The sequence below is a fragment of the Sulfitobacter sp. W002 genome, from assembly GCF_025142135.1.
GTDB lineage: Bacteria > Pseudomonadota > Alphaproteobacteria > Rhodobacterales > Rhodobacteraceae > Sulfitobacter > Sulfitobacter profundi.
On record NZ_CP081126.1, the window covers coordinates 1,257,501 to 1,313,916 of the forward strand.

49 protein-coding genes, 1 tRNA gene and 2 rRNA genes (1 of these 52 running past the window's edge) are annotated in these 56,416 nt (G+C 62.0%); 27 read left to right on the forward strand and 25 right to left on the reverse strand.

Going from position 1 to position 56,416, the window contains the following annotated elements; translation table 11 throughout:
- Nucleotides 1–101: 101 nt before the first annotated feature.
- The 6 genes from K3758_RS06230 (at nt 102) to K3758_RS06255 (ending at nt 7,280) form a co-directional block, all read left to right on the forward strand.
- Nucleotides 102–2,935, forward strand: a 23S ribosomal RNA gene (locus tag K3758_RS06230).
- 182 nt (nt 2,936–3,117) lie between these two features.
- Nucleotides 3,118–3,232, forward strand: a 5S ribosomal RNA gene (gene rrf / locus K3758_RS06235).
- A gap of 211 nt (nt 3,233–3,443) precedes the next feature.
- Nucleotides 3,444–4,265 (forward strand): SDR family oxidoreductase, encoded by an 822-nt coding sequence (locus tag K3758_RS06240; RefSeq protein ID WP_259948747.1) that lies wholly within the window; start codon nt 3,444–3,446, stop codon nt 4,263–4,265.
- Nucleotides 4,266–4,295: 30 nt separating this feature from the next.
- Nucleotides 4,296–5,288, forward strand: coding sequence for a nitronate monooxygenase family protein (locus tag K3758_RS06245; RefSeq protein WP_259948750.1), 993 nt, complete (start codon nt 4,296–4,298; stop codon nt 5,286–5,288).
- Nucleotides 5,285–6,319 (forward strand): phosphotransferase family protein, encoded by a 1,035-nt coding sequence (locus K3758_RS06250; RefSeq protein WP_259948752.1) that lies wholly within the window; start codon nt 5,285–5,287, stop codon nt 6,317–6,319. Before K3758_RS06245 ends, K3758_RS06250 begins: the two co-directional genes overlap by 4 nt.
- Nucleotides 6,320–6,404: 85 nt before the next feature.
- The gene (locus K3758_RS06255) at nt 6,405–7,280 is read left to right on the forward strand and encodes an acyl-CoA thioesterase II (RefSeq protein ID WP_067941603.1); all 876 of its coding nucleotides are present in this window, start codon (nt 6,405–6,407) and stop codon (nt 7,278–7,280) included.
- Between the two features lie 12 nt (nt 7,281–7,292).
- On the opposite strand, the gene K3758_RS06260 is transcribed toward K3758_RS06255, so the two are convergent.
- Both K3758_RS06260 and K3758_RS06265 read right to left on the reverse strand, forming a co-directional pair.
- Entirely contained in the window at nt 7,293–8,069 is a 777-nt protein-coding gene (locus tag K3758_RS06260) for an SDR family oxidoreductase (RefSeq protein WP_259948762.1), read from the reverse strand.
- Nucleotide 8,070: 1 nt separating this feature from the next.
- Nucleotides 8,071–9,345 (reverse strand): acyl-CoA dehydrogenase family protein, encoded by a 1,275-nt coding sequence (locus K3758_RS06265; protein WP_409202618.1) that lies wholly within the window; start codon nt 9,343–9,345, stop codon nt 8,071–8,073.
- Nucleotides 9,346–9,519: 174 nt separating this feature from the next.
- On the opposite strand from K3758_RS06265, the gene K3758_RS06270 reads away from it, so the two are divergent.
- Nucleotides 9,520–9,933 (forward strand): CoA-binding protein, encoded by a 414-nt coding sequence (locus K3758_RS06270; protein ID WP_259948763.1) that lies wholly within the window; start codon nt 9,520–9,522, stop codon nt 9,931–9,933.
- A 2-nt stretch (nt 9,934–9,935) separates the two neighbouring features.
- On the opposite strand, the gene K3758_RS06275 is transcribed toward K3758_RS06270, so the two are convergent.
- From K3758_RS06275 to hisA, 3 genes are read right to left on the reverse strand one after another with little or no spacing between them, the layout of a single operon-like run.
- The gene (locus K3758_RS06275) at nt 9,936–10,244 is read right to left on the reverse strand and encodes a phosphoribosyl-ATP diphosphatase (RefSeq protein ID WP_259948764.1); all 309 of its coding nucleotides are present in this window, start codon (nt 10,242–10,244) and stop codon (nt 9,936–9,938) included.
- Nucleotides 10,241–11,002, reverse strand: coding sequence for an imidazole glycerol phosphate synthase subunit HisF (gene hisF / locus K3758_RS06280; protein ID WP_259948765.1), 762 nt, complete (start codon nt 11,000–11,002; stop codon nt 10,241–10,243). Before hisF ends, K3758_RS06275 begins: the two co-directional genes overlap by 4 nt.
- 3 nt (nt 11,003–11,005) lie before the next feature.
- Nucleotides 11,006–11,725: a 1-(5-phosphoribosyl)-5-[(5-phosphoribosylamino)methylideneamino]imidazole-4-carboxamide isomerase gene (gene hisA, locus K3758_RS06285; RefSeq protein WP_120350628.1), complete on the reverse strand. Its 720-nt coding sequence runs from the start codon at nt 11,723–11,725 to the stop codon at nt 11,006–11,008.
- Between the two features lie 129 nt (nt 11,726–11,854).
- Here hisA and K3758_RS06290 point away from each other — a divergent pair, with 129 nt between their 5' ends.
- Complete coding sequence (locus K3758_RS06290) at nt 11,855–12,244, forward strand: DUF2147 domain-containing protein (RefSeq protein WP_259948767.1); 390 nt, start codon at nt 11,855–11,857, stop codon at nt 12,242–12,244.
- A gap of 180 nt (nt 12,245–12,424) precedes the next feature.
- Here the strand turns inward: K3758_RS06290 and hisH are convergent, their stop codons facing one another.
- Both hisH and hisB read right to left on the reverse strand, forming a co-directional pair.
- On the reverse strand, nt 12,425–13,063 hold the full coding sequence (gene hisH / locus K3758_RS06295) for an imidazole glycerol phosphate synthase subunit HisH (RefSeq protein WP_259948768.1): 639 nt from the start codon (nt 13,061–13,063) through the stop codon (nt 12,425–12,427).
- 4 nt (nt 13,064–13,067) lie between these two features.
- A complete protein-coding gene (gene hisB / locus K3758_RS06300; protein ID WP_259948780.1) occupies nt 13,068–13,655 on the reverse strand; it encodes an imidazoleglycerol-phosphate dehydratase HisB in 588 nt (195 codons plus the stop codon).
- A gap of 159 nt (nt 13,656–13,814) precedes the next feature.
- On the opposite strand from hisB, the gene K3758_RS06305 reads away from it, so the two are divergent.
- Together K3758_RS06305 and K3758_RS06310 are read left to right on the forward strand one after the other, a co-directional pair.
- The gene (locus K3758_RS06305) at nt 13,815–14,054 is read left to right on the forward strand and encodes an Lrp/AsnC family transcriptional regulator (RefSeq protein WP_007120503.1); all 240 of its coding nucleotides are present in this window, start codon (nt 13,815–13,817) and stop codon (nt 14,052–14,054) included.
- A 1-nt stretch (nt 14,055) separates the two neighbouring features.
- On the forward strand, nt 14,056–14,421 hold the full coding sequence (locus K3758_RS06310; protein ID WP_259948788.1) for a hypothetical protein: 366 nt from the start codon (nt 14,056–14,058) through the stop codon (nt 14,419–14,421).
- Between the two features lie 48 nt (nt 14,422–14,469).
- Here K3758_RS06310 and K3758_RS06315 read toward each other — a convergent pair whose 3' ends face one another.
- Together K3758_RS06315 and K3758_RS06320 are read right to left on the reverse strand one after the other, a co-directional pair.
- Nucleotides 14,470–15,447: a PleD family two-component system response regulator gene (locus K3758_RS06315; protein ID WP_259948792.1), complete on the reverse strand. Its 978-nt coding sequence runs from the start codon at nt 15,445–15,447 to the stop codon at nt 14,470–14,472.
- 609 nt (nt 15,448–16,056) lie between these two features.
- The gene (locus K3758_RS06320) at nt 16,057–19,458 is read right to left on the reverse strand and encodes an indolepyruvate ferredoxin oxidoreductase family protein (protein WP_259948794.1); all 3,402 of its coding nucleotides are present in this window, start codon (nt 19,456–19,458) and stop codon (nt 16,057–16,059) included.
- A 124-nt stretch (nt 19,459–19,582) separates the two neighbouring features.
- Here K3758_RS06320 and K3758_RS06325 point away from each other — a divergent pair, with 124 nt between their 5' ends.
- A complete protein-coding gene (locus K3758_RS06325) occupies nt 19,583–20,044 on the forward strand; it encodes an Lrp/AsnC family transcriptional regulator (RefSeq protein WP_067629340.1) in 462 nt (153 codons plus the stop codon).
- A gap of 124 nt (nt 20,045–20,168) precedes the next feature.
- Complete coding sequence (locus K3758_RS06330) at nt 20,169–21,281, forward strand: S-(hydroxymethyl)glutathione dehydrogenase/class III alcohol dehydrogenase (RefSeq protein ID WP_259950000.1); 1,113 nt, start codon at nt 20,169–20,171, stop codon at nt 21,279–21,281.
- A gap of 32 nt (nt 21,282–21,313) precedes the next feature.
- Here the strand turns inward: K3758_RS06330 and K3758_RS06335 are convergent, their stop codons facing one another.
- Entirely contained in the window at nt 21,314–22,771 is a 1,458-nt protein-coding gene (locus K3758_RS06335; RefSeq protein WP_259948797.1) for a cobyric acid synthase, read from the reverse strand.
- Between the two features lie 60 nt (nt 22,772–22,831).
- On the opposite strand from K3758_RS06335, the gene K3758_RS06340 reads away from it, so the two are divergent.
- On the forward strand, nt 22,832–23,410 hold the full coding sequence (locus K3758_RS06340; RefSeq protein WP_259948799.1) for a cobalamin biosynthesis protein CobQ: 579 nt from the start codon (nt 22,832–22,834) through the stop codon (nt 23,408–23,410).
- Nucleotides 23,411–23,483: 73 nt separating this feature from the next.
- On the opposite strand, the gene K3758_RS06345 is transcribed toward K3758_RS06340, so the two are convergent.
- The gene (locus K3758_RS06345; RefSeq protein ID WP_007120494.1) at nt 23,484–23,804 is read right to left on the reverse strand and encodes a DUF6280 family protein; all 321 of its coding nucleotides are present in this window, start codon (nt 23,802–23,804) and stop codon (nt 23,484–23,486) included.
- A gap of 222 nt (nt 23,805–24,026) precedes the next feature.
- Here K3758_RS06345 and efp point away from each other — a divergent pair, with 222 nt between their 5' ends.
- Nucleotides 24,027–24,590, forward strand: coding sequence for an elongation factor P (gene efp / locus K3758_RS06350; protein WP_093740442.1), 564 nt, complete (start codon nt 24,027–24,029; stop codon nt 24,588–24,590).
- 68 nt (nt 24,591–24,658) lie between these two features.
- Here efp and K3758_RS06355 read toward each other — a convergent pair whose 3' ends face one another.
- Complete coding sequence (locus tag K3758_RS06355; RefSeq protein WP_259948805.1) at nt 24,659–25,405, reverse strand: folate-binding protein YgfZ; 747 nt, start codon at nt 25,403–25,405, stop codon at nt 24,659–24,661.
- A 64-nt stretch (nt 25,406–25,469) separates the two neighbouring features.
- Here K3758_RS06355 and K3758_RS06360 point away from each other — a divergent pair, with 64 nt between their 5' ends.
- A complete protein-coding gene (locus K3758_RS06360) occupies nt 25,470–26,153 on the forward strand; it encodes a TIGR04283 family arsenosugar biosynthesis glycosyltransferase (RefSeq protein WP_259948823.1) in 684 nt (227 codons plus the stop codon).
- 32 nt (nt 26,154–26,185) lie between these two features.
- Here the strand turns inward: K3758_RS06360 and K3758_RS06365 are convergent, their stop codons facing one another.
- Nucleotides 26,186–28,042 carry an ABC transporter ATP-binding protein gene (locus K3758_RS06365; RefSeq protein WP_259948827.1) on the reverse strand — a complete coding sequence of 619 codons (1,857 nt, stop codon included), beginning with the start codon at nt 28,040–28,042 and terminating at the stop codon, nt 26,186–26,188.
- Between the two features lie 233 nt (nt 28,043–28,275).
- On the opposite strand from K3758_RS06365, the gene K3758_RS06370 reads away from it, so the two are divergent.
- Complete coding sequence (locus K3758_RS06370; protein ID WP_259948829.1) at nt 28,276–29,484, forward strand: alanine--glyoxylate aminotransferase family protein; 1,209 nt, start codon at nt 28,276–28,278, stop codon at nt 29,482–29,484.
- On the opposite strand, the gene K3758_RS06375 is transcribed toward K3758_RS06370, so the two are convergent.
- The gene (locus K3758_RS06375) at nt 29,481–30,584 is read right to left on the reverse strand and encodes a pyridoxal phosphate-dependent aminotransferase (RefSeq protein WP_259948832.1); all 1,104 of its coding nucleotides are present in this window, start codon (nt 30,582–30,584) and stop codon (nt 29,481–29,483) included. The genes K3758_RS06370 and K3758_RS06375 overlap by 4 nt on opposite strands.
- Before the next feature lie 119 nt (nt 30,585–30,703).
- Here K3758_RS06375 and K3758_RS06380 point away from each other — a divergent pair, with 119 nt between their 5' ends.
- Complete coding sequence (locus K3758_RS06380) at nt 30,704–31,495, forward strand: crotonase/enoyl-CoA hydratase family protein (RefSeq protein ID WP_259948834.1); 792 nt, start codon at nt 30,704–30,706, stop codon at nt 31,493–31,495.
- A gap of 223 nt (nt 31,496–31,718) precedes the next feature.
- On the opposite strand, the gene K3758_RS06385 is transcribed toward K3758_RS06380, so the two are convergent.
- Both K3758_RS06385 and K3758_RS06390 read right to left on the reverse strand, forming a co-directional pair.
- Nucleotides 31,719–34,652: a valine--tRNA ligase gene (locus K3758_RS06385; protein ID WP_259948850.1), complete on the reverse strand. Its 2,934-nt coding sequence runs from the start codon at nt 34,650–34,652 to the stop codon at nt 31,719–31,721.
- 90 nt (nt 34,653–34,742) lie between these two features.
- Nucleotides 34,743–35,183, reverse strand: a complete 441-nt coding sequence (locus K3758_RS06390) for an Lrp/AsnC family transcriptional regulator (protein ID WP_259948853.1) — start codon at nt 35,181–35,183, stop codon at nt 34,743–34,745.
- Nucleotides 35,184–35,283: 100 nt separating this feature from the next.
- Here K3758_RS06390 and K3758_RS06395 point away from each other — a divergent pair, with 100 nt between their 5' ends.
- From K3758_RS06395 to K3758_RS06405, 3 genes are all read left to right on the forward strand, one after another.
- Nucleotides 35,284–36,444 (forward strand): type III PLP-dependent enzyme, encoded by a 1,161-nt coding sequence (locus tag K3758_RS06395; RefSeq protein WP_259948856.1) that lies wholly within the window; start codon nt 35,284–35,286, stop codon nt 36,442–36,444.
- Nucleotides 36,445–36,514: 70 nt separating this feature from the next.
- Complete coding sequence (locus K3758_RS06400; RefSeq protein WP_259948859.1) at nt 36,515–38,812, forward strand: xanthine dehydrogenase family protein molybdopterin-binding subunit; 2,298 nt, start codon at nt 36,515–36,517, stop codon at nt 38,810–38,812.
- Nucleotides 38,790–39,881, forward strand: coding sequence for a DUF2235 domain-containing protein (locus K3758_RS06405; RefSeq protein ID WP_409202619.1), 1,092 nt, complete (start codon nt 38,790–38,792; stop codon nt 39,879–39,881). The genes K3758_RS06400 and K3758_RS06405 overlap by 23 nt, the downstream gene beginning before the upstream one ends.
- Here the strand turns inward: K3758_RS06405 and K3758_RS06410 are convergent.
- From K3758_RS06410 to putA, 4 genes are all read right to left on the reverse strand, one after another.
- Complete coding sequence (locus tag K3758_RS06410) at nt 39,878–40,264, reverse strand: GFA family protein (protein WP_259948863.1); 387 nt, start codon at nt 40,262–40,264, stop codon at nt 39,878–39,880. The genes K3758_RS06405 and K3758_RS06410 overlap by 4 nt on opposite strands.
- Entirely contained in the window at nt 40,261–41,004 is a 744-nt protein-coding gene (locus tag K3758_RS06415) for a rhomboid family intramembrane serine protease (protein WP_259948864.1), read from the reverse strand. The genes K3758_RS06410 and K3758_RS06415 overlap by 4 nt, the downstream gene beginning before the upstream one ends.
- Before the next feature lie 85 nt (nt 41,005–41,089).
- Nucleotides 41,090–42,241 (reverse strand): amidohydrolase, encoded by a 1,152-nt coding sequence (locus K3758_RS06420; protein WP_259948865.1) that lies wholly within the window; start codon nt 42,239–42,241, stop codon nt 41,090–41,092.
- 22 nt (nt 42,242–42,263) lie between these two features.
- Nucleotides 42,264–45,680 carry a bifunctional proline dehydrogenase/L-glutamate gamma-semialdehyde dehydrogenase PutA gene (gene putA / locus K3758_RS06425; protein WP_259948868.1) on the reverse strand — a complete coding sequence of 1,139 codons (3,417 nt, stop codon included), beginning with the start codon at nt 45,678–45,680 and terminating at the stop codon, nt 42,264–42,266.
- A 107-nt stretch (nt 45,681–45,787) separates the two neighbouring features.
- Here putA and K3758_RS06430 point away from each other — a divergent pair, with 107 nt between their 5' ends.
- Entirely contained in the window at nt 45,788–46,264 is a 477-nt protein-coding gene (locus K3758_RS06430; protein ID WP_259948871.1) for an Lrp/AsnC family transcriptional regulator, read from the forward strand.
- A gap of 62 nt (nt 46,265–46,326) precedes the next feature.
- Nucleotides 46,327–46,413 (forward strand) — tRNA-Leu (locus K3758_RS06435).
- 14 nt (nt 46,414–46,427) lie between these two features.
- Here K3758_RS06435 and K3758_RS06440 read toward each other — a convergent pair.
- Entirely contained in the window at nt 46,428–47,969 is a 1,542-nt protein-coding gene (locus K3758_RS06440; RefSeq protein ID WP_259948874.1) for an MHYT domain-containing protein, read from the reverse strand.
- 400 nt (nt 47,970–48,369) lie between these two features.
- On the opposite strand from K3758_RS06440, the gene K3758_RS06445 reads away from it, so the two are divergent.
- On the forward strand, nt 48,370–48,891 hold the full coding sequence (locus tag K3758_RS06445) for a PAS domain-containing protein (protein WP_259948877.1): 522 nt from the start codon (nt 48,370–48,372) through the stop codon (nt 48,889–48,891).
- A gap of 69 nt (nt 48,892–48,960) precedes the next feature.
- Here K3758_RS06445 and metG read toward each other — a convergent pair whose 3' ends face one another.
- Both metG and K3758_RS06455 read right to left on the reverse strand, forming a co-directional pair.
- Nucleotides 48,961–50,673 (reverse strand): methionine--tRNA ligase, encoded by a 1,713-nt coding sequence (gene metG / locus K3758_RS06450; RefSeq protein WP_259948880.1) that lies wholly within the window; start codon nt 50,671–50,673, stop codon nt 48,961–48,963.
- Between the two features lie 71 nt (nt 50,674–50,744).
- Nucleotides 50,745–51,968 (reverse strand): MFS transporter, encoded by a 1,224-nt coding sequence (locus tag K3758_RS06455; RefSeq protein ID WP_259948882.1) that lies wholly within the window; start codon nt 51,966–51,968, stop codon nt 50,745–50,747.
- 154 nt (nt 51,969–52,122) lie between these two features.
- Here K3758_RS06455 and K3758_RS06460 point away from each other — a divergent pair, with 154 nt between their 5' ends.
- Genes K3758_RS06460 through K3758_RS06470 form a run of 3 tightly spaced genes read left to right on the forward strand, consistent with a single transcriptional unit; the run spans nt 52,123 to nt 54,682 of the window.
- Nucleotides 52,123–53,166 carry an aldo/keto reductase gene (locus K3758_RS06460; RefSeq protein ID WP_259948884.1) on the forward strand — a complete coding sequence of 348 codons (1,044 nt, stop codon included), beginning with the start codon at nt 52,123–52,125 and terminating at the stop codon, nt 53,164–53,166.
- Nucleotides 53,166–53,714 (forward strand): lipocalin family protein, encoded by a 549-nt coding sequence (locus K3758_RS06465; RefSeq protein WP_259948887.1) that lies wholly within the window; start codon nt 53,166–53,168, stop codon nt 53,712–53,714. The genes K3758_RS06460 and K3758_RS06465 overlap by 1 nt, the downstream gene beginning before the upstream one ends.
- 47 nt (nt 53,715–53,761) lie before the next feature.
- Nucleotides 53,762–54,682: a DMT family transporter gene (locus tag K3758_RS06470; RefSeq protein ID WP_259948889.1), complete on the forward strand. Its 921-nt coding sequence runs from the start codon at nt 53,762–53,764 to the stop codon at nt 54,680–54,682.
- On the opposite strand, the gene K3758_RS06475 is transcribed toward K3758_RS06470, so the two are convergent.
- Complete coding sequence (locus K3758_RS06475) at nt 54,679–55,374, reverse strand: NUDIX hydrolase (RefSeq protein ID WP_259948891.1); 696 nt, start codon at nt 55,372–55,374, stop codon at nt 54,679–54,681. The genes K3758_RS06470 and K3758_RS06475 overlap by 4 nt on opposite strands.
- Before the next feature lie 42 nt (nt 55,375–55,416).
- Complete coding sequence (locus K3758_RS06480) at nt 55,417–55,833, reverse strand: DUF983 domain-containing protein (RefSeq protein ID WP_132446142.1); 417 nt, start codon at nt 55,831–55,833, stop codon at nt 55,417–55,419.
- A 219-nt stretch (nt 55,834–56,052) separates the two neighbouring features.
- Here K3758_RS06480 and K3758_RS06485 point away from each other — a divergent pair, with 219 nt between their 5' ends.
- A protein-coding gene (locus K3758_RS06485) for an EF-hand domain-containing protein (RefSeq protein WP_259948895.1) crosses the window boundary here: on the forward strand, nt 56,053–56,416 show its 5' portion. Its footprint extends 239 nt past the window's final position; 364 of the gene's 603 nt are visible here — the first part of the coding sequence; the start codon lies at nt 56,053–56,055; the stop codon falls past the right edge of the window.

A 56,416-nucleotide genomic window follows, 5' to 3' on the forward strand; every position in this document is an offset into this window, starting at 1 on the left:
GGGCGGGTAAAAGTATGCTTTTGATACAGGATAAAGAGGATCAGTTTCTTACCAGCTTCTGATCTTCGCGCGAGACGCTAAGTCTTGCTTTTTCTGGATCAAATCAAGCGCGAAAAGGGCGTTTGGTGAATGCCTTGGCAGTAAGAGGCGATGAAAGACGTGATACTCTGCGATAAGCCATGGGGAGCTGAGAATAAGCTTTGATCCATGGATTTCTGAATGGGGCAACCCACCTGATACTTTGTTATTACTGCACTTCGGTGCAGCTAATAACTTGGTAAACCAGGTATTTTTAGGCTGAATATATAGGCTTAAAAAGGCAAACCCGGGGAACTGAAACATCTAAGTACCCGGAGGAAAGGAAATCAATATGATACTCCCCTAGTAGCGGCGAGCGAACGGGGACCAGCCGAGCCATGAGTGTGGTTAGAATGCGTTGGAATGCGCAACCAGAGTGGGTGATAGTCCCGTATAAGAAGCATGATTGGACGTATTAAGTAGGGCGGAACACGTGAAATTCTGTCTGAAGATCGGAGGACCACCTTCGAAGGCTAAGTACTCCTTACTGACCGATAGTGAACCAGTACCGTGAGGGAAAGGTGAAAAGCACCCCGACGAGGGGAGTGAAACAGTACCTGAAACCGAACGCCTACAAACAGTTGGAGGGACCTTGCGTCCTGACAGCGTACCTTTTGTATAATGGGTCATCGACTTGGTCTCACGAGCAAGCTTAAGCCGTTAGGTGTAGGCGTAGCGAAAGCGAGTCTTAATAGGGCGTTGAGTTCGTGGGATCAGACCCGAAACCGAGTGATCTAGGCATGGCCAGGTTGAAGATAAGGTAACACTTATTGGAGGACCGAACCCACATCTGTTGAAAAAGATCGGGATGAGCTGTGCCTAGGGGTGAAAGGCCAATCAAACTCGGAGATAGCTGGTTCTCTGCGAAATCTATTTAGGTAGAGCGTCGACCGAATACCCTCGGGGGTAGAGCACTGGATGGGTAATGGGGCCCCACAGGCTTACTGATCCTAACCAAACTCCGAATACCGAGGAGTACTAGTCGGCAGACACACGGCGAATGCTAACGTCCGTCGTGAAGAGGGAAACAACCCTAACCTCCAGCTAAGGCCCCTAATTCATGGCTAAGTGGGAAAGCAGGTGAGACGACCAAAACAACCAGGAGGTTGGCTTAGAAGCAGCCATCCTTTAAAGATAGCGTAACAGCTCACTGGTCTAAATAAGTTGTCTTGCGGCGAAGATGTAACGGGGCTCAAGCCATGAGCCGAAGCTGAGGATGCATTTATTGCATGGTAGCAGAGCGTAGTGTGACATAGTTCCATGTGTCCTTATCGTCCCTCGGGACGTATTGGACACAAGGAGCTTTCTGTGAAGCTGGCGCGTGAGCGATCCGGTGGAGAGATCACTAGTGAGAATGATGACATGAGTAGCGACAAAGAGTGTGAGAGACACTCTCGCCGAAAGTCCAAGGGTTCCTGCTTAAAGCTAATCTGAGCAGGGTAAGCCGACCCCTAAGGCGAGGCCGAAAGGCGTAGTCGATGGGAACCAGGTTAATATTCCTGGGCCAGATGGAAGTGACGGATCTCGAGGGTAGTTCATCCTTATCGGATTGAATGGGCTGCTTAGAGGTCCCTGGAAATAGCTCCATCGCTAGATCGTACCCTAAACCGACACAGGTGGACAGGTAGAGAATACCAAGGCGCTTGAGAGAACTATGTTGAAGGAACTCGGCAAAATACCTCCGTAAGTTCGCGAGAAGGAGGCCCGGTTTCTAGGCAACTAGAGGCTGGGGGCACAAACCAGGGGGTGGCGACTGTTTATTAAAAACACAGGGCTCTGCGAAGTCGCAAGACGACGTATAGGGTCTGACGCCTGCCCGGTGCCTGAAGGTTAAAAGGAGGGGTGAGAGCTCTGAATTGAAGCCCAGGTAAACGGCGGCCGTAACTATAACGGTCCTAAGGTAGCGAAATTCCTTGTCGGGTAAGTTCCGACCTGCACGAATGGCGTAACGACTTCCCCGCTGTCTCCAACATAGACTCAGCGAAATTGAATTACCGGTCAAGATGCCGGTTACCCGCGGTTAGACGGAAAGACCCCGTGCACCTTTACTACAGCTTCACACTGGCATTAGGCCGAACATGTGCAGGATAGGTGGTGGGCTTTGAAACCGAGACGCCAGTCTCGGTGGAGCCTCCCTTGAGATACCACCCTTGTTCTGCTTGATGTCTAACCGCGGACCGTTATCCGGTTCCGGGACCCTGTGTGGCGGGTAGTTTGACTGGGGCGGTCGCCTCCTAAATCGTAACGGAGGCGCGCGAAGGTTGGCTCAGAGCGGTCGGAAATCGCTCGTTGAGTGCAATGGCAGAAGCCAGCCTGACTGCGAGACTGACAAGTCGAGCAGAGTCGAAAGACGGCCATAGTGATCCGGTGGTCCCAAGTGGGAGGGCCATCGCTCAACGGATAAAAGGTACGCCGGGGATAACAGGCTGATACTGCCCAAGAGTCCATATCGACGGCAGTGTTTGGCACCTCGATGTCGGCTCATCTCATCCTGGGGCTGGAGCAGGTCCCAAGGGTACGGCTGTTCGCCGTTTAAAGAGGTACGTGAGCTGGGTTTAGAACGTCGTGAGACAGTTCGGTCCCTATCTTCCGTGGGTGTAGGATACTTGAGAGGAGTTGCCCCTAGTACGAGAGGACCGGGGTGAACGATCCACTGGTGGACCAGTTGTTATGCCAATAGCAGTGCTGGGTAGCTATGATCGGACAGGATAACCGCTGAAGGCATCTAAGCGGGAAGCCCCCCTCAAAACAAGGTATCCCTGAGAGCCGAGGTAGACCACCTCGTCGATAGGCCAGAGATGTAAGCGTGGTAACACGTTCAGTTGACTGGTACTAATTGCTCGATAGGCTTGATTTGATCCAGTAGAAGCAAGACTGCTTAACTGGGCAAAAGCATACACATACAATCAGTTGTACATGACTTGGACAAAAACACGCTTTGCGCTCCAATGGAGACGGTGCGGGAACGGGCATCCTACGGATACCCTGCCTCCCGCCGTCGCTCTGCTGCGCAGAGCGCTGTATCAGGAATTTATTTGGTTTGGTGATCATAGCGCGAGCAAAACACCTGGTCCCATCCCGAACCCAGCCGTTAAGTGCCGTAGCGCCGATGGTACTGCGTCTTAAGACGTGGGAGAGTAGGTCATCGCCAAACCTAATAAGTTCCTGATATTAAGTATCTCTCGACGATGAACAGAATAACAAAACCGCCGCAGCTATAAAGCTGCGGCGGTTTTGCTTTGTAAAACTACTCTTTTTTCGAGCTGTTATGACGCCCGGTTACTGCGCCTGCGGCTTCCCATCCGCTTGACCCCGCCCAACGCCCTGTCACAGTGACGTCAAAGTCGGCGGCTGGGAGGCAGGACATGGATATTGAGACGCTTTTTGGGCTGGAGGGGAAAACCGCGCTGATCACTGGCGGCGCCACGGGCATCGGGCGCATGGCGGCTGAGGCATTGGTACGGGCGGGCGCGCGGGTTTTGCTGGCCAGCCGGACCGGAGAGGCCTGCCAAGCCGTCGCGGAGGAGTTGAATGCGCTAGGCGCCCGGGGCAGTGCCGAAGGTTTCGCCGGTGATGTCGGCAGCGAAGAGGGCGTAGACGCGCTTGTGGCCGAGGTTCAGGCGCGCGGCGACCGGCTGCATATTCTCATGAACAACGCGGGCGTGACATGGGGCGCGCCGCTAGGGCAATTCCCCTTCCGGGCATGGGACAAGGTCATGGACGTGAATGTTGCCGGCCTTTTCGATTTGACGCAAAAGCTGCTGCCTCTGCTACGGTCCGGGGCCACGGCGGATGATCCGGCACGGATCGTAAATGTGGGCTCGGTCATGGGCGAGCGCGAGATGGGCGACGGGGCCTATAGCTACGCCGCCTCCAAAGCGGCGGTGATCCACCTGAGCAAAATCCTCGCCAAGGAACTGGCCGGGGAGGGGATCACCGTGAACGCGCTGGCGCCGGGGCCGTTTGTGTCGCGTATGACGGCCTTTGCCACCCAAGATGAGACCACACGCGAAGCCGTGGGCAATGATGTCCCGCTTGGCCGTGTCGGCCGTGATGAAGATATCGCGGGCTGCATGCTGTTCCTCTGCGGGCGCGGCGGGTCCTATGTCACCGGTGCGGTGATCCCGGTCAGCGGCGGCATCAACGTGATGTCAGGCCCCAATATTTTTGAAAGAGCATTGTCATGACACATACGAAAACTCAGACGGAGACCACCCATGCGTGACGACAGCCATCTACCCCAAGCCCTGCGCGGGCTGCGCCTGCCGCTGGTCGCCTCACCCATGTTCATCCTTTCGGGGCCTGAGTTGGTCATCGCACAGTGTAAGGCCGGGATCGTCGGGTCTTTCCCGGCATTGAATGCCCGCGAGGCCGAGGGAGAGCCGCCACTGCTTGATGCGTGGTTGACCCAGATCACCGAGGCTTTGGACAAGCACAATCAAGAGAACCCGGACCGGCCTGCGGCGCCTTTTGCGGTGAACCAGATCGTGCACCGGTCCAACAGCCGGTTGGAGCGCGACCTTGAGATTTGCGTAAAGCATCGGGTGCCGATCTGGATCACCTCACTCGGCGCGCGGGTGGAGGTGAATGAGGCCGCGCATTCCTGTGGCGGCGTGGTGCTGCATGACATCATTAACAACCGCTTTGCCCGGAAGGCGATTGAGAAGGGCGCCGATGGGCTGATCGCCGTCGCCGCCGGGGCCGGAGGGCACGCGGGGCCACAGTCGCCTTTCGCGTTGATCCGCGAAATTCGCGAATGGTTCGATGGCCCGCTTCTGCTCTCGGGGGCTTTGGCCACGGGCGAGGGGCTCTTGGCCGCGCGTGCCATGGGGGCCGATTTGGGCTATATGGGGTCGGCCTTTATCGCCACGCGAGAGGCCAACGCCGTGCCGGGTTACAAAGACATGATCGTGGCTGGCGGCGCGGATGACATCGTGACCTCCTCGCTCTTCACCGGGGTCTCGGGCAACTATTTGCGGCCTTCGATTGAGGCGGCGGGGATGGACCCGGACAATCTGCCATCGGCGGATGCCTCTTCAATGAACTTCGGCTCCGGCTCCTCCAAGCCCAAAGCGTGGAAGGAAATTTGGGGCGCGGGGCAGGGCATTGGCGCGGTCAAGCAAATCGGCGGGGTGGCTGAACTGGTGGACCGGATCGAGACCGAATACCGCACCGCTGGGGCGCGGTTGGCCGCGGAGTTTGCGCAATGAGCACGGATACGCAAACCTTGGACGAGGCGGCTGTCTGCCACTGGTTGGAAGCAAACCTGCCGGGCTTTGCCGGGCCGCTTGAAGTGACCAAGTTTCAGGCGGGCCAATCGAACCCCACCTTCCTGCTTTCGAGCCCTGCGCATGATTATGTTCTGCGCCGCAAGCCCCCGGGAACGCTGCTGAAATCTGCCCATGCAGTAGATAGGGAGTTTCGGGTGCAAAGGGCGCTGGCCGACAGTCAGGTGCCGGTCGCGCGGATGCATCTGCTCTGTGAGGATGAGAGCGTCATCGGCTCGATGTTCTATGTCATGGACCATGTCCCGGGCCGCAATTTCAACGATCCGACCCTGCCGGAACTCACCCCGGCGGAGCGCGGCGCGGTCGTGGATGAGATGAACGGGGTGCTGGCCGCCTTGCATGAGGTCGATATCGACGCGGTTGGCCTGTCGGACTATGGCCCGCCGGGCAACTATTTTGAGCGGCAGGTGGGGCGCTGGTCAAAGCAGTACCGCGCGTCCGAGACCGAGCCGCAGCCCGATATGGATGCGCTGATGCAGCGCTTAAGTGCCGAGCTGCCCGAAGATGACGGGCAGCGCACGCTGGTGCACGGGGACTACCGCATCGACAACATGATCTTTGACACCCATGGCACCGCCTGCCGCGCGGTTTTGGATTGGGAGCTTTCCACGATCGGTCACCCCTTTGCCGATCTCGCCGCCGTCATCATGCAATGGCAGATGCCCGTGGGGACCGAGGGGCGCGGCTTGGCCGGGGTGGACCGCAAGGCACTCGGCCTGCCGACCGATGCGGATTTTATCGCAGCCTATTGCCGCAGGCGCGGGCTGAGGGGGATCGACAACTTCGGCTATTACCTCGCCTTTTGCTTTTTCCGCATGGCCGCCATCATTCAAGGCGTGCTGAAACGCGCGTTGGAGGGCAATGCCTCAAACCCCGAATATGGGCTGAAATTGGGGCAATATGTCCCGGTTTTTGCGCGCCACGGGCTAGAGGCGCTGGATCGCGACCGCTGACCGGGCGGCGGGCCTTTTGGCGCTTGAGCTTTGGGGCGAAAACCTGTTGCTAGGGCCGGAACACCCCGGCCTGAAAGGATGACCCATGACCAATGCTGCGCGGCAATTGCTTGATCTGTTGGATATCGAACAACTTGAGGTCGATCTGTTTCGGGGCACGGGTGCGGGGGGCGAGACCTCGATGCGGATCTTTGGCGGCCATGTCATCGCGCAGGCATTGATGGCCGCATATCGCACGGTGCCCGAGCGCGCGTGCCATTCGCTTCATGCCTATTTCATCCGGCCCGGGGATCCGAAGATTCCGGTGATCTATCAGGTCGACCGCGCCCGGGATGGGGGCAGTTTCACGACCCGGCGGGTGGTGGCGATCCAGCATGGCAAGCAGATCCTGAACCTGTCGGCGTCTTTTCAGGTGGAGGAAGAGGGGTTTGACTGGCAGCATGAGATGCCGCAGGTCTCTGCCCCCGAAAACTGGCCGGACCGACCTGAGTTGCGCGAGGCTTTTGCCGAGAAACTGCCCGAAAAATATCGAGGGGACTTCCTGCGCGAGCGACCCATCGAGATCCGGGAGGTCGAGCCCCGCGATTTCATGACGCCCGAAAAGGTCGACGACCGCAACTACCTGTGGTTCCGCATGGCCGCCGCCGAAGGCCAGAACCCGGTCATGCAGCACGCGCTTTTGGCCTATGCCTCTGATATGAACCTGCTGGGCTCGTCGCTGCGACCCCATGGGCTGACGTGGTTTCAGGGCAAGGTGATGACGGCGAGCCTTGATCACGCCATGTGGTTTCATGCGCCGATCCGGTTCGATGAATGGCATCTTTACGCACTGGATGCGCCTTTTACCGGCGGCGCGCGTGGGTTCAATCGCGGGATGATCTACAATCAGAACGGTCAACTGGTGGCGAGCGTGGCGCAAGAGGGGCTGCTGCGCCCGATACGTCCTAAGGGTGAAAGCTAAAAGCGGAGCGTTCTAGCCGTCGTTTGGCGCCCCGAACCGCCGGTTCAGCTTGCGCATTCCCCCAATCCAGCGCTCATAGTCCTGCGCCTTTCCGCGCATATAGTCGCGGACCTGCGGATGCGGCAGCACCAGAAACACCTCATCGCGGATCGCCTGCACGCAGGCGTCGGCCACGGGTTCCGGCTCAAGCATGCCGTCGATCGCGGCGACATGATCCTCCAGCCCGCGCATCATTTCGGTCCGCACCGCCTGCGGGCAAAGCACAGAAACCTTGATCCCATCATCGCCATAAGTCATCGCCAACCATTCAGCGAGGCCAACGGCGGCGTGTTTCGTCACCCCGTAAGGCGCGGCCCCGACCTGATTAAGCAATCCCGCCGCCGAGGCGGTGTTAAGCAAATAGCCTCCGCCCCGCGCGCGCATCAGCGGCACCAAATGCCGCGCGGCGCGCACATGGCTCATCACGTTGATCTCCCAGATGCGCTGCCAATCGGCATCCGGCACCTCGACTCCGCCCTCGACCGAGATGCCAGCGTTGGAGCAGAATAGATCAATCGGCCCAATGTCACGCTCGACGGTTTCGATAAGTTGGGCGATCTCGGCCTCGTGTGCAACATCGACGCGAAAGCCCGTGCCGCCGACCTCGGTCGCCGTCGCCTCGGCCCCCGGGCCGTCGATATCCACACAGACCAGATGCGCTGGTGCTTCCTTGGCAAAGCGCAGGGCCATGGCCCGCCCGATGCCGCTGGCCGCCCCGGTGATGACGATGACGCGCCCCGCGAGTTCCATATCAGCTGTCGCCGTCAGAGCCGCGCGTGTTCGACGCCTGAAACGCCTTCACCTCGGCTCGCGCGATGACCTGATGGTGCACCTCGTCCGGCCCATCGGCAAAGCGCAGCGCGCGCTGCCACGTGTACATGCCCGACAGCGGGCTCCACTGGCTCATCCCCGTGGCGCCATGCACCTGCATCGAGGCGTCGATGATCCCGCAGGCTTTTTCCGGCACCAGCGCCTTGATCATGCTGACCCAGATGCGGGCCTCTTTGTTGCCCAAGACATCCATCGCCTTGGCCGCTTTCAGCACCATTAGTCGCATCGCTTCGATGTCGATCCGCGCGCGGCTGATGGTTTCCATGTTCTTGCCAAGGTCGATGATTTTCTTGCCGAATGCCTCACGGCCCAGCCCGCGCTTAATCATCAGGTCCAGCGCTTTTTCCGCCGAGCCGATGGAGCGCATGCAGTGGTGAATCCGCCCCGGCCCAAGCCGCACCTGACTGATCTCGAACCCGCGCCCTTCGCCCCAAAGCACGTTCTCACGCGGCACGCGCACATCGGTAAAGCGGATGTGCATATGCCCATGCGGCGCATCGTCATGGCCAAAGACATGCATCGGGCCAAGGATCTCCACCCCCGGCGTGTCCATCGGCACGAGGATCTGGCTCTGCTGGCGGAAGGTTTCAGCCTCGGGCGAGGTTTTCACCATGACGATCATAATCTTACAGCGCGGATCGCCCGCACCGGAGATATAGAATTTCTCCCCGTTGATCACCCAATCGTCGCCATCGAGAACCGCGCTGGTAGAGATATTGCGCGCGTCCGAAGAGGCGACATCAGGCTCCGTCATCGCAAAGGCCGAGCGGATTTCGCCCGCGAGCAGGGGCTTCAGCCATTGCTCCTTTTGCTCAGGCGTGCCGACACGCTCCAGCACCTCCATATTGCCGGTATCGGGTGCCGAGCAGTTCAGCGTTTCCGGGGCTAGGGGGCTTTTGCCCAGTTCGGCGGCGATATAGGCGTAATCGAGGTTTGCCAGCCCTTCGCCGGTTTCCGCATTGGGCAGGAAGAAGTTCCACAACCCCGCTTCTCGCGCCTTCTGCTTGGCCCCATCGAGCAATTCCAATTGTCCCGGCGCATAGGACCAACGGTCGGCGCGGCCTTCGCCAAGGCGAAAGAACTCCTCGGTGATCGGATCGACATTCTCGCGGATGTGCTTGGTAACAGCTGCCAAAAGCGGTTTGGCCTTTTCCGACATTTCGAGATTGTTCATGTCCAAAGTCTGATCGATCATCCTATGCTCCCGGTGATGATGGTTCGCGGTGCCGCCCGGCTCCTCCGCTGGGCGTACCTTTGGGACGAGCCTATGCAATCGCTACAAGCTTGCCAATCACGGGCAGGGGGCACCACGCTTTACGCCGCGTCATTATGGCGTTGAAACCCGCGCGCAGGCGCTTAAGTTCAGGATATGACAGATGCATTGATCAAAGACGTTCTCACCCGCACCCGCCGCATCGCGGTGGTTGGCGTCTCTCCCAACCCGGCGCGGCCCAGCCACTATGTCGCTGAATACCTTGCACAAAAGGGGTATGACGTGGTGCCGGTGAACCCCGTGCACGCGGGCAAAGAAGTCTTCGGCAAGACCATCGTCGCGACATTGGCCGAGATTGATCCGCCGGTCCAGATGGTCGATATTTTCCGCCGGTCCGAGGATGTGCCCCCCGTCGTGGATGAGGCGCTCGCGGCGTTTCCCGATCTGGAAACAATCTGGATGCAAATGGGGATCACCAATGCCGAAGCCGCGGCCAATGCCGAAGCACGCGGCGTGGATGTGATCCAAGACCGCTGCCCCAAGGTTGAAATCCCGCGCCTGCTGGGCTGAGCCTAGTTTCGTGCGGCCTTTTCTGCGATGCCCGATGTCGACTGGCGCCGCGCCAGTTCGTCCAACACATCGCTAAGCGGCACATCTCGCGCCGCCAGCATGACGAGCAGGTGATAGAGCACATCCGCCGCTTCCGAGGTGAGCCCCTTCGGATCGTTCTTCACCGCCTCGATGATCGCCTCAACCGCTTCTTCGCCAAACTTCTCGGCACATTTTTCGGGCCCTTTGGCCAGCAATTGCGCCGTCCAACTGCTTGAGGGATCAGCGCTTTTCCGGCTCAGGATGGTGGCGTATAGGTCATCAAGCGTCATGAAAGCCTCATTGGAATGCCTGCTGCGGCCATATGCTGCTTGGCCTCATGCACGGTATATTCGCCGAAATGAAAGATCGACGCCGCCAGCACCGCCGATGCGCCGCCTTCGATCACCCCATCAACGAGGTGATCCAGATTGCCGACCCCGCCCGAAGCAATAACCGGCACAGAAACGGCATCGGAAATGGCGCGGGTCAACGGCAGGTTGAAGCCCTGTTTGGTGCCATCGCGGTCCATGGATGTCAGCAGAATTTCACCCGCGCCCTTGGCCGCCACGGTGCGGGCAAATTCGACCGCGTCGATGCCCGTGGACTTGCGCCCGCCATGGGTGAAAATCTCCCATTTGCCGGGGCTGACCGTCTTGGCATCAATGGCGCAGACGATGCACTGGCTGCCGAAATGATCCGCCGCTTCGGCTATCACATCCGGGTTCGCCACGGCGGCGGAGTTAAAGCTGACCTTGTCGGCCCCCGCCAAGAGCAGCGCCCGCACATCTGCCACGGTCCGCACACCACCGCCCACGGTCAGCGGGATATAGCAATGCTCAGCCGTGCGGGTCACCAGATCAAACATCGTGCCGCGGTTTTCATGCGTGGCATTGATATCGAGAAAGCAAAGTTCATCCGCCCCCGCCGCATCATAGGCGATGGCGGCATCCACCGGATCGCCCGCATCGCGCAGGCCGACAAAGTTCACGCCCTTGACCACGCGCCCATCGGCCACGTCGAGACAGGGGATGATGCGGGTCTTCAGCATGGCTCAGCCCTTCAACATCTTCATGGCTTCGGTCAAATCGATCGCGCCGTCATAAAGCGCCCGGCCCGAGATCGCGCCCTCAATTACCCCGGTGTCGCGCAGCGCCGCCAGATCTTCGAGCGACGAGACCCCACCTGAGGCGATCACCGGGATCGAGACGGCGCGTGCCAGATCGGCCGTCGCCTCAACATTCGGCCCGCCCATCGCGCCATCGCGCATGATATCGGTATAGATAATCGCGGCCACGCCCGCGTCCTCAAAGGATTTCGCGAGATCAGTGGCCATGACATCGGTCTCCGTCGCCCAGCCCTTGGTCGCAACCCGGCCGCCCCGCGCATCGATTCCCACGGCAACATGACCGGGGAAGGCGGCGGCGGCCTCGCGGACCAGTTCAGGGTTCTCTACAGCAACGGTGCCCAGAATGACCCGCGCCAAGCCCTTATCCAGCCAGCTTTCGATCGTCGCCATATCGCGAATGCCACCGCCCAATTGCGCAGGCACCTTGCAGGCTTTCAAAATTGCCTCGACCGGGGCGGCGTTCACCGGTGTTCCGGCAAAGGCGCCATTAAGATCAACCAGATGCAGCCATTCGCAGCCCGCCTCGACGAAACTCAACGCCTGCGCGGCAGGGTCGTCGTTGAAAACGGTAGCGCGGTCCATATCGCCATGCACGAGGCGCACGGCCTGACCATCTTTGAGATCAATAGCGGGGTAGAGGATCATGGCCGGGCCCTTGTTTTGAACGTTGGCTTCCTTTTGCACGTCGCCAAGGATTTTGCAACGCGACCCTAGGTCAGTCTTGCCCGAAAGAAAGTTGTGTCTAACACTAAACCCAGATCGGGAGGAGAGATCATGAAACAGTTTTTTGCAGCGGCCCTTCTGGGCCTTGGCCTGACCGGTCCCGCCCATGCGGCGGATCCGGCAGTCGGTACTTGGCAAACTCAGGTGGATGACGGCGCCTATGCCCATGTGAAAATGGCCCCCTGCGGCGGGGCGATCTGCGGCACCATCGCGCGCACGTTCAACGACAGTGGTGAGTATAAATCACCCAATATCGGAAAAACGCTCGTCATCGATATGAAGCCCCAGGGCGGCGGCAAATACGCCGGTAAAGTATGGCGCCCGTCGAACGGCAAAATCTATATCGGCAAGATGGACGTCTCTGGCAAATCGCTTAAACTTTCGGGCTGCGTCGCGGGCGGGTTGATCTGTTCGAAGCAGACCTGGGCGCGCATTAAGTAGAGCCGCTGCATCAATACCTAAGTCAGAAGGCGCGAGGAACGATCTCCGCGCCTTCTTTGCGTTTTGCGGAAGGCAAGGGCAGCGCAGAGGTATTTGTAAAAGGATGAAGTTAAAGAGGGTCTTTCTTCAACTTCATCCTTTCTTAAATACCGTCCGACGCTTCGGCAGGCGCGGCGCTGGTTAAGGCGTCCAGTTCAAAAAGTTCGAGATCAGCCGCAGGCCAGTGGTTTGGCTTTTTTCAGGGTGAAATTGCATGCCCAACATCGTATCGCGGCCGATAATCGCCGTGACCTCGCCGCCGTAATCGACATGGGCCAGCCGTTCGGCAGGGTCTGCTACGGCCATGTGGTAGCTGTGCACGAAATAGGTGTGATCACCGGTGTGCAACCCGTCGAAGACAGCATGGTCATGATCGATCACCAAGTCGTTCCAGCCCATGTGGGGGACTTTAAGTTTCGGATCCGTGGGGGTGATCTGGGTCACCTCTCCACCGATCCAGCCCAATCCCGGGGTGTCTTTGTATTCGCGGCCCATGCTGGCCATAAGTTGCATACCGACACAGATGCCAAGGAAAGGGCGCCCCTTTTCCTCAACCGCTTCGACCATGGCGTCATAGAGGCCACCGGCGCCTTTCAGCGCTGCCATGCAGGCCGGGAAGGCGCCATCGCCGGGCAGCACCAGACGGTCGGCGCGGGCGACGACCTTGGCGTCTGAGGTCACGGTGACTTCGCCTGCGTCATTTTCACGGGCCATACGCTCAAAGGCTTTGTGGGCCGAGTGTAGATTTCCGGATTCGTAGTCGATGATTGCTGTCAGCATTGGCTTACAAGGCGCCCTTGGTCGAAGGGATGGCATCCGCTTTGCGCGGGTCGGTTTCGACCGCCTCGCGCAGGGCGCGGGCGACCGATTTAAAGGCCGCTTCGGCGATGTGGTGGCTGTTGAACCCGTGCAGCGCGTCGACATGCAGGGTGATGCCGCCGTGGGTGCTGAGCGCTTGGAAGAACTCACGCACCAGTTCGGTGTCGAATGTGCCGATGCTGCTGGTGGGGAAATTCACGTTCCAGATCAGAAACGGCCGTGCAGAGAGGTCGAGCGCGCAGCGGATTTGCGCGTCGTCCATCGCCAATAGGCAAGACCCGTAGCGACGGATGCCGCGTTTGTCGCCGAGCGCTTGGGTCAGTGCTTGGCCCAGCGTGATGCCTACGTCTTCGACCGTGTGGTGATCATCGATGTGCAGATCGCCTTTGGCGCGCACCGTGATATCGATCAGCGAGTGGCGCGACAATTGGTCGAGCATATGGTCAAAGAAACCCACGCCGGTCTCATTGTCATAGCGGCCACTGCCGTCGAGATTGATCTCGACCGTGATGTCGGTTTCGACAGTGGTGCGGGTCAGGGTGCTGCGACGCATAGGGCATCTCCGAAGGCAATTGCTGCGCCCTTATAGCAGGGCATGCCGCCACGCCAAGCCCAAGCGGTGAAGCACCTTTAGCCGGGGCTGACGCGATCGGGGATTGCGGGGGCAGGGCCCATATGTCAGCTTGAACCAAATCCCAGAAAGAGGCGCGACATGACCACCTGCGTATTCATCCAGATCCGCTGCCGACCGGGCACGACCTATCGTGTGGCCGAGGAAATCGCCCTGCGCGAAATCCATTCCGAGCTTTATTCCACCTCTGGTGAATATGACCTGTTGATGAAGCTTTATATCCCCAAGGGGGAGGATGTGGGCGTCTACATCAACGACAACCTATTGGACATCGAAGGCATTGAGCGATCCTTGACCACGATGACCTTCAAGGTCTTTTGAGGTGCCGCGCAGGTTCTCTCTAACGGCGGTTACGGTTTTTGCTTTGTCCTTTGGCGCGCAGGCCCATCCCGGCATGGCGACAGCGGGCGCACGTATCTATGAGGGGCGCGAGGCCGCCGCTTTGCGCTGCGCCAACACGCTGGCCCTGACGGCTGTGGCGCTTTCTTCGGCGGAGCTGATCGGCGAGGGGGAGAAAAACGTGATGCTGGGCGTCACCGTGCGCATCCTTGACCGACATGTTGAGGGCAGTTGGGCCCAGAAACGTGCGGCGATGGAGGTGATGCGCGACCGGCGCAGCGTACCGGACACATTGGAGGATTACCGCCGCATCGCCGAGCGTTGTCTGGTGCAATTCCCCATCAACTGAATGCAGAAACCCGCCGGTGAGGCGGGTTTTTATGAGGTCTCTTTTGGCTCAATGCGCGGCGGAGACGGAGGGTTTCTCGGGCGGGGCGGTGTCGAGTTTCACCTTCTGGCGCATCGCCACACGGCGAATGGCGCGATCAAATGTCTTTCTGACCCGCTGGGTGCGGCTGGCATTGGGCTGGATCGGGCCGCCCACGGAAAGCATTACCGACAGCGGGCTGTTGTCATCATAGCGCAGGTCCATCCCGTCAAGCTCACCTTGAATGAGCACTTCGATCTCGGGCCATGCGGGCAGGCTGTCGCCGGTCACGATGCACAGCAGCGTGCCAGACCCATTGTGGGTCATCAGCAGTTGCGGGCAATCGACCACTCGCGCGATCGCTTGGGCGGCAGAGGTAACGGCGCGGGCGAATTCGCGGGTGTTGCAGGTCGCGTAAAGCTCATCGATATGTTCGATCTTCACGGCGAAGACCTGACAGATATCAAGGTGCTGGCGCGACAATTGCGACAGGTAATTGCCCAAAGAGAAGGGCAGCACCAACTGCTCGACCCCGTTGATATGCACAGGATCGGCCAGCGCGAAATCATGGGCGCCGGGCTCTCCTGCTTCTTTCAGATGATGCGGGTCAAGGCGCGGGGCACGCTGGGTGTTTTCCAACATCCGCTCGGCGATATGCACGCGGGTTGCGATGTCTTTTACATCGAAAGGTTTGGTCACATAGTCGTTGGCCCCAGCGGCAAAAGCGCTTTCGATCGCGGTCGCGTCGGCGCGCGAGGTCACCATCAAGATCGGCGTGTCTTGATAAGCCTCTAGCGTGCGGATGCGGCGGCATAGGGTGATGCCGTCCATTTCAGGCATTTCGATATCCAAGAGCAGGCAATCAAAATGGTCTTTGGTGGTTTCGAGCAGCTCCAAAGCGGCAGCGCCGGAATCAGCCAGTGTCAGATAGGGATAATCAGCTTCGCGGAAAACGACGGGCAGCAATTCGCGGATAAAAGGGTCATCGTCGACGGCAAGAATTTTCATTTTTGGCACCTCTTTCGTGGGGCAGACGGGCAGTCCGGGTGTCTTTATAATCTGTTCACATTTAGTCGTATAAACCCGGCGAAATTGTGACGTTGCTGCACCAATAGCTTGTGCCGTTCCGTTAATTATTAACCATATTTTGAAGTTCCGGGAAACCATTGAATTCGCAGCCTGTGGCAGCCTCGCGCCCTTGTTTTCCCGCGTCGCGGGAGGTGATTTGGGGGATATCGTGCGGAATTCTGGGCGCAGAGAAGCGGAATAAAGAGCTAAAACAGGGCGAGAATATGCGGTTCTTGTGAACCTAAGGGGTTTCGCGCTGCGACTCGCCTTCACGCTTAGGTGATCGAGGGGAACTTTATCGGATGTCGTACGTAACGCGCAGTTGGAGGCCTGCCGCGCCTGCGCGCTCAACTGCTGTAAGAACCGTGAGGGGGGCTATGTTGATGCGCTTGCGGGACGATCTTGGCGGAACCTGTGCAAGCACTGCGCAGGCGGGAGACGGGCGACGCTTTCGTCATCCCCCCGGGGATGGTGGCGCACTTTGCCGACTGTTCGCCCGACCTCGAATTGTATGAAGCCGGGCTGCGCGGCGATTTCTCGACGACTCTCTTAGCCTAAGCGCGCTGCGACCTCGGCCTGCACCTTTTCGGCAGCGGCCTCTTTTACAGGGCCGTAGCCACGGATCTCCATTGGTGCGGAAAGTACCGCGAGCGCCTCGTCAGGGGGCAGGGCCGGGGCCTTGGCCATGACCGCCTCGTACCAGTCGATCAGCCCGACCTCCAGCTTGCGATCGGCGCCGTAGCTGAACGGGTCGGCCCATGTGCCGCGCAGGGGTTTCATCGCGGCCAATAGGTCAAAGGCACGCCCCATCCATGGGCCAAACTTGCGCTTGTTGGGGCGTCCGCGGCCATCGCGGCCGGTGGGCCATGCGGGCGGGGCGAGGTGGTAGTGCACCTTGTAGTCGCCCTCGAAACTATCGGCGATGCGATCCTCAAAACCGCTTTGGCGGTGCAGGCGGGCGACTTCGTATTCGTCCTTGTAGGCCATGAGTTTGAACAGCGATTTCGCCGCGGCGCGCAGCAGGTCGTCCGACCCCTGCGGCACCTTCGATGCCAGCGCGTCGAGCTTTTCCTTGTAGCGCTGGGCATAGGCAACGTTCTGGTAGCCGGTGAGGAACTCCATCCGCCGCGCGATCAGGCTGTCGACACTGTCATCGGGGGTGGGCGCCGGGGCAAAATGCGCCTCAATCGCCTCGGGGTTTGCGGCCATAACCCGGCCAAAACCAAAGGCGGCGCGGTTCTTGTCGGGCACTATGCCATTCAACTCGATCGCCTGCTCCAACGCGGTGAGCGAGACCGGCACCAGCCCCTTCTGCCAAGCATAGCCCAGCATCATCACATTGGCGAAGACCGCGTCGCCCATCAGTTTTTCGGCCATGGCGTTGGCGTCAAAGGCACTGAGGTTCTCAGCTCCCACCGCCTGCGCGATCGCCGCTTCGCGGTCGTCGATGCGCAACTCCGCGTCGCGGTTCAGCACCAGATCGCCGGTCGGCATCTCGGCGCGATTAAGCACGATCCGCGTGCCGCGCCGGTAGTGGGCCGAGGCCTTGGGCGCGGAGCTGACCACCATGTCGCAGCCGATCACCGCGTCGGCGCCGCCTTGATCGATGCGTACCTGATGCACGTCCTCGGGGGTTTGGGCGAGCCGCACATAGCCCAGCACGGTGCCGAACTTCTGTGCAAAGCCGGTGAAGTCCAGCACGCTGGAGCCCAGCCCTTCGAGATGCGCCGCCATGGTGATGAGCGCGCCCACGGTGACAACGCCGGTGCCGCCTACGCCGGTCACCAGCAGGTTAAAGGGCTGGTCGAGCCTGGGCAGTTCGGGCATCGGCAGCTGCGCCGAAAGGCCCGCCACGTCCAGCCCGGCCCCAGAGCGTTTGCGGCGGCTGCCGCCCTCGACGGTGACGAAAGAGGGGCAGAACCCGTTGAGACAGGAGTAATCCTTGTTGCAGGTCGATTGGTTGATCTGCCGCTTTGTGCCGAACTCAGTCTTTTTCGGCTCGACGCTTAGACAATTGGATTCCAACGAACAATCGCCGCAACCCTCGCAGACCAGATCGTTGATCATGACGAATTTCTTAGGGTCGTCCATCAGCCCGCGCTTGCGCTTGCGGCGTTTCTCGGTGGCGCAGGTCTGCTCATAGATCAGCACTGTGACGCCCGGAATATCGCGCAGCTCGCGCTGCACGCGGTCAAGCGCGCTGCGGTGGTCGAAACTGGTGCCGGCAGGGAAATCACCCTTCTCCAACAGTTCGGGCCGGTCCGAGACCAGCGCGATCCGCGCCACGCCTTCTGCGCGGCAGGCCTGCGCGATGGCGGCGACAGAGACAGGGCCATCGACAGGCTGCCCGCCGGTCATGGCAACGGCGTCGTTGTAGAGGATCTTGTAGGTGATGTTCGTCTTTGCCGCGACCGCTTGGCGGATGGCGAGCGAGCCGGAGTGGTACCACGTGCCCTCGCCAAGGTTTTGGAACACATGTTTGCCCCCGTTGAACATCGAGGTGGCGATCCACGGCACGCCTTCGCCGCCCATCTGGGCAAAACCGGCGGTTTCGCGGTCCATCCACGAAGCCATGACATGGCAGCCGATGCCGGAGTTGGCCTTTGACCCTTCGGGCAGTTTGGTCGAGGAGTTATGTGGGCAGCCCGAACAGAAGTAAGGCGTGCGGGTGGCGCCGGGGACGTTCAGCAGCACTGGCGGCTGGTCAGTCAGGGCGCGGGCCTTTTCCAGCAGGTTCTCTTTGGGGAAAAAGGCATTGAGCCGCGCGGCAATGATCGGGAGCAGCTTGAGCGGCGACAGCTCGCCGGTCCAAGGCACCAACTCCTCAAGGTTTTCGTCATGTTTGCCCACCATCCGCGCGGGTTTGGAGCCGGGCCAGTCATAGAATGCCTCCTTGAACTGGCTTTCGATGATGCCGCGTTTCTCTTCAATCACAAGCACTTCGCGCTTGCCTTTCACGAAGTCGAGCGCATCGTCCAGCGCCAGCGGCCAGACCATGCCGATCTTGTAGATGTCGATGCCGAGGCGGCGGCAGGCGGTCTCATCAAGGCCCAGAAGCCGCAGCGCCTCCATCGTATCGAGGTGGCCCTTGCCGGTGGTCACGATGCCGAAAGAGGCGTCCTGTGTGTCGTAGATATGCCGGTCAATGGGATTGGCGCGCATGAAAGCCTGCACCGCGTCGAGCTTGTGATGCAGCCGCGTCTCAATCTCGGGCGAGGGCAGATCGCCAAGCCGCACGTGCAGCCCGCCCGGAGGCGCGGTGTAGTCGGGCTGGTTGAACACGCGGTCGGGTGTCAGTGTCACCGATGCGCCGCTTTCCACGGTTTCCGAGATCGCCTTGAAACCCACCCAAGTGCCCGAGAAGCGTGAAAGCGCGATGCCGTATTCGCCAAATGCCTGATATTCGGCCACGCTCGCCGGGTTCAGCGTTGGCATGAACCACGACATGAAGCCCACATCGGATTGATGCGGCATTGAGGACGAGACGCAGCCGTGATCGTCGCCCGCCACCACCAAAACGCCGCCCTTGGGCGCGGAGCCGTAAGCGTTGCCATGTTTCAGCGCGTCGCCCGAACGGTCCACCCCCGGCCCCTTGCCGTACCACATGGAAAAGACGCCCTCGACCTCCGCCTGCGGGTCGAGGTGGGCCTGTTGTGCGCCCAAGACCGCGGTGGCACCGAGGTCTTCGTTCACTGCGGGCAGGAACTTCACCCCCGCCTTGGCCACGCGGTCTTTGATGCGCCAGTATTCCAGATCGAGCCCGCCCAAGGGGGAGCCGCGATAGCCCGAAACGAAACCGGCGGTGTTCAGCCCCGCCTCGCGATCGCGGCGGGCCTGATCCAGCATGATGCGTACCAATGCCTGCGTCCCGGTCAGGAAAACGCGGCCTTCGGTCTGATCATAGCGGTCGTCGAGTTTATAAGTGGTAAATTCGCGCGGTTGGTCTGTCATGGGGGTCTCCTCACTTGGGAGTATACCGCAGGGGGTCCGAAATTTCGCTCCGGTTTTGCTGGCGATATGGGTGAAATCCGGGTAATTTATCCATCAAAGTTCCGTTTGGTGAGAGAATAAATCTATGAGTGAAATGGACGCGACAGACCGCCAACTCGTGTTTCTGCTCCAGCAGGATTCGCGGCTGCCCAATGCGCAACTTGCCGAAAAGCTGAATATCTCGGCCTCTGCCTGCTGGCGGCGGGTCAAGGCGTTGGAGCAGGCGGGGGTGATCAAACGCTATGCCGCGGTGGTCGATCCAAAGGCGATGGGGCTGGGGTTTGAGGCGATGGTGCATGTGCATCTGACCCGGCATGATGCCTCGGCCCTTGCCAGTTTCATCCGTGCGATCCAAAGCCGGACGGAGGTGACGGAGTGTTTCGCCACCACGGGCCAAGCGGATTATCACCTGCGCGTTCTTTGCCGCGATATCGACGCCTATAACGCCTTTTTGGAAAGCTTTTTGTTCCTACATCCGGCGGTCAATTCGGCCACCACCAATGTAATCTTGCGGCAGATCAAATCCGACGCGCCGATCACCGGCTGAAATGAGCGCCGCGTGCCCCATTGGCGAAACGCGCGTGAAGCTGCGGTGCCTTTCTGAAATGGACATTTGACGCCCGCGTGCTCCATATAGACCCAAGTGATTAACCTCGAAGGAGAGACCCATGATGAGAACCCGTGCCGCCGTTGCCGTGGAAGCTGGCAAACCGCTTGAAATCATGGAGGTGAACCTTGAAGGGCCGAAACGCGGCGAGGTCTTGGTTGAGATCAAGGCAACCGGCCTGTGTCACACCGATGAATTCACCCGCTCGGGAGACGACCCCGAAGGCATCTTCCCCGCGATCCTTGGCCATGAAGGCGCGGGCGTGGTGCTGGAAGTGGGCGAAGGCGTGACCACGCTGGAGCCGGGCGACCATGTGATCCCCCTCTACACGCCAGAATGCCGCGAATGCGAATACTGCCTGTCGGGCAAAACCAACCTCTGCCAAAAAATCCGCGTGACCCAAGGCCAAGGCTTGCTGCCCGATGGCACAACGCGGTTTTCGATGCTCGATGGCACGCCGATCCACCACTATATGGGCTGCTCGACCTTTGCCAACCACACCGTGGTGCCGGAAATCGCGCTGGCCAAGGTCCGCAAAGACGCGCCCTTTGATAAAATTTGCTACATCGGTTGCGGCGTGACCACGGGCATCGGTGCGGTGATCAACACGGCCAAGGTCGAACTGGGCGCGCGCTGCGTGGTCTTTGGGCTGGGCGGCATCGGGTTGAACGTGATCCAAGGGCTGCGGATGGCAGGCGCGGATCAGATCGTCGGTGTCGATCTTAACGACGACAAAGCAGAGGTCGGGCGTTATTTCGGGATGACCGATTTCGTGAATCCCAAGAACGACGAGGGCGATCTGGTGGCGCATCTGGTCGAGGTGACCAAAGGCGGGGCCGATTACTCCTTTGACGCGACCGGCAACACCAAGGTCATGCGCGACGCGCTGGAATGCGCCCACAAGGGCTGGGGCGAAAGCATCATCATCGGCGTGGCACCTGCGGGGGCCGAGATTTCGACGCGGCCATTCCAACTGGTGACGGGCCGGGTTTGGCGCGGGACCGCCTTTGGCGGGGCCAAGGGGCGGACGGACGTGCCCAAGATCGTTGATTGGTACATGAACGGCAAAATCGAGATCGACCCGATGATCACCCATAAGCTGACACTGGATCAGATCAACGAAGGCTTTGAATTGATGCACAAAGGTGAATCGATCCGCGCGGTCGTCGAATTCTAAATATTGGGCTGGAGGGCTGCGCGCTCTCCAGCCTAGATCTCTGCCGCGAGGGAGAGGAACAGGTCGACATCCATATAGGTCTCGACATGATCGGCCAGCGCGTCGAGCGCATCATCCACGCCGCTTTCGAAATCCAGCGATGAGGTCACGCCAAAACCGCCGAGATAGGCGCGGCGAAAGGCGTCTGAGCTGAAAATTCCATGCATATAGCAGCCCTGCACCCGGCCAGATGGGGAGGCCGCGCCCTCAGCCGTGCCATCAAAGGTGAGCCAAGCGCGGGCGCAATCGGGGCCTGTGGTTTCGCCGATGTGGATTTCATATCCCGTTAAATCGGTGCCGCTGGCAGGATGCTGGCCGGATTTTTCCGCCAGATGTTTCAGTGGGGCCATCGTCGTCTCAACGTTCAGATGCCCCAGCCCCGCCACCCGCGCCGCCGGGCCTTCGATGCCCTGCGGGTCGGTGATGGTCTTGCCCAACATCTGATAGCCACCGCACAGCCCCAGCACGTGGCCGCCCCGCCGGATATGCGCGGCAAGGTCGATGTCCCACCCATCAGCTCGGAAAGCTTTGAGGTCGGAGATGGTTGATTTTGACCCGACCATCAGCACCAAATCGGCGTCGGCGGGCAGGGGGCTGCCGGGCATGATCATCCGCAGGTCGACGCCCGGCTCGGCGGCCAGTGGGTCAAGGTCATCGAAATTTGCGATGCGCGGCAGGCGCGGCACGGCGATAACGCAGCCCGATCCACCGGAACGCGCGCGAGCGGGCAGGTCCATCACGTCTTCGGCGGGCAGGCGGTGCGCGGCGTCGAACCACGGGATCACGCCAAGGCTGGGCCAGCCGGTGCGCGCGGCGATGTCGTCTCTCCCTGCGTCGAACAGGCTGCGGTCGCCGCGGAATTTATTGACGGCGAAGCCGCGGATCAGCGCGTTGTCTTCGGCATCAAGCACCGCCTGCGTCCCGACGATCTGCGCGATCACCCCGCCACGGTCGATGTCGCCCATCAGCACCACCGCCACCCCGGCGGCGCGGGCGAAACCCATATTGGCGATATCGCCCGCCCGCAGGTTGGTCTCTGCCGGGGAGCCCGCGCCTTCGATCACGATTAGGTCGCAGTTTTCGGCCAAGCGGTGAAAGGACTGTAGCACGGCGGGCATCAGGCTCGCTTTGTTGCGCCCAAACTCCCACGCCTCTTGCTGGCCCGCGATCTTGCCCTGCACCACGACCTGCGCGCCAGTGGCGCTTTGAGGCTTCAGGAGCACCGGGTTCATGTCCGTATGCGGTGCCACGCCAGCGGCGCGGGCCTGCAGGGCCTGCGCGCGGCCAATCTCGCCCCCGTCTTCGGTGACGGCGGCGTTGTTGGACATGTTCTGCGGTTTGAACGGGCGCACGCGCAGCCCGCGCCGGGTGCAGGCGCGGATTAATCCGGCAACGATCATCGACTTGCCGACATTACTGCCGGTGCCCTGTATCATGATGGCTTTGGTCATGTCATTCTGCCCCTGTTTCGCGCAAACTGGCGCAAAATGATCCAAGGGGAAAGAGCCGCGATGAACACGCCTGCACATTTGCTTTTGGGCGCTGCCGTGATGGGGCGGGAAGGGGCCAAACCGTTGATCTGGGCGGCGCTCGCCGGGGCGTTGCTGCCGGACTTGTCGCTCTATCTGATGGCGGGTTTTGCGCTCTATGTCCAAGGGCTGCCGGGGAGCGTTGTCTTTGGGGAGCTTTACTATTCCAATCTCTGGCAGACGATCTTTTCGATAGATAATTCATTCATCGTCTGGGGCGCACTATTGGCGCTGGCAGTCTGGCGGGAGGCGGGCTGGGCCGTGGCGCTTACCGGCGCGGCGCTGCTGCATCTGATGTTCGACCTGCCGCTGCATCACGATGACGGGCGTGCGCATTTCTGGCCACTAACGGGGTGGATATTCGAAAGCCCGGTCAGTTATTGGGATGTGCGTCACGGCGCGGGCTGGGTCGCCCCGATTGAGGCGCTGGTCAGCACACTTGCTGCCATTACGCTGTGGTGGCGTAGGCCGGGGTGGGTGCTGTCGGGCGTGACGTTGGCGTTGCTGCTGGCCGAAGGGCTGGCGTTGCGCAATTGGATCTTCTTTTTCGGAGCAGACTGACAGAGGCCCGGGCAGCAGACACAAAAAAACGCAGCCCGAGGGCTGCGTCAATTGCTCCGCTTGGCGGATATTCTCAGGCGGCTTCGGCCTGAAGCGCGGCATTGCGGCGCTCGGACTCTTCGCGCGACAGGGCGACGGAGGTCCGCACGCCTTTGCCCACGAATTCCATCAGGCCTTCGACGACCCGCTCATTGGGGTCGATCCCGGCACAGCTCAGCACTTCGCGGCCATCGCGCGAACGGGCCCAGCGGGCGATCTGTTCTGGGCCGTTGCCATATTTCTTGTCGTCGGCAATTGCGTCATCCAAAGCAGCAAGCACCACAGCAGCAAAGAGCTTGCGTGCGCGGTTGCCTTGCTCGTTGTTGAAAGCGGTGCCATCAACGAAATCTTTCATCTCGTCGTCCTTTCGATTATTCTTGCTCTTGTCATTCGGGCGTGGAGGCCCTTATGACGGATATCCTTTGATTCGGATACCTCTATTTAGCATACCTCCCATGCAACTTGCGCATATCTAGTTGCCGCAGCGACGCCCGGATATCGCCCGCTTGCAGGGGACCATCCCTCCCGATATAGACCCGGTCATCTTATCATCAACCTTATGTCGTGGTTTTGTCACATGCCCAAGATTAACGGAAACGAGATCCGCCCCGGAAACGTCCTTGAACATAACGGTGGCCTTTGGGCGGCCGTGAAGGTCGATCACGTGAAGCCCGGCAAGGGCGGTGCCTTTGCCCAAGTCGAAATGCGCAACCTGCGCAACGGCTCCAAATTGAACGAACGCTTCCGCTCTGCCGACAAGGTCGAGCGCGTGCGTTTGGAGCAAAAAGACCAGCAATTTCTGTATGAAGACGACGGTATGCTCGTGGTTATGGACACCGAAACCTATGAGCAGGTGCAGCTTGACGCCGAGCTTCTGGGCGACACGCGCCCCTTCCTGCAAGACGGTATGATGATCGTGGTCGAGTACCATGAGGCCGAGGCGCTGAACGCCCGTCTGCCGCAAAAAGTGGTCTGCAACATTGCCGAGACCGAGCCGGTCGTCAAAGGCCAGACAGCAGCGAATTCCTTCAAGCCGGCCATTCTGGAAAACGGAGTGAAGATCTCTGTTCCGCCCTTCGTGGGGCAGGACGAAGCGATCGTGGTGAACACCGAAACCATGGAATATGTCGAACGCGCTTGACGCAACGTCATCCAACGTAAGCTAGATCAGCCCCGGTTTTGCCGGGGCTTTTTCTTGTTTTGGGGTGCTCAGGCGGCAGAGCCGGGCCATGTGACCTGCGCCTCATCGGCCTGCATCTGCCCTTTGGCGCGGTCAAAGCGCAGATGCGCCAGCGCTTGCTCCCCCGCTTGGGTGAACAGCGTGCCCGCAGGCTTGCCCTCTGCCGTGATCGCCGTACCGGGCGAGGCGCTGCCGCTGACCTCGACCCGTGTCAGCCCCTTGCGCAACTCAGTCTTGTGCTTCATCCGCGCCGTGACCTCTTGGCCCACATAGCAGCCCTTGCGGAAGTCGAGCCCGTTGATCCGATCAAGCCCGGCTTCGAGGATGAAAGTATCAGGCGTCAGTTCCACACCGGTTTCGGGGATCAAATGCGCCACGCGCAGGGCGTTCCAATCTGTCGTGTCATCTGTCTGCGGCGTGTCGCGATAGGCGCGCCAGCCCATTTCCGAATGACGCGGGTCGGACACGGCATCTTCGGGTGCGGGGCCGGTGCCACGGTGCAGGTGTAGCTCGGTCGGCTCAATCGTCACCTTGGCGCGCAGCTTGTACATCGACAGCCGTTGGCTCAGCATGTCGCCAAGGCTTTCGTCCACATCGAGCAGAACGCTATCGCCGTCAGCGATCAGAAAGAAATCGGCCATATATTTGCCCTGCGGCGTCAGCAGGGCGGCGTAGACCGGGCCTTGGTCCAGTTTGCCAACGTCATTGGTCACGATGCCTTGCAGGAAATCGCGGGTGTCGGGGCCGGAGAGGCGCAGAATGCGGCGCGTGGTCATGCGGTTGTCCTTTGATTGCTGGCCATGACATATAACCTGTCAAACCCATCCAAAAGGGGCAACCATGCGCGCGCCGATCTCTGTCGTCATTCCCAGTCTCAATGCAGCCGCCGCGCTGCCTGCCTGCCTTGCTGCGCTTGTCGAAGGCTTGCAGGCCGGGCTGATCCGCGAGGTGATCCTGAGCGATGGGGGATCGACAGATGGCACGCCTCAGCTGGCCGAAGGCTGGGGGGGCGAGGTGATCTCAGGCGCGCCCTCGCGGGGGGGGCAGTTGCGCCGCGGATGCGAAGCGGCACGGGGGGAGTGGCTCTTGGTGCTCCATGCCGACACGGTGCTGGCGCCGGGGTGGACCGATGCGGTGCAGGATCACATGGCCCGCGGGCCAGGGGCTGCGGGGTGGTTTCGTCTGCGGTTCGATCAGCGCGGGCTGGCGCCGCGGTTGGTCGCGGGCTGGGCGAACCTGCGCAGCGCTTGTGGCTTGCCCTATGGCGATCAGGGGCTGCTGCTGCCGCGCGTGCTTTATGACGCGGTCCGCGGTTACCCCGATCAGCCGCTGATGGAGGATGTCGCACTGGCCCGCGCCCTGCGCGGCCGTTTGGCCCGGCTTGAGGGCATCGCCGTGACCAGTGCCGAGAAATACCGCCGTCAGGGCTGGCTGCGCCGCGGTGGGCGCAACCTGTGGACGCTGATGCGCTATGCAATGGGCACCAGCCCCGACGCCCTTGCAGAAAGCTATCGGCGGTCGTGAAAAGGGCGCGGGTTGCCCCCACGCCCCTGCACTCAGTTAAAGAAGACCGCCCCGATCCGTTGGAGCAGATTGGGCTGGCGCGCCCTTTCGCGGCGCTTCTTTGCAGAGAGGGCGCTGAGGCCACGGGCATCCGACACCGTCTTTCCGTCGCGGAATTGCAGGCGGTAAAGGTCGGCATAGATGCCGCCGCGCTCCATCAATTCGTCGTGGGTGCCTTCATCGGTGACTTGGCCGCGGTCCATCACCACGATCTTATCCGCGCTGCGAATGGTCGAGAGCCGGTGCGCGATGACGATGGTTGTGCGCCCCTTGGCGAGCCTATCAAGGGCATCCTGCACAACCTGTTCAGATTGCGCATCCAAGGCGCTGGTGGCCTCATCGAGCAGCAGGATGGGCGTGTCGCGCAGCAGGGCGCGGGCGATCACCACACGCTGACGCTGCCCGCCCGACAGGGCCGAACCGCGCGGGCCGACGCGGGTTTCCAGCCCCTGTTCCAACTGCGGCAGGAAGTCGGCCACATGGGCGGCTTTCAACACCCGGTCGAGCTCTTCGTCGCTGACGTTCTGGCGGCCCAGCACGATATTCTCGCGCAGGGTCTCATCAAACAGCAGCGCCTCTTGCGTCACGACAGAAAACAGGCCCCGCAGGTCCGGGATGGTCATTGATGTGGTGTCGACCCCGCCGATTTGAACCGTGCCGTTTTGTGGATCGACCAGCCGCGTGAGCAGGTTGAAAATGGTCGATTTCCCCGCGCCCGAGGCGCCGACAAGAGCGGTCGTCTGGCCCGCTTGCGCGGTCAGGTTCAACCCATTCAGCACCTTCGTATCGCCGTAAGAGAGCGAAACATCCGCCAAGGCAACGTCAGGCGGGCCATCGGGCGCGGCCACGGGCTTGGCCGGGCTGCGCAGGTGCAGGGGCGCGTCGAGCAGCTCCTTGATCCGTTCCAGCGCGGCGGCGGCCATCTGCCACAGGCCGCTGATCGCGCCGAGGCGGCGTAGAGGGGAGAACATGAACCCGAGCGACGTAAAGAAAGTCATGAACTCGCCAATGGTCTTGTTGCCAGCGATGATTTCGGACCCGCCATATACGATCACGGCCATGAAACCGATGCCTGACATGATGTCGATCATCGCCGGGATCGCGGAATTGCCAAAGGCGGCGCGAACTTCGGTGCGGATGAAGGTGCGCGTCAACTCGCGGTATTGTCGGGCCTGATAGTCTTCGAGCGCGTTCAGTTTGATCTGGACGATGCCGTGAAAGACCTCGTCCAGACGTGTCGAGAGGCTGGCGCCGATGTCGCGCGCCTCGCGCGAGCGGGCGCGGACGAAACGCTGGGCGATGGCGGCAGGCAGCACCATCAGCGGCACACCGACCATCGCCAGAAGCGCCCAGATCGGATCAATCGCGATGGCGACACCCATCAGGATCACCAGCCCCACCAGATCGCGGCCCGCGCCGGTGATGACCGCGCGCCAGACATCGCTAACCGCGTTCACATCCGATTGCACCCGCTGCACAAGAAAACCGGGCGGGTGGTTCTGGTGAAATGCACCATCCTGCTGCATCATCCGGTCCAACAGGTCGATGCGCAGATCCGCCGCCGTGCGTTGCGCCACGCGGGTCAGCAGTACCTTCTGCACCACCGTGGCCAGCGCGCGCAGCGCAAAGATCGCCACCAGCACCAGCCCCACCCAGACCAGCGCACCTTGGTCGCCGCCGACAAAGACGCGGTCGAACATCGGCTCCATCAGCTTGGCCAGCACGCCCAAGGTCGAGCCTTCGATGATCATGAAGATCACCGCGATGGCCATCAGGCCGGTGTGTTTCTTTAGATAGTCATGCCAAAGCCAACGCATCAACTGCGCGGAGGTGTAACTGTCATCATTCATGCCGGTGCCTGATCCTTTTGGGCAGTCGGATCCCGTGTACGAAAGCAGGGGAGGCAGGGCAAGCCGTAGCGCGGGCTGCGCCAAGCGCAGATCGGGAGGGTTCCTCGCCAGTGGGAGACCTCCACGGGCGCGCCTTACCTTACGTCCGATCGCGTGTTGACCCCGGCCCGGCGGGCAGTAAGCTGCGCCCGACCGCAGCCCGGTCACGCATTTTCAAAACGGCAGCCAATATCATGACAAAGCAGAATAAACTCGTCCAAGGTCGTTCGTACCTTGCCATTCCCGGCCCCTCGGTCATGCCCGACGCGGTGCTGAGCGCGATGCACCGCGCCGCTCCCAATATCTATGAGGGTGAGTTGGTTGAGATGATGCCGGCACTGGCGGCTGATTTGAAACGTGTGGCGCGTACAGATCGTCATGTGGCGATGTATATCAGCAACGGCCACGGCGCTTGGGAGGCTGCGCTGAGCAATGTCATAGCACCGGGCGACCGCGTGCTGGTCTTGGCCACGGGGCGTTTCGGCCATGGCTGGGCCGAGATGGCAACGGGGCTGGGGGCGGAGGTGGATATCCTCGACTTTGGCCGCAATGCGCCGGTTGATCTGGCGCAGGTGGCGGAGCGTTTGAAGGCCGACACGGGCCACCAGATCAAGGCGGTGATGGCGGTGCACGTCGACACGTCAAGCTCGGTGCGCAACGATGTCCCCGGTCTGCGCCGCCTGTTGGATGAGGCAGGCCATCCCGCGCTTTTGATGGCGGATTGTATCGCCTCGCTTGGGTGCGAGCGGTTCGAGATGGACGCTTGGGGCGTCGATGTCATGGTCACGGCCTCGCAGAAGGGGCTGATGGTGCCGCCGGGCATGGCGTTTGTTTTCTTCAACGATCGGGCCGAGGAAGCCCGCGCACGACTGCCGCGGGTGAGCCGCTATTGGGATTGGTCGCCGCGCGCCCATGCGGAGGAGTTTTACCAATACCACGGTGGCACGGCGCCCACGCATCACCTTTACGGCCTGCGGGCCGCGCTTGATATGATCCATGAAGAGGGGATCGAGCAGGTCTGGCAGCGCCATGCCACCTTGGCCCGCGCGGTTTGGGCGGCGTGCGAGGCATGGTCGGCAGAGGGCAGCCTGCGGTTCAACATCGAAGACCGCGCCCTGCGCAGCCATGCCGTCACCGCGCTGCGGCTGCAAGCGCCCCATGCGACTGAACTGCGCGATTGGGTACAGAGCAATCTGGGCCTGACACTGGGCGTGGGGCTGGGCATGGCCCTGCCCGGAGAGCCCGCGTGGCATGGTTTTTTCCGCCTTGGCCACATGGGCCATGTGAACGGCCATATGGTCATGGGGCTGCTCGGCGGGATCGAAGCTGGACTTTGCGCGCTGAAGATCGACCACGGGCCCGGCGCACTGCAAGCGGCAGCGGAGGTGATCGGCGGGGCTTAGGCCCCGCGCGCTTCGGCCAGAGCGTCGGGCAATGCGGCGGCGAAGTGATCCAGTTCCTCAGCCGTACTGCAACTGATGCGGATGCAGCGGTTTTGCGGCGCGGCAAAGGGCATCCGCACAAAGATGCCCCGCGCCACTAGGGCACCCAGCACCGCCTTGGCGAAGGCGCCATCGCCGCCACAGTCGATCGCGACGAAATTGGCTGCGGAGGGCAGGGTGCTCAGCCCGTTCTTTTCAGCGATTTGAGCGATCCTGTCGCGGGCCTCGGCGATCTGGGTCTGAACTTTCTTGAGGTAGTCTTGATCCTGTACCGCCGCCAAGGCCCCTGCCTGTGCTGCGCGGTTCAGGCCAAAGTGGTTGCGAACCTTGTGAAAGGCCGTGATCAAGTCGGGCGCTGCAATCGCATAGCCGATCCGCGCCCCGGCGAGGCCGTAGGCTTTGGAAAAGGTCCGCATCCGGATCACCCGCGGGTCATCGGCGGAAAGCTGGGGTGCTGTGCCCTCGGGGGCGCATTCGATATAGGCCTCATCCAGCAAAAGCAGGCTGCCTTGGGGCAGGTCGTCGAGCGCGCGTTGCAGTGCCGCGCCCTCATGCCAAGTGCCCATCGGATTGTCGGGATTGGCGAGGTAGACGAGCTTGGCGTCAACCTCTGCCGCCTTGGCGAAAAGCGCTGCCGCGTCTTCGTGATCGTCGCGGTAGGGCACTTTGTGCAGCACGCCGCCAAAGCCTGCGACATGGTAGTTGAAGGTTGGGTAAGCGCCTTCCGAGGTCACCACCGCATCGCCTTCGTCCACCAGCAGACGGACGAGATAGCCCAGCAGCCCGTCAATGCCTTCGCCAACGATGATATTGTCGGGCGTCACGCCATGCAATTCGGCCAATGCCGCGCGCAGCTCCACGCTTTCTGAATCGCCATATTTCCACATCTCCGTTTCAGCCATTGCCGCGATGGCGCGAGGCGAAGGGCCAAAGACGTTTTCATTGGCACCAAGCCGCGCTTTGAAGGGGCGGCCAAGGCTGCGTTCCTGCGCTTCGGGGCCGACGAAGGGGACGTTGGCGGGCAGGCTTTGGGCGAGGGGGGTGAGGCGTGCATATGTCATGCGCCAAGGTGTAGGGTTGCGCCGTTGGGAGGGCAAGGGTCGCAGCACCTGCCGCCACGTTTTGCTGGTGCCGCGCGTTGATCTGCGCTGAACTGCGCCAAACATTCAGGAGAACAGCCATGCCCCGTGTCACCACCCGGATCGAAGACCATATCGCCCATGTGACCCTCACCCGCGCCGACAAGATGAATGCCGTGGACGATGAGATGATCGAAGCGATCATCGCGGCAGGGCAGGAGGTTGCGGCCTCAGACGCCCGCGTGGTGGTGTTGTCGGGCGAGGGCAAAGGTTTTTGCGCGGGCATCGACATCGGCGGGCTCTCGGGGATGCTGGGGCAGGACGTCGAGGCGCTGATCATGCCGCGCACCCATGGGAAGGGCACGACGAACAAGTGGCAAGAAGTCTCGATGGTTTGGCACCGGCTGGAAATCCCGGTGATCGCGGCGTTGCATGGCGTGGTCTATGGGGCCGGGATGCAATTGGCACTGGGCGCGGATATCCGCATCGCCGCGCCGGATACCAAGCTTGCGGTGATGGAGATGAAATGGGGCATTGTGCCGGATATGGGCGGCATGGTGTTGCTGCCGCGTTTGGTGCGCTCGGATGTGCTGCGGCGGTTGACCTATACTGCGGCACCGGTGGCGGCCGCGCAGGCAGAGCGCTGGGGGCTGGTGACCGAACTTGCTGACGATCCACAAGCGGCAGCGTTGGAACTGGCAAATGTGATTGCAGGGAAGGGGCCGAATGCCGTGCGGGCGGCGAAACGGTTGATTGGATACGCGGAATCCGGAGCATCGGACGTAGATGTACTGGACGCCGAGTCGCGCGAGCAGGCGGCATTGTTGGGCAAGCCAGAGCAGATGGAGGTGATCGCGGCGGAGTTTGGCAAGCGGCCTGCGGTGTTTAAGTAGGCTGGCAAGCGCAGCGTTAGCATCGCGCACCACAGCCCGTCCGGGCAGTGCCAGACCGCCCGGACGGGCTGGCGCTTTTGCAATCGAAGTGCTGTCCTGAAATAGATGCGTATTCGCGGCAGGGATAAACTGCCCAACCGCCCCGTATGCAGCGCCACCCCGCGGTCTGGCGCTGCCCGGCTTTCGTGAATGGCGTGGCAGCTAAACCGCCACGCTCTCAACCTCAGCCCAGTTCGGCCAGTCGGTCCAGTGCGGCCTGCATCTGGTCCGCCTCTTCCTGACGCGCGGCCAGATTGGCCTGCGCCTCTGCGACGACCTCTTCCGGCGCGGAGGCCGCGAATTTGGGGTTGTTCAAACGCCCCTTCAGCCCACCGATCTCCTTGCCCAGCTTGTCGAGCGATTTTTGCAACCGTGCCTTCTCGGCATCGATGTCAATCAACCCGGCCAGCGGCAGGCCAAAGCTGGCCCCTGGTGCAGCGATCGACACAGTGCCTTTCGGAAAGCTGTCGGCACGCTCAAGGCTCTCGACCCGCGCAAGGCGCTTGATCATCACCTCATTGCGGTCCCATGCGCCTTGGGCGGCGGCGTCCATCTCAGTCACTAGCATCGGCACCTTCAGCCCGGCGGGCACATGCATCTGCTGACGCGCCGAACGGATGCTTTCGATCAGGCCGATCACCCAGTTCAGTTCCCGGTCAGCCTCTGCGTCCAGCAGGTCGGCGGTGGTGTAGGTCGGCCAACCGGTCAGGGCGAGCAATTGGTCGCGCTTGGTTGTGGTCTGCCACAGCTCTTCGGTAATGAAGGGCATGATCGGGTGCAGCAGCACCAAGCATTGCTCCAGCACCCATGCCATCGTGGCGCGGGTCTCGTCGGCCTCGGGCGCATCGTCTTGCAACAGCGGCTTGGACAGCTCCACATACCAGTCGCAGACCTTGCCCCAGACAAAGGCATAAAGCGCATTGGCCGCGTCGTTGAAACGGAAGTTGCCAAGCGCCGCGTCGACTTCTTCGCGGATACGGGCGGTCTCGCCGACGATCCATTTGTTCAGCGTGGCTTGCGGGGTGGGCATAGCGGCGGGCATGCTGTCGAAGACATCGTTCATCTCAGCAAAGCGGTGGGCGTTCCAGAGCTTGGTGCCGAAATTACGATAGCCAGCAATGCGTTGCGTGCTGAGTTTGAGGTCACGCCCCATGGCGGCCATCGAGGTCAGCGTGAAACGTACGGCGTCGGCGCCAAAATCGTCGATCAACTCCAACGGATCGAGCACGTTGCCCAAAGACTTCGACATCTTCTTGCCCTTCTCGTCGCGCACCAGCGCGTGGACATAGACGGTGTCGAAGGGTTTTTGATCCACCACGGCGTATTGCATCATCATCATCCGGGCGACCCAGAAGAAGATGATGTCGAAACCGGTGACCAGCACGGAGGTGGGGAAGTATTTCTCAAGCTCCGCGGTCTGCTCGGGCCAGCCCAGCGTGCCGATGGGCCAGAGGCCGGAGGAGAACCATGTGTCGAGTACGTCGGGGTCGCGGCGCAGGGTTTTGCCGGGGGCCATGGCCTGTGCTTCGGCCTCGGTCGGCGCGCAATACTCATTGCCGTCATCGTCGAACCACACCGGGATCTGATGCCCCCACCACAGCTGGCGCGAGATGCACCACGGCTCGATATTCTCCAGCCAGTGGAAGTATACCTTACGGTCCTGCTCGGGCAGGATCGTGACTTCGCCAGAGCGCACCGCGTCGATGGCGGGCTGCACGATCTTGTCGGTGGCGACGAACCACTGGTCGGTCAGCATCGGTTCGATCACCACTTTGGAGCGGTCGCCGAAGGGCTGCATGATCTTCTTGGCCTCCACCAGCGGCACAAGGTTCTCTTCCTCGGTGCGCATCTCGCCGCCTTCGCCGGGCTCGACGGGGGCTTTCTTGGCCGCGCGGCCAAGGCGGGGATCGGTCGCCTCGGTCATCACGGCGAGGCCCTCGGCGGTCACGTCCTCGACCACGCGCTTGCGGGCCTCGAACCGGTCCAAGCCGCGGTAGGCGTCGGGCACCAGATTGATCTCGGTCGCGTCCTCAGGGGCGGGCTCCGATCCATCGGCGATGGCCTGCGCGCGGGCGGCGGCCTCGGCATAGGGCAGGCCGTCGGCGCGCATCTGGCCTTGCGTGTCCATCAGCGCATAGAGCGGGATGCCATTGCGCTTTGCGACGCCGTAGTCGTTGAAGTCATGCGCGCCGGTGATCTTCACAGCACCCGAGCCGAAGTTCTTGTCTGGGTATTCGTCGGTGATGATCGGAATGAGGCGGCGCTGCTCTTTCGGGCCCACGGGAATTTCGCAGAGTTTCCCGACGATTGAGGCGTAACGCTCATCCGATGGATGAACCGCTACCGCGCCGTCGCCGAGCATGGTTTCGGGCCGCGTGGTGGCGATGGAGATATAGTCGCGGGTCTCTTCGAAGAGCGTGTTCCCGTCCTCGTCCTTCTCGACGTAGGTATAGGTCTCGCCCCCGGCCAGCGGATACTTGAAGTGCCACATGTGGCCGTCGACTTCGGTGCTTTCGACCTCCAAATCCGAGATCGCGGTCTCGAAATGCGGGTCCCAGTTGACCAGCCGCTTGCCGCGGTAGATCAACCCCTTGTTGTACATGTCCACAAAGACCTTGATCACCGCGTCGTGGAAGTTGCCTTCCTCACCCTCGGGCGCACCGGGCGCGCCGGACATGGTGAAAGCGTTGCGCGACCAGTCGCAGGAGGCACCCAAACGGCGCAGCTGGTCGATGATCGTGCCGCCGGATTTCTGCTTTTGCTCCCAGACCTTGGCGGTAAACGCCTCGCGGCCCAACTCGCGGCGACCCGGCTGGCCGGTGGCGGCCAATTCGCGTTCCACCACCATCTGTGTGGCGATGCCCGCGTGGTCTTGGCCCGGCTGCCAGAGGGTGTCAAAGCCCTGCATCCGGTGCCAGCGCACCAAAATATCCTGCAGCGTGTTGTTAAACGCATGCCCCATGTGCAGCGAGCCGGTGACATTCGGCGGCGGGATCATCACCGAGAAATGCTCATCCCGTTGTGCGTTTGCGCCGGCCTTGAACGCGCCTTTGGTTTCCCAATCGGCGTAGATGCGGCTTTCGGCCTCAGCGGCGTTGAAGGTCTTTTCGAGTGCCATGGTCATGATCCCTTTTGTTGCGCCCCGTTTAGCGGTCTGGCGCGGCGAGGGAAAGACCTATGGCAAAGCGGATTTGGGGCGGGAAGCGGCCTAGCCGCGCCGGTCGATCTTGGTGCTGAGGTGAATGAGGCTCTCACTGCCCTTCACGCCGCGCGTCTCGCCAATACGGTCGAGGGTTTCGTCCAACTCTTGCGTGGTCTGCGCGGCGATTTGCACTAGCAGGTCAAAGCGACCCGAGGTGGTGTGAACGACCTGCACGCCGGGCAGGCTGCGCAACCGGGCCAGTACGGCAGGGCCGGCGCGCAGTTCGATGTTGACCAAAGCCGTGGCATGAAGCGGGGCGCGGGCGGCTTCACCCAATCGCAGGGTGTAGCCGACGATGGCACCACTGCGCTCTAGCCGCTCAAGCCGGGCCTGAACGGTGGTGCGGGCAAGCCCGAGAATGCGGGCCAGATCAGCGACCGGCAGACGGGCGTTGGATTGAAGTGCCGCGATCAAAGCGCGGTCGGTGTCGTCAAGTTGATGTGCCATGTCGTCATTCTGCCGGAAGTTTCCGTCAGTATAGGCGGTTTGACACGATGAATCGACCAAAATTCGCGGTTCACTGGGGAAAAGCAAACAAGAGGCCATCATGCAGCATACCGCCCCCCTTTCAGCCACGCCCGCCGCCTATTTGGCGAAACACAGCCCCGACGCGCCGGTGCTGTTCCTCGCCCCTTCGGTGCTGCAGGCCACAGCGCGGCGGTTTCAGGCGGATTTCGACGGCTTGGTGACCTATGCGGTCAAGGCCAATGACCGGCCCGAGGTGCTCTCGAACCTCGTCGCCGCGGGGATCACCACCTTCGATGTGGCCTCTCCGGCAGAGATGGCGGCGGTCCGGGCGGTCTGCCCGCAGGCGGTGCTGCATTACAACAACCCTGTCCGCTCGGCGGCAGAGGTGCAGGCCGGGATCGCGGCGGGCGTCTATAGCTGGTCGATCGACGATATGTCGGAACTGGCCAAGCTGCGCGACGTGCCGCGCGACAATGAAGTTGCGGTGCGCTTTGCCTTGCCAGTGAAGGGTGCGGCCTATGATTTCGGGTCGAAATTCGGCGCGGCCCCTGAGCAGGCGGCGGATCTGTTGCGCGCGGTGGTTGAGATGGGGTTCACCCCGTCAATGTGTTTCCACCCCGGCACGCAGTGCAATGATCCGCAGGCTTGGGTGCAATATGTCCATGCGGCGGCGGATATTCTGCATGCGGCGGGTGTCTCGATCAAACGGATGAATATCGGCGGTGGTTTTGCTGTAGATCGCGGCTTTGACGCGCCCGATCATCGGGCGGTTTTCGCCGCGGTGAAGGCGGCGCTTGCCGAGAGTTTTGGCACGGATGCGCCCTCGCTGCTTTGCGAGCCGGGCCGGGCGATGGTTGCCGATGCCGCCGTGCTGGCGACCCGTATCAAGGGGATGCGCAACGCCGGGCGGACCGTGTTCTTGAACGACGGTATCTATGGCGGTCTGCCCGATCTGCGGGACATGGGCCTGTCTGGGCTGGTGGATGTGGTCGGCCCTGAGGGGGCGCTGCGCCAAGGGGCGCCGACACCGCGCGTGGTCTTTGGCCCGACTTGCGATTCGTTGGACCGTTTGCCCGACGGCCTGCCATTGCCTGAGGATGCGCAGACCGGGGATTATCTGCTGTTCGGCGGAATGGGGGCATATTCCATCGCCATGTCCACCGCCTTTAATGGCTATGGGCTGGCAGGGATCACGCTTGTTTCGGACCTTGGGGTCGCGCCCAACCGCAAGGCGGCCTGAGCCTCTGGACACTGGCGGTTCGCCCGCTACTGTTGCGCTGGAATAGGCAGGGCAGCAGGGGCAGCGTCAGATGGAAAAGTTCGGGAAAAGCCAGCCGGTCAAACGGGTGGAAGACCACCGTTTCCTAACCGGCGATGGCCGCTATGTCGATGACATCGCCCCCCAAGGGGCACTGCACGGCGTGTTCTTCCGCGCGCCGGTGGCGCATGGGGTGATCACTGAATTGGACGTGAGCGATGCCCGCGACGCGGAGGGCGTGCATCTGGTGCTGACCTGTGCCGATCTGGAAGCGGCGGGAATGAACATCGCCCTGCCGCATACGGTGGTCGACAACCGCGATGGCAGCAAGGGGGCGGCACCGCTGCGCCCGATGTTGGCGAAAGACCGGGTGCGCTATGTGGGAGAGCCGGTCGCTCTGATTGTGGCCGAAACCTTGCAAAAGGCGCGCGATGCGGCTGAACTGATCCTTTTCGACGCTGATGACCTGCCCGCCAAGATGGACCTCACCCCCGGAGGCGAGACATTGCACGCCGAAGCCCCCGACAACCGCGCCTTTGATTGGGGCATGGGGGATGAGGCCAAGGTTGAAGCGGCATTTGCCAAGGCCGCGCGGCGCGTCAAGCTGGAGGTGGGCGACAATCGCATCATCGTCAATTCAATGGAACCGCGCGGCTGCTATGCGGAATGGGCCGATAGCCGGTTGCATGTGGCGCTGGGCGGGCAGGGTGTCTGGGCGCATAAGGGCTTCTTTGTCAAAGCTTTTGGTCTCAGCGAAGACGCCGTGCGCGTGACAAACCCCGATGTCGGCGGTGGTTTTGGCATGAAGGCGATGACCTACCCAGAATACTTCTGCATCGCTCAAGCTGCGCGGGCGCTGGGCCGCCCGGTGCGCTGGATGTCAGAGCGGACCGAAGCCATGCTCACCGACAATGGCGGGCGCGATCTGGTGTCATGGGCCGAATTTGCGTTTGACGAAAACCACAATATCACCGCCTACCGTGTCGACACGCGCTGCAACCTCGGGGCCTATAACAGCCAGTTTGGCCAGCCGATTCAGTCGACGCTGTTCTCTAAGGTTTTGATGGGTGTCTATGACGTGCAAGACACCTATCTGCATGTCGAGGGCTATTACACCAACACCGTGCAGGTCGATGCCTATCGCGGCGCCGGGCGGCCCGAGGCGATCTATGTGCTGGAGCGGTTGATGGACCGCGCGGCCCGAGAGTTGGGCGTCGATCCGTGGGAGCTGCGGCGGATCAACTTCATCAAGCCGGATCAGTTTCCCTATACCACCGCCACGGGTGAGCTTTACGACGTGGGCGATTTCGCACGCTTGCTGACCCGTGCTGGCGAAGAGGCCGATCGCGACGGGTTCAATGCCCGCCGTAATGCGGACGCCAAGCGCGGCCTGCTGCGGGGGCAGGGCTTGTGTTACTATATCGAAAGCATTCTGGGCGATCCTTCCGAAGGGGCCAAAGTGGTCTTTGATGAGGATGGCAGCGTGGCGATCTATGTCGGTACCCAAAGCAACGGACAGGGGCATGAAACGGTCTATGCGCAGTTCCTGTCGGATCAGACTGGGATTCCGGCGGAGCGGATCCGCGTTGTGCAGGGGGATAGCGACCTGATTAAAAAGGGCGGCGGCACCGGCGGCTCACGTTCGGTCACCACGCAGAACACGGCGACCTTGGCGACCGTGGCGAAGATAACCGAAGTCTTCACCGCGTTTCTGGCTGATGAACTGGGTGTTGCGGCCAGCGGTATCACCTTTGACGACGAACGCTTCCGCGCCGAAGGGTCAAACGTCACGCCCACTATGCTGGAAGTGGCCGAGATGGCCCGTGCCAAGGGCCGGGATGATCTGCTGAGCCACCACGAACGCGCCAGCCTGCCGGGGCGCAGCTACCCTAATGGGGCGCATGTGGCCGAGGTGGTGATTGATCCTGAGACGGGCGTGGTCACACTCGACCGCTATACGGTGGTCGACGATTTTGGCAATCTGATCAACCCGATGTTGGCCGAGGGGCAGGTACATGGCGGGGTCGCTCAAGGCATCGGCCAAGCGGTGCAGGAACGCGTGGTCTATGACGAAGACGGCCAGCTTTTGACCGCCACCTTCATGGATTACGCCATGCCCCGCGCCGCCGACCTGCCCATGATCTCTTTCACCTCTGAGCCTGTCCCCTCGACCGCCAATGCCATGGGCATGAAGGGCTGCGGCGAGGCTGGGACTGTGGGCGCGCTGGCGGCGGTGTCGAACGCGGTGCAGGATGCGCTTTGGGAACGCGGTGTGCGGCAGGCGGATATGCCTTTCACCCCGCATAGGGTCTGGGAGATGCTGCAAGGTGCCGCAATCGCAGCCGAGTAAAACCCTGTTCCAACGGCTCTTTGGGCGGTTATGGCGACGGCCTGAAAGTGACTTCGGCCCGCGCCGGGGGGCGGTGACCCATGTCATTATCCTTGATGGGACCATGTCCTCGCTCGAACTGGGGCGAGAGACCAACGCCGGCATCGCCTATAGCCTGTGCCGCGAGATGGGCAGTGCTCTGTCGATCTATTATGAACCGGGTCTGCAATGGCGTGATTGGCGCAGCGCGCGCGATGTGATCATGGGGCGCGGGATCAACCGACAGATCCGCCGCGCCTATGGCTATCTCGCCTCGCGCTACCGACCCGGGGACCGGATTTTCCTGATGGGTTATTCGCGTGGGGGCTATGCCGTGCGTTCGCTCGCCGGGGTGATCGACCGTGTGGGCCTTCTGCGTGCCGAGGTCGCGACAGAGCGTAACATCCGCGATGTCTACCGCCATTACGAAGCGCATCATCTGAGCAAGGCGGGCGAATTGTTTGCGCGGGCCAACTGCCACCCCGAGGTAGAGATCGAGGCGATCGGCGTTTGGGATACGGTCAAATCGCTGGGCCTGAACGCGCCGCTGTTCTGGCGGTTCTCGCAGCCGCTGCACATGTTCCACAACCACGATCTAAGCCGCAATGTGAAGAACGGCTTTCAGGCGCTGGCGCTGAACGAAACCCGTGTCGCCTATGCCCCGGTGATGTGGACCACGCCCGAGGGCTATGCCGGGCGGCTCGAGCAGGTCTGGTTTCCGGGCACCCACGGCGATGTCGGCGGGCAGTTGGGCGGTGATGAGGCCGCGCGCCCCTTGGCAAATATACCGCTGGTCTGGCTGTTGTCGCGGATGGAAGAAAGCGGTCTGCCGCTGCCCGACGGCTGGACCACACGCTTTGATCAAGACCCCGCTGCACCCTCCATCGGGCGCTGGCGCGGCTATGGCAAAATGCTTGTGACCCGCCGCCGCCGTTTGGTGGGCGCGGACCCGTCAGAGCGGCTGCACGAAAGCGTGGACCAGCGCCGTGCCCACGCCGAGCCGCAGCCGGGGCTTCTGGCGCGGATGCAGGGGGTGATCTCCAGTCTTTAGCTGCCCTTGCGGTCCGAGGGGTGATTGACCCCATCGCTATAGGGCAGCGGCTCCATCTCCCAAGGTAAGACCCCTTCGATTGCGCCGAGGTTCACGCCGCATTCATCGGGGTTCGAGCGGCGGCGGTGGTGGGTATAGATGCCACAGGTCTTGCAGAAGTAATGCTGCGCCGTATGGGTGCCCCATGTATAAAGCGTGAGGTTCTCGGCGCCTTTCAACACGGTCACAGTCTCGGCCAGTGCGGTCACCGTGGCCGCCGCGCGACGGCGACAGAACGTACAGGTGCAGCGCGAGGCCGAGGCCAGACCGAGCGGAAACAGCGCTTCGATCACCACGGCCCCGCAGTGACAAGAGGCGCGGCGGGTTTCTGAGGTTTCGGTCATTTGCGTCTCACTTTCGGGATGCGACTTTCACTGAGGTCATAGTCGGCAGCGGCATGGGGCGGATGGCCGTCGGTCTGTCGCCAAAAGGCAAAACCGCCCCGGCGCAGCCACAGCGGCAGGGTCAGCACAAGCCCCGCGATGAACCCGCCCGCATGGGCCCAGTAGGCCACACCGCCAGTGCCGGGCGTGGCCCCGATCCCGCCGATGAATTGCATGCCGAACCACAGGCCCAGCATGATCCACGCGGGGATCGCGAAGATGCGGAAAAACACGATGAAGATCACCAGAATGTCGACCTTGGCGCGGGGGAACAGCAGCAGATAACCCCCCATCACCCCCGCGATCGCGCCCGAGGCACCGACCATTGGCACCCACGACAACGGCTCTGTCACCACTTGGCCCAGACCCGCGGCGATGCCACAGGCAAGGTAGAACAGCAGGTAGCGCCCGTGGCCCATCTCATCTTCGACGTTGTCGCCGAATATCCACAAAAACAGCATGTTACCCGCCAGATGCATCCAGCCGCCATGCAGGAATTGCGAGGTGATGAGGCCGAAATATCCCTCCCCATGGCTCAGCCGCGCGGGTAGCAGGGCGTAGCTGTAGTAAAACTCGGCCAAGGCGCGCTCATCCGCCATCAGCGACAGGGAAGACAGGAACACCCCGATGTTGAGCGCCATCAGCGCATAGGTGACGAAGGGCGTTCGGCCCGAGGGGTTGTGATCGCGGATCGGGAACATGCGGGCCAGCCTTTGCCAAGTCGTCCACAGCGTCAAGCGGCGCGGGGGATCGTCATGCCCTTAGCTGCGCCCGCGGGGGCTTCTGTCAAGCGGAACCGAGCAAATCCCGGGCGATCCGCTCAAAAATACCGGCGCCCACGGGGATCAGATCATCGGGGAAATCGTAATCGGGGTTGTGCAGGGCGGCATAGCCCTCGCCGGGGCCGAGGCAGAGCATCGCTGCCTTGGCATCGCGCCCGAACAAGCCAAAATCCTCGGAGGCGCGCATCGGTAGGTTTTTCTGCCCGTGTGACACGCCGAGCGCATCCATCGCCGCGGCGGCGATCGCGTAGGCGTCGGGGTGGTTGATGGAGGCGGCGAAATGGTCGGATTCCGCGAAAGCTGCCGTCAGCCCATGGGTCTCGGTCACGCGGGCGACTTCGGCGCGTAGAGCCGCTTCGATCTCGGCCAGCGCATCGTCGCGGGTGCTGCGCAGGGTGGCGTAGAGCGCCGCTTCGCCAGGGGCGACGCCAAAGGTCGGCTCACCCATGCGCAGATGGGTGAGGGTGACGAGGCGGAAGTCATCATCAAGCGGCCCGCCGGGGCCGAGCGCTTGCAGCGCCGGGATCAACTCGGCCAGTGCAGGCGCAGGGGAGGTGCCATCCTCGGGGCTGGCGGCATGGGCGGTCTTGCCGTGCAGGGTGACGGAGATGCCTTTCGAGGCGCAGTTGATCAGCGCGGGCGCGGTGTCCACATGGCCAAAGGGGCGGCCCGGCTCGACATGGATGGCAAAGGCGTAATCGGCGGCGATCTCGGCATAGGTGGGATCGTTCACCACCGCCCGCGCGCCGCTGCCGTCTTCTTCGGCGGGTTGAAACATCAGCACGACGCGGCCGTGTGCCACGGGTTGCCGCGCGACCAATCGCCCAAGCGCCAGCAGCATGGTCATATGGCCATCGTGCCCGCATACATGGCTTTTTCCCGGCACTTTCGAGACCCACGGAATGTCGTGCTCTTCGGGGATCGGAAGGGCGTCCAGCTCGGCGCGGAACAGCACCGTGGGGCCGGGGCTGCCGCTGTCAAAGACCGCCGCGACACCGTGCCCACCGAGGCCGGCGAGAATGCGCGTGGGGCCGAGTTTTTCCAGTTCCGCCGCGATGGTCCGGGCGGTCTCAATCTCTTCGCCCGAGATTTCGGGATATTGGTGGAGCGCCCTGCGAAACCGCGTCAGGTCTTCGATATCGCTGTTCGTCAGCATGGCGCTCCTCCGATTGTCTGCTTTAGGCCATCATGCCCAAGAGCTGTGCATTGCCGCCCGAGGCCGTGGTGTCAACACAGACATGCCGTTCGGCGCGGACGCGGGCGGTGTCGGGCTTGCCGCGCAAAAGCGGGATGATCGCGCCCTCGCGGGCCGCCAGTGCCTTCTCGATCTGCCGCGCCGTCGCATCCTCGCCCCACCAAAGCACGCCGCCATAGGCCGGGCCGGTGGTCAGCGCCTCAGGGTCGATCCGGCCCGAGGCCGTGACCGCAACACCGCCGAGCGCCCGCACGGCCTTGGCCTGCGCCTCTGCCGTTTCGGCGCCCGGTCCCATGCACAGCAGCGCGGGGCGCGGCAGGGTCGACAGGCGGTTGCTCTCACCGGTGGGGCCGGGCATCGACTGGGTTTCCAGAACGGTCGGATGCTGGGCGGGCAGGGTGGGAAGCTTGGCCTCTGCGCTGTCCCAAGTGCCAGCGGCGTCCTGATGGTCAGGTGCCGAGAAACGCGGCAGATAGTTCGGCCCGCCCGCCTTTGGTCCGGTGCCCGAAAGCCCCTCGCCGCCGAAAGGCTGGCTGCCGACGATGGCGCCAATCTGGTTGCGGTTGACGTAGATGTTGCCCGCCTCGATCCGTTCCGAGACATGCTGCACCCGGTCGTCGATGCGGGTGTGCAGACCGAAGGTGAGCCCGTAGCCGGTGGCGTTGATCGCGTCGATCACAGCATCGAGTTCATGGCTTTTGAAGGTTGCCACATGCAGCACGGGGCCAAAGATCTCGCGTTTCATGTCGCTGATGCTGCTTACCCGCAGGATCGCCGGGCCGACGAAAGTGCCGCCTTCGGGGGCCGTCATCTCGGCGATCAACCGTCCCTCGGCGCGGGCCGCTTCGATATGATCCACGATGGTTTTGCGCGCCTGCGCGTCGATCACCGGGCCGACATCGGTCGACAGGTGCCACGGATCGCCCATGTTGAGCGCCTGCATTGCCCCCGTGAGCATGCGGATGAGGTCTTCGGCGATGTCTTCCTGCACATAGAGGCAGCGCACCGCAGAGCAGCGTTGCCCCGCCGATTGAAAGGCGCTTTCGACGATGGCCTGCACGGCTTGCTCGGGTAGAGCGGTGCTGTCGACGATCATCGCGTTGAGGCCACCGGTCTCGGCAATCAATGGCGTGCCGGGGGCGCAGTGTTCGGCCATATTGGCGCGGATGCGCAGGGCGGTGGCGGTGGAGCCGGTGAAGGCCACGCCGTTCACACGGGCATCGCCGGTCAGCGCCGCGCCGACCTTGCCGCCACCGGGCAGCAGTTGCAGGGCGGAACGCGGCACGCCGGCTTCGTGCAGCACCTCGACGGCGAGTTTGGCGATCAACGGCGTTTGTTCGGCCGGTTTGGCCAGCACGGCATTGCCAGCGGCCAGCGCCGCCGTGACCTGCCCGCAGAAGATCGCCAGTGGGAAGTTCCACGGGGAGATGCAGGTGAAGATGCCCGCGGGCGGGGTGTTGGTGGCTTGGCCCGCGTAGTAGCGCAGGAAGTCCACCGCCTCGCGCAGTTCGGCCACGCAGTCGGGCATGCCTTTCCCGGCCTCACGGGCGAGGATGGCAAAGATCTCGCCGTAGCGGTCCTCCAACATGTCAGCGGCACGCAAAAGCGTTGCGCGGCGTGAGTCGAGCGGGGCGTCCCAAAGCGCGGCATTGTCCAGCGCCGTGGCGACATCGGCCTCAGATGCCGGTTGCACCGTGCCGGGGGAGGTTCCGCCGGTCGGGTTGCTGACGGTCTCTTCCGCCTCTGGATTGGCCTCGCCTGCAAGGATCGGCGCAGCGTTCCATGTGGCATCGGCGAAGGGGGCGCGGGCCTCTTCGATGGCGGTGAGCGTCGGGGTGTGGGCCAGATCGAAACCCCGCGCATTGGCGCGTTGTGGCTGGAACACGTCCGGGCCTTTCGGGATCGTCGGCGCGCTGTCTTGCAATTGGTCAAACGGGTCGGCGGCCACCACTTCGGGCGGCACGTTTTCGTCAACGATCTGGTTCACGAAGCTGGAGTTCGCGCCGTTCTCAAGCAAACGCCGCACCAGATAGGCCAGCAGGTCGCGGTGCGCGCCGACGGGGGCGTAAATGCGGCAGCGGGTGCCGTGTTTCTCCATCACGATGTCATGCAGGGTCTCGCCCATGCCGTGCAGGCGTTGGAACTCATAGGCCTCGGGGTCGTCGGCCATATGCAACACGGCGGCGACGGTATGCGCGTTATGCGTGGCAAATTGCGGATAGATGCGATCCGTCATGTTCAGCAGTTTGCGGGCGTTGGCGATATAGCTCACATCGGTCGCGGCCTTGCGGGTGAAGACCGGGAAGCCGTCGATGCCTTCGACCTGCGCCTGCTTGATCTCGGTGTCCCAATAGGCGCCTTTCACCAGACGGACCATGATGCGCCGATCGTGACGTTTGGCCATGTCATAAAGCGTGTCGAGCACCACGCCCGCGCGCGGGCCATAGGCCTGCACCACCACGCCAAACCCGTCCCAGCCTGCCAGCGCAGGCTCGGCCATCACCGTGTCGATGACTTCGAGCGAGAGCGCAAGGCGGTCGGCTTCTTCGGCGTCGATGTTCAGGCCCATGCCCGCGGATTTCGCCAAGAGCGCCAGCGCCCGCAGACGCGGCACCAGATCACGCATCACCGCCTTTTCCTGCGCCAATTCATAGCGCGGGTGCAGGGCCGAGAGCTTGACCGAGATGCCGGGGTTCTTGCGGATATCATCATGGGTGCAGGCATCAGCAATGGCCGAGATCGCACGGGAATAGCTGAGGTGATAGCGTTTCGCGTCCGCCTCGGTCCGGGCCGCTTCGCCCAGCATGTCGTAGCTGTAAGTGAAACCCTTTTTCTCCATCCCCTTGGCGCGTTTCATCGCCGCCTGAATATCTTCGCCCAGAACAAACTGACGCCCCATCTCGCGCATGGCGCGGCTGACGGCGGTGCGGATCACCGGCTCGCCCAGACGTTTGATCGCGGCGCGCAGGTGGCGCACCGGGCCGGGCTGGTCATCATCAAGCACGCGGCCCGTCAGCATCAGCGCCCATGTGGAGGCATTCACCAAGCTGGAGGTTGAGTGCCCCATGTGGCGGCCCCAGTCCGAGGGGGCGATCTTGTCTTCGATCAGCGCGTCGATGGTCTCGGCATCCGGGACCCGCAGCAGCGCCTCGGCGAGACACATCAGCGCCACGCCTTCGTCGGTGCTGAGACCGTATTCAGCGAGGAAGACTTCCATCATCCCCGGCGCGGAGGTGCCGCGAATGTCACGGACAAGACCCGCCGCATCGGCGGTGATCTGGGCGCGATCTTCGGCAGAGAGATTGGCCTGCGCCTTGAGCTCGGTCAGCAGCGCATCCGGGTCGGCATAGGTGCGCGCGTCGATGGTTTGGCGAAGGGCGGGGGCGTGATCGAGGGGCATGGCAAGCTCCAGTTGATGTTTGACCCAGAATACCCGATGATCGGCGGGATATTCGACCGAAGATAATCCATACTTCAGTCGATCAGACTGAAGTATAAGGCGATCACATGGCAAATGAACTTTTCGATCTGGACCGGTTCGACAGCGCGATTCTATCGGTGCTGGCCGAGGATGGCCGCATCAGCATCACCGACCTTGCCCGCCGCATTGGCCTGTCGAAATCACCCACCCAAGCGCGCCTGCGCCGGTTGGAGGAAAGCGGCGTGATCCTCGGCTACCGCGCCCTTTTGGACCCGATCCGGCTGGGGCTGGATCACGTCGCCTTTGTCGAGGTGCGCCTGAACGACACGCGCGAGGCGGCCTTGCGGGCCTTCAACCTCGCCGTGGCCAAGGTGCCCGAGATCGAACAGGCCCATATGATCGCGAGCCATTTCGACTATCTGATCAAGGTGCGCACGCGGAACATGTCGGAATATCGGCGCTTTCTGGGGGAGGTCATCTCAACCCTGCCGCATGTGGCCAGCACCTCGACCTATGTGGCGATGGAGGCGGTGAAAGAAACCATGCTGGCCGATACGGCCTAAACCGTGGGCCGGGACATTCCCCCATTTACACCGCTCACGTGATGCTTATTGTGCGCCCCGATGCGGGCGTGATGGAATGGTAGACATACCAGACTTAAAATCTGTTGGGGCGTAGCCCCGTGTGGGTTCGAGTCCCACCGCCCGCACCACCTTTTTCAAAGGCTTAGCTTGCTCGGGCCAGCGTCGCAGGTTCCGCCATCTGCGTGGCACCGGGGATGAAAACGGTAAAGATCGTGCCCTGACCGAGCGTGCTTTTAACCGTGATGTCGCCGCCATGCGCGAGCGCCAGTTTCTTGCAGATCGCCAGTCCCAGACCTGTGCCGCCTTCGGCGCGGTCGTCGGCGTCTTCGATCTGGGTGAAGGCTTCGAAAATGCGGTCGAAGTCCTGCGCGGCGATGCCGACGCCATTGTCTTCGACCTCAAAAATGAACCCGCCTGCCTGCATCCGGGCGCGTAGGTAGATGTCACGTGCCTTGGAGAATTTCAATGCATTGCCGACGATATGGCCGAACAGTTGCAGGCAGCGGCAGCGGTCGGCGGTAACGGTGAGCGGGGGGGTGTCGATATGCAGCGTGGCCGTCTTGTCATGCGCCGCCCCATGGTGCTGCTCGACCACTTCCTCCAGCAAGATGCGCGCATCAAAGGGGGCTTTATCCAGCGCGAGGTCGTTCAACTCCATATTCGTGTAATCGAGGATGTCGTTGATAATGGTCAGCAATTGCCCGCCCGCGAATTTGATGCGCTGACCGTAGAGTTCCGCCTGATCGCCCATCTTGGTGAAATGCTCTGATGCCGGTTCCTCCTCCGGTTCGAGCTTGGCAAGGTTGTGGCGCTTGAGTTCCGACAGGAAGCTGGCGTAGCCGATGACGATGGTCAGCGGGGTGCGCAATTCGTGGCTGAGCACGCTCATGAATTCCGATTTCGCGCGGCTGGCGCTTTCGGCGGCATCGCGGGCCTGACGCAGTTCCTCGACACTTTCGTTGCGGGTCCGGTTTTCGACCACATAGCTGAAAAGCGCGGCCAGCGCGATGATGGCGGCGGTCCCGGCGATGATCAGCGCGATGAGCCGGTATTCGACAGGATTGGCATAGAGAGGCTGCGCTGCGAGCGGCGTCACCTGAAAGGCGGCCATGCCTGTGAAATGCAATAGGATAATGGCCAAGGCCAAGAGCCCGGTCATCCATAGCACGCTGCCCTTTCCGCCACGGCCGGCGGCCCCGAGCGCAAGGGTGGCGAGAATCACCGCGATGATCACAGAGGCGGCCAGATAGCCCATGTCCCATTGGATGGTGCCCTGCACGCGGTAGGCGATCATACCGGTGTAATGCATGGCCGAGATTGCCAGTCCGAAGATCGTCCCCCCCAAAACCGTGGCGCGGCGTGATTTTAACAAGCCTGCGATGACGACACCCAAGATCGATCCAACAATGGCGATGATCAGGGACAGGAAAGTCAGGGAGAAATGGAAGGTTGCTGGTGCGTCAAGCTGATAGGCGAGGATCGCGATGAAATGGGTGCACCAGATCGTGACCCCGGCAGTCATCGCGGTCAAATAGCACCAGATCATTGCCTGAGCACGCGGCTGCTCAAGCACATGCTGATAAAGCCGCGACACCACCCAGCTGCCAAAAATGCAAAGCAGTGCCGCCAGCAGGACGAGTCCGAGGTCGTGATCATGATGAATACTGTGGGCGACCCGGAACATCTTAATCCTATCAAATACTAAGATTTAGTTAAATGCTGGCCGAATAAGGCCAAAATAAGGCCCTCGCAAGTTCACACTGTGCTGGCGTTTTAACCCGCTCTTAAGGGCAGGGCGCTAAACCTCAGCCATGATCGGTATTGTGACGAGATGAGGAAAAGGCGGGGGTATGGTAGAATTAAACGAGCGGGTGAAACCGTCTAACCCTTTGCGGCGATTTGTTTTTCGCTTGTTTCGCGATGTCGGGCAGCTGATTGGGCGGGCGCGGCAGCGTCGTGCGTTTGGGCGAGGAAGGCAGTGCGAAAACAGGCAGGTTTTGCGCAAGGACTTGGCGGGTTCTGACGAAGGGCTTACCTCGGGGCAATTCCCGCTTATCTCCATCGTTTTCGCGGCGGAGCGGCGCATGTTTAGGCACGATCCCGATGGCCTCGCAGGCCGGGCAGCGTCCAAGGCGCGGCGTTGCGGGGGGCTTTTCACATCTTTCGGTCATGTTACGCCGACGGGGGCTGAAGGTGCGCGCATCCTTTCCAACGTCAACGTCGATATGGCTGAGATCGAAGTGGACTTTGCGCCGGACGGGCGCGTCCGCCACGCGAATGAGGCGGCCTGCGGCGTCACCTACGGGCTGGGGGATTGTCTGAACGGGCAGCATATCTACGATCTTTTTGGCCCAAGGCTTTGCGATGGGGCTGAGATCGGCAAGCTTTGGACGCAGGCCCTGCGGGGGCAGTGTCCGCAGGGGCGTTTTCAGATGCACCCGGGAGAGGACACGGCCCGGATCGTCGACGGACAGTTCAGCGCGGCGTGCGGCCCTGATGGGAGGGTTCAAACCATCCGGTTTCGGGGCGTGGAAGCCGCGGCGAACGATGTGGGACCGGCGCGCGCGTTGGGGAAGGGGGCTTCGCGGCGCGCTATGGGCAGCTAGCCGCGAATGCTCATTAGCGCAAAAAAAACAGCGGCGACCTACGCGGCGCCGCTGATCCGTCGGTTTCTATCAATCCCGCTTGCCGGCGAAGCGTTCAGACCAGCTTTCACGGTCCTCATCGCTGATCTTGGCAAAAAGAACCTCGGGCACGTCAAAGCCATGACCGGGGGCTAGTTTGCCCAAGGCCGCTGGCACATCATCGGGCCAAGGCATGTCTTCGACCTTCATCGCGTCGAGCATCGAGGCCGAAGCCGCAGGGATGAAAGGGGCCGATAGCACCGCATAGAGCGGGATCAGGTTCAATGCCAACCGCACCTGTGCCGCCGCTTTGTCGGGGTCGGTCTTGAAGGTGGTCCAAGGTGCTTGGGCCTGCAGGTATTCGTTGCCCGCCGCCCAGATGCCGCGCAGTTCGGCGGCGGATTTACGGACTTCCATCGCTTCCATCAGCGCCTCGTAACGCGCGACGCGGGCGGTGATGTCTTCGATCAAGGCGTGCTCTGCCTCGCCGTATTCCCCAGTCTCTGGAACGGCTTCGCCGAATTTGGAGCGGCAGAATTTGGTGATGCGGCTGACGAAATTACCCAGCACGTCTGCCAAGTCTTTGTTCACCGAGGCTTGGAAGTTTTCCCAAGTGAATTCGGCATCCGAAGTCTCGGGCGCGTGGCTGAGCAGCCACCAGCGCCAATAATCCGCCGGCAGGATCTCCAACGCCTGATCCATGAAGACCCCGCGCCCGCGCGAGGTGGAGAACTGGCCGCCGTCATAATTCAAGTAGTTGAAGGATTTAATATAATCCACCAGCTTCCACGGCTCGCCCGAGCCCTTGATCGTGGCCGGAAAGCTGAGCGTGTGGAAGGGCACGTTGTCCTTGCCCATGAACTGGGTATAGCGCACGTCGTCTGCGCCCTTGTCGGTGCGCCACCAGCTTTCCCAGTCAGAGCCTTTGCCCGTATCGACCCATTCCTGCGCGCAGGCGATATATTCGATCGGCGCGTCGAACCAGACATAGAAGACCTTGCCTTCCATGCCCGGCCAATCCTGATCGCCGCGCTTCACCGGCACGCCCCAGCTAAGGTCGCGGGTGATGCCACGGTCTTGCAGACCATCGCCGTCATGCAGCCATTTCTTGGCGATGGAGGTGGTCAGCACGGGCCAATCGGTCTTGGAATTGATCCAGTCGTCCAGCTCATCCTTCAGCTTGCTCTGGCGCAGGAACAGATGCTTGGTCTCGCGCATCTCCAGATCGGTCGCGCCCGAAATGGTGGAGCGCGGGTTGATCAGGTCTTCGGGGTCGAGCTGCTTGGTGCAATTGTCACATTGATCGCCGCGTGCGTCCTCGAACCCACAGTTGGGGCAGGTGCCCTCGACATAGCGGTCGGGCAGGAAGCGGCCATCGGTGGGGGAGTAGATCTGGCGCTGCGAGACTTCTTCGATCAGCCCCTGATCCGCCAGTGCGCCCGCGAAATGCTGGGTCAGCTTGCGGTTTCGCGGGCTGGAAGATCGGCCAAAGTGGTCGAACGACAGGCCAAAGCCTTCGGCGATGCGGGCCTGTGTTTCATACATCTCAGCGCAGTATTCCTCGACCGGTTTGCCCGCTTTGGCGGCGGCGAGTTCGGCAGGGGTGCCGTGTTCGTCGGTGGCGCAGAGGAACAGAACATCCTGCCCCCGGCCACGCTGGTAGCGCGCGTAAAGGTCCGCAGGCAGTTGGCTGCCCACAAGGTTACCCAGATGTTTGATCCCGTTAATATAGGGGATGGCGGAGGTGATGAGGTGGCGTGTCATATCAATATTCCCGGTGCTTGGCGCAGCCTTATCGCAAGGGCTGCGCTGTTGCCAGCAAAAGACGGGATTGGCTAGTCGCGGTCTCGGGTGCGGCCCAGCAAGCGCCCGATAAGAAAGGTGGTCCGGGGGGCATAGACATAGGGCGTACGCTCTGCGCGCGTGGGCCGGGCGCGCATCCGGGCAAGGCCGAAGATCACTAACACCCCATGGGCCGCCGCGATCATCGCGAACAACGCCGATGCACCGAAACCGTCGATCAGCACAGAGGCAAGGTAGGGCGCGCCGATGGCGCCCACGGCGAAAAAGAACATCAAGGCGGCAGACAGTTCGACACGTTCGTCAGAGCTTGCGAAGTCATGGGCATGGGCGGCAGAGACGGAATAGATCGGGAATGTCGTGGCCCCGAAGAGCCCTGCCGAAAGCATGATCCCCGCCGTGCCATAGCCCGCGCCCATCATCGTGACAGCGCAGCCGCCCATCGCCGCGACCGACAGCCAGATCAACACCCAGCGGCGGTCGTATTTGTCGGCGAGAATCCCCATCGGATATTGCGCCAGCGCCCCGCCCAGCACGAAAGCGGCAAGGAACCAAGCGATCTGTGGGGCGCTAAGACCCACTTCTTGCCCGTAGATCGGCCCGACCATCCGGAACGACGCGCTTGAGACCGCCGCCACCACGACACCCGCCGCCGCCAAGGGCGAACGGTCAAAGGCAAGGCGCGGGCGCAGCCTTGGTTGGTTGGGCGTCTCTGGCGGGCGGACTTTGGTCAGCGTCAGGGGCAAAAGTGCGGCACAGCAGCCGATGGCGAGCAGATTATACGAGACATATGACGCCGGGGCGAGCACGCCGACGATCAACTGCGCGGCGAGCGAACCGCTCATGTCGACCACCCGGTAAACCCCCATGGTGCGCCCGCGCGTCTCATTGGTGACCTTGGCCTGCATCCACGCCTCGATCACCGTATAGCAGCCCGCCACGCACATGCCCGAGGCGACCCGCATCAGCCCCCATGCGTAGGGGTCCACCACCATCATATGCGCCATCAACCCGATCGACCCGGCGGCGGTGAAGGCGGCAAAGGCGCGGCTGTGGCCGACGCTGCCCATCAGCCGCGGGGCCCACCAGCAGCCGATGAAAAACCCTAGAAAATGCGCCGAGCCGAGCATACCGATTTCCTGACGGCTAAACCCAAGCTGCACGCCAGAAAGCACATCAATTGGCCCCACACCCCCGGTGGAGAGTTGCAAAAGGATGACCGAGAAAAACAGGGCGGCGAAGGAAATGAGCAGGCGCATGAGGGCACATTGCGTCCATTGCTGCCCGAACGGAAGCGCGAATGCGCCGGGTCCGCATTTTTGCCGGGGCCGTGAGATTGGCGCTTGGCAATTGCCCTTGCGAAGGCCGGGCAGGCGGCTAGGTTGCGGGCAAATCACAAGCGAGGACCACAAGATGAAGATGAACAAGCTCGGCTCAAGCGATATCGAGGTCTCGCATTTCTGTCTGGGCTCCATGACATGGGGCACCCAGAACACCGCCGAAGAGGGCCACGCGCAGATCGACCGCGCGCTCGACGCCGGGATCAACTTCATCGACACGGCCGAGATGTACCCCGTGAACCCGATCAGCGCCGAGACGGTTGGCCGAACGGAAGAGATCATTGGCCAGTGGTTCGCCCGCGACAAGCGCCGCGATGAGGTGGTCTTGGCCAGCAAACATTCCGGCGAGGGGATGCAACACGCCCGCAATGGTGCGCCGATTTCATCCGACACGATCCCCGGTGCCATCGAAGGATCGCTGAAGCGGTTGCAGACGGATTACATCGACCTTTACCAATTTCACTGGCCGAACCGGGGCAGCTATATGTTCCGTAAGAATTGGACCTTTGACCCGTCCGGTCAGAACCGGGCTGAGACCTTCGCCCATATGGAAGACGCCCTCGGCGCGCTGCAGCACGAGGTTGAGCGGGGCACGATCCGCGCCTTTGGTCTGAGCAACGAAAGCGCATGGGGGCTGACCCAATGGGCCGCCGTGGCCGAGCGCACGGGCGGGCCGCGCCCGATCTCGGTGCAGAACGAATATTCGCTGATGTGCCGTTTGGCCGATACCGATGTGTCGGAAACATGTGTGAACGAACAGATCGACATGCTGTCTTTCTCGCCCCTCGCCGCAGGGCTGCTGACCGGGAAATATCAGGGTGGCAAAGTGCCCGCCGGATCGCGCCTCTCTCTGAACGAAGATTTGGGGGGGCGCGTCACACCCCGCGCCTTTGAGGCGGTTGCCGCCTACCTTGATGTGGCGCGGAAACACGGGCTCGACCCGGTGCAGATGGCGCTGGCGTGGTGCGCGACGCGGCCCTTCATGGGCTCGGTGATCTTTGGCGCGACCAGCCTTGAGCAGCTTGACGTGGCCCTCGGCGGGGCCGACCTGACCCTGAGCGATGAGGTGATGGCCGATCTCGATGCGGCGCATAAATCCCATCCGATGCCCTATTGATGGGCCGTTTCGCATCTTCTGGGGCGCGCCGTGTCGCTGTGCTGGTGTTGCTCGGCGCACTGGCCGCCTGCAACCGCAGCGCACCGCCGCCCGCGCAAACCGGCTTTCGCAATGCCGAGGCGCTGATCGGGGCCACCAGCCGCTATGACGCGGCGCGGTTTGGCGGTGATTGGCAGGTCCGGGCGGCCTTTCCCAATGATGCCAATCTGCGCGCGGTGACCTTTGCGCCACAGGGGCCAACGCTGATCGAGCACCGCCAATCCTGTGATGCTGCTGGAATCTGCACCGACCGCCGTGATCTCTGGGCGCTGAGCGAAGAGGGCCCGGCGCGCTATGCCATGCGCGCCGCCGTGGGCGGGGCCGAGCGTGCGTTCTGGGTGCTTTGGGTCGATGAGGGGTTCCGCACCGCCGTCATCGGCAGCCCCGAGGGGGGCTATGGTTGGATCCTTGACCGTCAGGCGACAGGCGGCGAAGACCGGATCACCGCGGCGCAAGAGATTTTGAATTTCAACGGCTACAACCTGAGCGCGCTGCAGATGAGGCGCTGACCACGACGGCGCTGGCACTGCCGCCCGGCTTCGGCCTATAGGCTGTTATGGAAAGTATTTTCGCGCCCGATCTGTGGATCCTCGTCACCCTTGCCGCCGCCACGTTTCAAACCGGGCGCTTCATGCTGCAAAAGCATTTGGCGACCGATACGCTGTCGGCGGGCGGGGCGACGTTTTCGCGGTTTCTCTACTCTGCGCCCTTCATCGCGCTGCTGTTGCCACTCTATCTGGGCCTTAGCGGGCAGGCGCTGCCGGCGCTAGGGCCGGGGTTCTGGCTTTACGGAGCGATGGGCGGCACGGCGCAGATCTTGGCGACGGTCTGCGTGGTGCTGCTGTTCAAGCAACGCAACTTTGCCGTCGGCATCACCTTTAAAAAGACCGAAGTGATCCAGACTGTGCTGATGGGCTGGATCGTGCTGGGCGAAGGTGTCTCGGCCGCGGGGTTTGCCGCCATTGCACTTGGCGTGGTGGGGCTGCTGCTTCTGTCCGGCGGAGCCGAGGCCAAGGGGCTGCGGTTGGCCGATCTGCGCAACCGCGCGGCGGGGCTGGGGATTGCTTCGGGGTTTTTGTTCGCCATCTCGGCGGTTTGCTATCGCGGCGCGTCGCTGGCCGTGGTCTCTGACGATCCGCTGCTGCGCGCGGGCGTGACGCTGGCGGCGGTGGTGCTGATGCAGACTCTGATCATGGCTGTCTGGCTGCGGCTGCGCGAACCGGGACAGATGCGCCGGGTTTGGGCGGCGCGGCGGGTGGCGGTCTGGATTGGGCTGACCTCGATGGGTGGCTCGCTGTGCTGGTTCATTGCCTTCACCCTGCAAAACGCGGCCTATGTGAAGGCCTTGGGGCAGGTGGAGCTGATGTTGAGTATCGCAGCCTCGACCCTGTTCTTCCGCGAAAGAATCTCGCGCAGGGAATGGGCCGGGATGGCCGTGCTGGCGCTGTCGATCCTGGCGCTGGTGCTGGCGACTTAACCCGTCATCGGGCGGCCATGCAGACGCAGGAACAGGCTCTCTTCGTCATTGTTTTTGAAAAACGGGACCGAGGCGGGCGGATTGGTATCGCGCGCGCGCGCGGCGACTTCGGCCAGCACGACCTCGGTGATGAAGGGCATGTCAAACGACCGCGCCTGGCTGAGCGGCACCCATTGCAGATGCGAAAGCTCATCACAGGCGGCGTCGAAATCATCCGGATCGCTGGCAATATCTTCGGCATCGACCAAAAAGAACCGCGCATCAAAGCGGCGCGGACGGCCCGGAGGTGTCAGCGCGCGAAACACGAATTGCAGGGCAGAGGCGTCGGGCAGGTGCCCCGTGGCGGCAAAGGTCTGCCAATCGGAGGGCACGTCGCCCTCCCACGCGCCCTTGCGGCCCAGCACCAGACCGGTCTCTTCCCACAACTCACGAATGGCGGCGACGGCGATGGCATGGGCCAAGGACGGTTCGGCGTCATCGCAAAGCCTGCCGTGACAGAGCGCGTTCACCGGCGCGGCCAGCGGCACCTGCGCATCGGTCGCATCGACTGCACCGCCGGGAAAAACGAACTTATTGGGCATGAATGCCGCCTTGGCCCCACGTTGCCCCATCAGGATATGCGGCGTCACATGGCGGTCGCGCAGCACGATCACTGTGGCGGCGTTGCGGATTTTGGTCTTGTCGATGGTCATGCGGCGATGCTCCGGCGGTCAGGGGCCGAAGGGCGGGCCGCGCTAGGTGGTGCCGCCGAAGCCGCCCATCCTTTTGGCCCATTGAAAGCCGATCATGGCCCCCTTCAGTCTGGGCAGAAGGTAGAGGGACAGCGCCGTGCAGCCAACCGCAAAAATGGTGAAGAGGGTCAAAGGCTCGGGCCGCCAGACCACAAAGGCGATGTGCAGCCCCGGTGCCAGCAGGTGACCGACGAGCAGAATGGTCAGATAAGCCGGGCCGTCATCGGCACGGTGGTGATGAAACTCTTGGCGGCAGACCGCACAGTCGTCGTTCACCTTTAGATAGCCATGCAACAGTTGTCCGCCCCCGCAAGAGGGGCATTTGCCGCGCCAGCCGCGCAGCATGGCGGGCAGGCGAGGCCGCTCTTCGCTGTCTTGCGTCTCGGCAGTGTCGGGGGCCAATTGCTGTGTCTGTGACATGGGGGCGATCCTTTGGTTGAGGGGTAGATGCAGGCTGGGGCGTGAAAAGAAAAGACTTGAGGACGCCGTTGCGGCGCCATGTCGCGCAGGGGGCGGGGCTTTGCCGACTTTCTGAAAAAACTTCGGGTTCGAGCGACGGAAGTTCTGGCGCCAGCCGTTTGACCCTGTGATCGCGGCGCAAAAGCGTGAGACGGTCTTTAAAAAACGAGGAGTATCAAGATGACCATTCGTACCAATATGAAGATCGCAGCCCTCAGCGGATTGTTGGCCATCGGTGCCGTCGCCGCCACCGCGCAGCCAAGTGGGCAGGACCGGTTCCAGCAGCTTGACCGCGACGGCAACGGCGAGATCACACAGGCAGAGTTTCAGGCCCACGCCGAGGCGCGTTTCGCCAAGGTTGATGCCGATGGCGACGGTTTCGTGACCGGCGAAGAGCTGAAAGCCGCAGGTGAGGCACGCAAGGCTGAGCGTTCCGCCAAGATGCTGGAGCGGTTCGACACCGACGGCAACGGCAGCCTTGATGCCTCTGAACTGGAAGCCATGGGTGACAAACGCGGTGACAAGCGCGACGGCAAAAAGGACG

Excerpts from the sequence above, each read along its gene's own strand:
- K3758_RS06240 (WP_259948747.1), top strand. The coding sequence starts at position 3,444 with ATGGATATTGAGACGCTTTTTGGGCTGGAGGGGAAAACCGCGCTGATC.
- K3758_RS06245 (WP_259948750.1), top strand. The coding sequence starts at position 4,296 with ATGCGTGACGACAGCCATCTACCCCAAGCCCTGCGCGGGCTGCGCCTG.
- K3758_RS06250 (WP_259948752.1), top strand. The coding sequence starts at position 5,285 with ATGAGCACGGATACGCAAACCTTGGACGAGGCGGCTGTCTGCCACTGG.
- K3758_RS06255 (WP_067941603.1), top strand. The coding sequence starts at position 6,405 with ATGACCAATGCTGCGCGGCAATTGCTTGATCTGTTGGATATCGAACAA.
- K3758_RS06260 (WP_259948762.1), bottom strand. The coding sequence starts at position 8,069 with ATGGAACTCGCGGGGCGCGTCATCGTCATCACCGGGGCGGCCAGCGGC.
- K3758_RS06265 (WP_409202618.1), bottom strand. The coding sequence starts at position 9,345 with ATGATCGATCAGACTTTGGACATGAACAATCTCGAAATGTCGGAAAAG.
- K3758_RS06270 (WP_259948763.1), top strand. The coding sequence starts at position 9,520 with ATGACAGATGCATTGATCAAAGACGTTCTCACCCGCACCCGCCGCATC.
- K3758_RS06275 (WP_259948764.1), bottom strand. The coding sequence starts at position 10,244 with ATGACGCTTGATGACCTATACGCCACCATCCTGAGCCGGAAAAGCGCT.
- hisF (WP_259948765.1), bottom strand. The coding sequence starts at position 11,002 with ATGCTGAAGACCCGCATCATCCCCTGTCTCGACGTGGCCGATGGGCGC.
- hisA (WP_120350628.1), bottom strand. The coding sequence starts at position 11,725 with ATGATCCTCTACCCCGCTATTGATCTCAAAGATGGTCAGGCCGTGCGC.
- K3758_RS06290 (WP_259948767.1), top strand. The coding sequence starts at position 11,855 with ATGAAACAGTTTTTTGCAGCGGCCCTTCTGGGCCTTGGCCTGACCGGT.
- hisH (WP_259948768.1), bottom strand. The coding sequence starts at position 13,063 with ATGCTGACAGCAATCATCGACTACGAATCCGGAAATCTACACTCGGCC.
- hisB (WP_259948780.1), bottom strand. The coding sequence starts at position 13,655 with ATGCGTCGCAGCACCCTGACCCGCACCACTGTCGAAACCGACATCACG.
- K3758_RS06305 (WP_007120503.1), top strand. The coding sequence starts at position 13,815 with ATGACCACCTGCGTATTCATCCAGATCCGCTGCCGACCGGGCACGACC.
- K3758_RS06315 (WP_259948792.1), bottom strand. The coding sequence starts at position 15,447 with ATGAAAATTCTTGCCGTCGACGATGACCCTTTTATCCGCGAATTGCTG.
- K3758_RS06320 (WP_259948794.1), bottom strand. The coding sequence starts at position 19,458 with ATGACAGACCAACCGCGCGAATTTACCACTTATAAACTCGACGACCGC.
- K3758_RS06325 (WP_067629340.1), top strand. The coding sequence starts at position 19,583 with ATGAGTGAAATGGACGCGACAGACCGCCAACTCGTGTTTCTGCTCCAG.
- K3758_RS06330 (WP_259950000.1), top strand. The coding sequence starts at position 20,169 with ATGAGAACCCGTGCCGCCGTTGCCGTGGAAGCTGGCAAACCGCTTGAA.
- K3758_RS06335 (WP_259948797.1), bottom strand. The coding sequence starts at position 22,771 with ATGACCAAAGCCATCATGATACAGGGCACCGGCAGTAATGTCGGCAAG.
- K3758_RS06340 (WP_259948799.1), top strand. The coding sequence starts at position 22,832 with ATGAACACGCCTGCACATTTGCTTTTGGGCGCTGCCGTGATGGGGCGG.
- K3758_RS06345 (WP_007120494.1), bottom strand. The coding sequence starts at position 23,804 with ATGAAAGATTTCGTTGATGGCACCGCTTTCAACAACGAGCAAGGCAAC.
- efp (WP_093740442.1), top strand. The coding sequence starts at position 24,027 with ATGCCCAAGATTAACGGAAACGAGATCCGCCCCGGAAACGTCCTTGAA.
- K3758_RS06355 (WP_259948805.1), bottom strand. The coding sequence starts at position 25,405 with ATGACCACGCGCCGCATTCTGCGCCTCTCCGGCCCCGACACCCGCGAT.
- K3758_RS06360 (WP_259948823.1), top strand. The coding sequence starts at position 25,470 with ATGCGCGCGCCGATCTCTGTCGTCATTCCCAGTCTCAATGCAGCCGCC.
- K3758_RS06365 (WP_259948827.1), bottom strand. The coding sequence starts at position 28,042 with ATGAATGATGACAGTTACACCTCCGCGCAGTTGATGCGTTGGCTTTGG.
- K3758_RS06370 (WP_259948829.1), top strand. The coding sequence starts at position 28,276 with ATGACAAAGCAGAATAAACTCGTCCAAGGTCGTTCGTACCTTGCCATT.
- K3758_RS06375 (WP_259948832.1), bottom strand. The coding sequence starts at position 30,584 with ATGACATATGCACGCCTCACCCCCCTCGCCCAAAGCCTGCCCGCCAAC.
- K3758_RS06380 (WP_259948834.1), top strand. The coding sequence starts at position 30,704 with ATGCCCCGTGTCACCACCCGGATCGAAGACCATATCGCCCATGTGACC.
- K3758_RS06385 (WP_259948850.1), bottom strand. The coding sequence starts at position 34,652 with ATGGCACTCGAAAAGACCTTCAACGCCGCTGAGGCCGAAAGCCGCATC.
- K3758_RS06390 (WP_259948853.1), bottom strand. The coding sequence starts at position 35,183 with ATGGCACATCAACTTGACGACACCGACCGCGCTTTGATCGCGGCACTT.
- K3758_RS06395 (WP_259948856.1), top strand. The coding sequence starts at position 35,284 with ATGCAGCATACCGCCCCCCTTTCAGCCACGCCCGCCGCCTATTTGGCG.
- K3758_RS06400 (WP_259948859.1), top strand. The coding sequence starts at position 36,515 with ATGGAAAAGTTCGGGAAAAGCCAGCCGGTCAAACGGGTGGAAGACCAC.
- K3758_RS06410 (WP_259948863.1), bottom strand. The coding sequence starts at position 40,264 with ATGACCGAAACCTCAGAAACCCGCCGCGCCTCTTGTCACTGCGGGGCC.
- K3758_RS06415 (WP_259948864.1), bottom strand. The coding sequence starts at position 41,004 with ATGTTCCCGATCCGCGATCACAACCCCTCGGGCCGAACGCCCTTCGTC.
- K3758_RS06420 (WP_259948865.1), bottom strand. The coding sequence starts at position 42,241 with ATGCTGACGAACAGCGATATCGAAGACCTGACGCGGTTTCGCAGGGCG.
- putA (WP_259948868.1), bottom strand. The coding sequence starts at position 45,680 with ATGCCCCTCGATCACGCCCCCGCCCTTCGCCAAACCATCGACGCGCGC.
- K3758_RS06430 (WP_259948871.1), top strand. The coding sequence starts at position 45,788 with ATGGCAAATGAACTTTTCGATCTGGACCGGTTCGACAGCGCGATTCTA.
- K3758_RS06440 (WP_259948874.1), bottom strand. The coding sequence starts at position 47,969 with ATGTTCCGGGTCGCCCACAGTATTCATCATGATCACGACCTCGGACTC.
- K3758_RS06445 (WP_259948877.1), top strand. The coding sequence starts at position 48,370 with ATGTTTAGGCACGATCCCGATGGCCTCGCAGGCCGGGCAGCGTCCAAG.
- metG (WP_259948880.1), bottom strand. The coding sequence starts at position 50,673 with ATGACACGCCACCTCATCACCTCCGCCATCCCCTATATTAACGGGATC.
- K3758_RS06455 (WP_259948882.1), bottom strand. The coding sequence starts at position 51,968 with ATGCGCCTGCTCATTTCCTTCGCCGCCCTGTTTTTCTCGGTCATCCTT.
- K3758_RS06460 (WP_259948884.1), top strand. The coding sequence starts at position 52,123 with ATGAAGATGAACAAGCTCGGCTCAAGCGATATCGAGGTCTCGCATTTC.
- K3758_RS06465 (WP_259948887.1), top strand. The coding sequence starts at position 53,166 with ATGGGCCGTTTCGCATCTTCTGGGGCGCGCCGTGTCGCTGTGCTGGTG.
- K3758_RS06470 (WP_259948889.1), top strand. The coding sequence starts at position 53,762 with ATGGAAAGTATTTTCGCGCCCGATCTGTGGATCCTCGTCACCCTTGCC.
- K3758_RS06475 (WP_259948891.1), bottom strand. The coding sequence starts at position 55,374 with ATGACCATCGACAAGACCAAAATCCGCAACGCCGCCACAGTGATCGTG.
- K3758_RS06480 (WP_132446142.1), bottom strand. The coding sequence starts at position 55,833 with ATGTCACAGACACAGCAATTGGCCCCCGACACTGCCGAGACGCAAGAC.